The 56,418-nt window shown below is 76.4% G+C and carries 54 protein-coding genes (1 of these 54 running past the window's edge); 35 read left to right on the forward strand and 19 right to left on the reverse strand.

Features of this window, described 5'->3' with window-relative positions:
- On the reverse strand, window positions 1-577 hold the start of the coding sequence (locus tag ACRYMN_RS02200) for a GDSL-type esterase/lipase family protein (protein WP_432491516.1). 1,121 nt of this gene lie to the left of the window's left edge; only the first 577 of its 1,698 coding nucleotides appear in the window; it begins with the start codon at window positions 575-577; its stop codon lies off the left edge, out of view.
- A 1,071-nt stretch (window positions 578-1,648) separates the two neighbouring features.
- Here ACRYMN_RS02200 and rpsD point away from each other — a divergent pair.
- Window positions 1,649-2,257: a 30S ribosomal protein S4 gene (rpsD, locus tag ACRYMN_RS02205; RefSeq protein WP_432491518.1), complete on the forward strand. Its 609-nt coding sequence runs from the start codon at window positions 1,649-1,651 to the stop codon at window positions 2,255-2,257.
- Between the two features lie 110 nt (window positions 2,258-2,367).
- Here rpsD and ACRYMN_RS02210 read toward each other — a convergent pair whose 3' ends face one another.
- Together ACRYMN_RS02210 and ACRYMN_RS02215 are read right to left on the reverse strand one after the other, a co-directional pair.
- Window positions 2,368-3,984: a Na+/H+ antiporter gene (locus tag ACRYMN_RS02210; RefSeq protein ID WP_432491520.1), complete on the reverse strand. Its 1,617-nt coding sequence runs from the start codon at window positions 3,982-3,984 to the stop codon at window positions 2,368-2,370.
- Window positions 3,985-4,046: 62 nt separating this feature from the next.
- On the reverse strand, window positions 4,047-5,489 hold the full coding sequence (locus tag ACRYMN_RS02215; protein ID WP_432491522.1) for a class II fumarate hydratase: 1,443 nt from the start codon (window positions 5,487-5,489) through the stop codon (window positions 4,047-4,049).
- A gap of 236 nt (window positions 5,490-5,725) precedes the next feature.
- On the opposite strand from ACRYMN_RS02215, the gene ACRYMN_RS02220 reads away from it, so the two are divergent.
- The 5 genes from ACRYMN_RS02220 to ACRYMN_RS02240 all read left to right on the forward strand — a co-directional run bounded on the left by ACRYMN_RS02220 (window position 5,726) and on the right by ACRYMN_RS02240 (window position 11,607).
- The gene (locus ACRYMN_RS02220; protein WP_432491524.1) at window positions 5,726-6,988 is read left to right on the forward strand and encodes an extracellular solute-binding protein; all 1,263 of its coding nucleotides are present in this window, start codon (window positions 5,726-5,728) and stop codon (window positions 6,986-6,988) included.
- Window positions 6,985-7,950, forward strand: a complete 966-nt coding sequence (locus ACRYMN_RS02225) for a carbohydrate ABC transporter permease (RefSeq protein WP_432491526.1) — start codon at window positions 6,985-6,987, stop codon at window positions 7,948-7,950. Before ACRYMN_RS02220 ends, ACRYMN_RS02225 begins: the two co-directional genes overlap by 4 nt.
- A gap of 10 nt (window positions 7,951-7,960) precedes the next feature.
- Window positions 7,961-8,794, forward strand: a complete 834-nt coding sequence (locus tag ACRYMN_RS02230; protein WP_432491528.1) for a carbohydrate ABC transporter permease — start codon at window positions 7,961-7,963, stop codon at window positions 8,792-8,794.
- Window positions 8,795-8,806: 12 nt separating this feature from the next.
- On the forward strand, window positions 8,807-10,066 hold the full coding sequence (locus tag ACRYMN_RS02235) for an ABC transporter ATP-binding protein (RefSeq protein ID WP_432491530.1): 1,260 nt from the start codon (window positions 8,807-8,809) through the stop codon (window positions 10,064-10,066).
- 164 nt (window positions 10,067-10,230) lie between these two features.
- Complete coding sequence (locus tag ACRYMN_RS02240) at window positions 10,231-11,607, forward strand: GNAT family N-acetyltransferase (RefSeq protein WP_432491532.1); 1,377 nt, start codon at window positions 10,231-10,233, stop codon at window positions 11,605-11,607.
- A 48-nt stretch (window positions 11,608-11,655) separates the two neighbouring features.
- Here the strand turns inward: ACRYMN_RS02240 and ACRYMN_RS02245 are convergent, their stop codons facing one another.
- Window positions 11,656-12,579, reverse strand: a complete 924-nt coding sequence (locus ACRYMN_RS02245; RefSeq protein ID WP_432491534.1) for a carbohydrate kinase family protein — start codon at window positions 12,577-12,579, stop codon at window positions 11,656-11,658.
- Complete coding sequence (glpX, locus tag ACRYMN_RS02250; RefSeq protein WP_432491536.1) at window positions 12,579-13,619, reverse strand: class II fructose-bisphosphatase; 1,041 nt, start codon at window positions 13,617-13,619, stop codon at window positions 12,579-12,581. The genes ACRYMN_RS02245 and glpX overlap by 1 nt, the downstream gene beginning before the upstream one ends.
- A gap of 55 nt (window positions 13,620-13,674) precedes the next feature.
- Between glpX and ACRYMN_RS02255 the strand changes: the two genes are divergently transcribed.
- Window positions 13,675-14,301, forward strand: a complete 627-nt coding sequence (locus tag ACRYMN_RS02255; RefSeq protein WP_432491538.1) for a DUF4245 domain-containing protein — start codon at window positions 13,675-13,677, stop codon at window positions 14,299-14,301.
- A 29-nt stretch (window positions 14,302-14,330) separates the two neighbouring features.
- Here ACRYMN_RS02255 and ACRYMN_RS02260 read toward each other — a convergent pair whose 3' ends face one another.
- On the reverse strand, window positions 14,331-14,543 hold the full coding sequence (locus ACRYMN_RS02260; protein WP_432491647.1) for an exodeoxyribonuclease VII small subunit: 213 nt from the start codon (window positions 14,541-14,543) through the stop codon (window positions 14,331-14,333).
- A 153-nt stretch (window positions 14,544-14,696) separates the two neighbouring features.
- Entirely contained in the window at window positions 14,697-15,968 is a 1,272-nt protein-coding gene (xseA, locus tag ACRYMN_RS02265; protein WP_432491540.1) for an exodeoxyribonuclease VII large subunit, read from the reverse strand.
- Between the two features lie 158 nt (window positions 15,969-16,126).
- Here xseA and ACRYMN_RS02270 point away from each other — a divergent pair, with 158 nt between their 5' ends.
- Window positions 16,127-17,128, forward strand: coding sequence for a 4-hydroxy-3-methylbut-2-enyl diphosphate reductase (locus tag ACRYMN_RS02270; protein WP_432491649.1), 1,002 nt, complete (start codon window positions 16,127-16,129; stop codon window positions 17,126-17,128).
- Here the strand turns inward: ACRYMN_RS02270 and ACRYMN_RS02275 are convergent.
- Window positions 17,115-18,299, reverse strand: a complete 1,185-nt coding sequence (locus ACRYMN_RS02275; RefSeq protein ID WP_432491542.1) for a DNA recombination protein RmuC — start codon at window positions 18,297-18,299, stop codon at window positions 17,115-17,117. The two genes, ACRYMN_RS02270 and ACRYMN_RS02275, sit on opposite strands and share 14 nt — an antisense overlap.
- A 99-nt stretch (window positions 18,300-18,398) precedes the next feature.
- On the opposite strand from ACRYMN_RS02275, the gene ychF reads away from it, so the two are divergent.
- The 5 genes from ychF to ACRYMN_RS02300 all read left to right on the forward strand — a co-directional run bounded on the left by ychF (window position 18,399) and on the right by ACRYMN_RS02300 (window position 25,168).
- Window positions 18,399-19,484 (forward strand): redox-regulated ATPase YchF, encoded by a 1,086-nt coding sequence (ychF, locus tag ACRYMN_RS02280; RefSeq protein WP_432491544.1) that lies wholly within the window; start codon window positions 18,399-18,401, stop codon window positions 19,482-19,484.
- Between the two features lie 305 nt (window positions 19,485-19,789).
- A complete protein-coding gene (locus ACRYMN_RS02285) occupies window positions 19,790-21,433 on the forward strand; it encodes a peptide ABC transporter substrate-binding protein (protein ID WP_432491651.1) in 1,644 nt (547 codons plus the stop codon).
- 123 nt (window positions 21,434-21,556) lie between these two features.
- Window positions 21,557-22,483: an ABC transporter permease gene (locus tag ACRYMN_RS02290; RefSeq protein ID WP_432491546.1), complete on the forward strand. Its 927-nt coding sequence runs from the start codon at window positions 21,557-21,559 to the stop codon at window positions 22,481-22,483.
- Window positions 22,476-23,423, forward strand: a complete 948-nt coding sequence (locus tag ACRYMN_RS02295) for an ABC transporter permease (protein WP_432491548.1) — start codon at window positions 22,476-22,478, stop codon at window positions 23,421-23,423. Before ACRYMN_RS02290 ends, ACRYMN_RS02295 begins: the two co-directional genes overlap by 8 nt.
- Window positions 23,420-25,168 (forward strand): dipeptide ABC transporter ATP-binding protein, encoded by a 1,749-nt coding sequence (locus ACRYMN_RS02300; protein WP_432491550.1) that lies wholly within the window; start codon window positions 23,420-23,422, stop codon window positions 25,166-25,168. Before ACRYMN_RS02295 ends, ACRYMN_RS02300 begins: the two co-directional genes overlap by 4 nt.
- 93 nt (window positions 25,169-25,261) lie before the next feature.
- Here the strand turns inward: ACRYMN_RS02300 and ACRYMN_RS02305 are convergent, their stop codons facing one another.
- Window positions 25,262-25,975: a VIT1/CCC1 transporter family protein gene (locus tag ACRYMN_RS02305; protein ID WP_432491552.1), complete on the reverse strand. Its 714-nt coding sequence runs from the start codon at window positions 25,973-25,975 to the stop codon at window positions 25,262-25,264.
- A gap of 89 nt (window positions 25,976-26,064) precedes the next feature.
- Between ACRYMN_RS02305 and ACRYMN_RS02310 the strand changes: the two genes are divergently transcribed.
- The 7 genes from ACRYMN_RS02310 (at window position 26,065) to ACRYMN_RS02340 (ending at window position 33,408) form a co-directional block, all read left to right on the forward strand.
- Window positions 26,065-26,232, forward strand: a complete 168-nt coding sequence (locus ACRYMN_RS02310) for a hypothetical protein (protein WP_432491554.1) — start codon at window positions 26,065-26,067, stop codon at window positions 26,230-26,232.
- Between the two features lie 138 nt (window positions 26,233-26,370).
- Window positions 26,371-27,012: a thioredoxin-like domain-containing protein gene (locus ACRYMN_RS02315; protein ID WP_432491556.1), complete on the forward strand. Its 642-nt coding sequence runs from the start codon at window positions 26,371-26,373 to the stop codon at window positions 27,010-27,012.
- Window positions 26,979-27,695, forward strand: coding sequence for a DUF305 domain-containing protein (locus ACRYMN_RS02320; protein WP_432491558.1), 717 nt, complete (start codon window positions 26,979-26,981; stop codon window positions 27,693-27,695). The genes ACRYMN_RS02315 and ACRYMN_RS02320 overlap by 34 nt, the downstream gene beginning before the upstream one ends.
- Window positions 27,692-28,135 (forward strand): (deoxy)nucleoside triphosphate pyrophosphohydrolase, encoded by a 444-nt coding sequence (locus ACRYMN_RS02325; RefSeq protein ID WP_432491560.1) that lies wholly within the window; start codon window positions 27,692-27,694, stop codon window positions 28,133-28,135. The genes ACRYMN_RS02320 and ACRYMN_RS02325 overlap by 4 nt, the downstream gene beginning before the upstream one ends.
- A gap of 48 nt (window positions 28,136-28,183) precedes the next feature.
- Window positions 28,184-30,076, forward strand: coding sequence for a translational GTPase TypA (gene typA / locus ACRYMN_RS02330; RefSeq protein WP_432491562.1), 1,893 nt, complete (start codon window positions 28,184-28,186; stop codon window positions 30,074-30,076).
- A gap of 87 nt (window positions 30,077-30,163) precedes the next feature.
- A complete protein-coding gene (mshB, locus tag ACRYMN_RS02335; protein ID WP_432491564.1) occupies window positions 30,164-31,246 on the forward strand; it encodes an N-acetyl-1-D-myo-inositol-2-amino-2-deoxy-alpha-D-glucopyranoside deacetylase in 1,083 nt (360 codons plus the stop codon).
- A 164-nt stretch (window positions 31,247-31,410) separates the two neighbouring features.
- On the forward strand, window positions 31,411-33,408 hold the full coding sequence (locus tag ACRYMN_RS02340) for an AAA family ATPase (RefSeq protein WP_432491566.1): 1,998 nt from the start codon (window positions 31,411-31,413) through the stop codon (window positions 33,406-33,408).
- A 154-nt stretch (window positions 33,409-33,562) separates the two neighbouring features.
- Here the strand turns inward: ACRYMN_RS02340 and ACRYMN_RS02345 are convergent, their stop codons facing one another.
- The 3 genes from ACRYMN_RS02345 to ACRYMN_RS02355 form a co-directional block, all read right to left on the reverse strand.
- Window positions 33,563-33,955, reverse strand: a complete 393-nt coding sequence (locus tag ACRYMN_RS02345; RefSeq protein ID WP_432491568.1) for a type II toxin-antitoxin system VapC family toxin — start codon at window positions 33,953-33,955, stop codon at window positions 33,563-33,565.
- A complete protein-coding gene (locus tag ACRYMN_RS02350; RefSeq protein ID WP_432491570.1) occupies window positions 33,952-34,185 on the reverse strand; it encodes a FitA-like ribbon-helix-helix domain-containing protein in 234 nt (77 codons plus the stop codon). The genes ACRYMN_RS02345 and ACRYMN_RS02350 overlap by 4 nt, the downstream gene beginning before the upstream one ends.
- An 82-nt stretch (window positions 34,186-34,267) precedes the next feature.
- A complete protein-coding gene (locus ACRYMN_RS02355; RefSeq protein WP_432491572.1) occupies window positions 34,268-35,284 on the reverse strand; it encodes a GNAT family N-acetyltransferase in 1,017 nt (338 codons plus the stop codon).
- A gap of 119 nt (window positions 35,285-35,403) precedes the next feature.
- Here ACRYMN_RS02355 and fdxA point away from each other — a divergent pair, with 119 nt between their 5' ends.
- The 3 genes from fdxA to ACRYMN_RS02370 all read left to right on the forward strand — a co-directional run bounded on the left by fdxA (window position 35,404) and on the right by ACRYMN_RS02370 (window position 38,312).
- Entirely contained in the window at window positions 35,404-35,730 is a 327-nt protein-coding gene (fdxA, locus tag ACRYMN_RS02360; RefSeq protein WP_432491574.1) for a ferredoxin, read from the forward strand.
- Window positions 35,727-36,920 carry a succinyldiaminopimelate transaminase gene (gene dapC, locus ACRYMN_RS02365; RefSeq protein WP_432491653.1) on the forward strand — a complete coding sequence of 398 codons (1,194 nt, stop codon included), beginning with the start codon at window positions 35,727-35,729 and terminating at the stop codon, window positions 36,918-36,920. The genes fdxA and dapC overlap by 4 nt, the downstream gene beginning before the upstream one ends.
- 105 nt (window positions 36,921-37,025) lie before the next feature.
- Window positions 37,026-38,312, forward strand: a complete 1,287-nt coding sequence (locus tag ACRYMN_RS02370; protein ID WP_432491576.1) for a citrate synthase — start codon at window positions 37,026-37,028, stop codon at window positions 38,310-38,312.
- A 48-nt stretch (window positions 38,313-38,360) separates the two neighbouring features.
- On the opposite strand, the gene ACRYMN_RS02375 is transcribed toward ACRYMN_RS02370, so the two are convergent.
- Both ACRYMN_RS02375 and dapD read right to left on the reverse strand, forming a co-directional pair.
- Window positions 38,361-39,350 carry a hypothetical protein gene (locus ACRYMN_RS02375; protein WP_432491578.1) on the reverse strand — a complete coding sequence of 330 codons (990 nt, stop codon included), beginning with the start codon at window positions 39,348-39,350 and terminating at the stop codon, window positions 38,361-38,363.
- Between the two features lie 5 nt (window positions 39,351-39,355).
- Window positions 39,356-40,405 carry a 2,3,4,5-tetrahydropyridine-2,6-dicarboxylate N-succinyltransferase gene (gene dapD / locus ACRYMN_RS02380; protein ID WP_432491580.1) on the reverse strand — a complete coding sequence of 350 codons (1,050 nt, stop codon included), beginning with the start codon at window positions 40,403-40,405 and terminating at the stop codon, window positions 39,356-39,358.
- Between the two features lie 46 nt (window positions 40,406-40,451).
- On the opposite strand from dapD, the gene dapE reads away from it, so the two are divergent.
- The 7 genes from dapE to ACRYMN_RS02415 all read left to right on the forward strand — a co-directional run bounded on the left by dapE (window position 40,452) and on the right by ACRYMN_RS02415 (window position 46,461).
- On the forward strand, window positions 40,452-41,648 hold the full coding sequence (gene dapE / locus ACRYMN_RS02385) for a succinyl-diaminopimelate desuccinylase (RefSeq protein ID WP_432491582.1): 1,197 nt from the start codon (window positions 40,452-40,454) through the stop codon (window positions 41,646-41,648).
- Window positions 41,645-42,286 carry an LOG family protein gene (locus tag ACRYMN_RS02390; RefSeq protein ID WP_432491584.1) on the forward strand — a complete coding sequence of 214 codons (642 nt, stop codon included), beginning with the start codon at window positions 41,645-41,647 and terminating at the stop codon, window positions 42,284-42,286. Before dapE ends, ACRYMN_RS02390 begins: the two co-directional genes overlap by 4 nt.
- A gap of 30 nt (window positions 42,287-42,316) precedes the next feature.
- A complete protein-coding gene (locus ACRYMN_RS02395) occupies window positions 42,317-42,598 on the forward strand; it encodes a DivIVA domain-containing protein (RefSeq protein WP_432491586.1) in 282 nt (93 codons plus the stop codon).
- Entirely contained in the window at window positions 42,577-43,119 is a 543-nt protein-coding gene (locus tag ACRYMN_RS02400) for an SRPBCC family protein (RefSeq protein ID WP_432491588.1), read from the forward strand. The genes ACRYMN_RS02395 and ACRYMN_RS02400 overlap by 22 nt, the downstream gene beginning before the upstream one ends.
- Window positions 43,116-44,369 (forward strand): hypothetical protein, encoded by a 1,254-nt coding sequence (locus ACRYMN_RS02405; protein ID WP_432491590.1) that lies wholly within the window; start codon window positions 43,116-43,118, stop codon window positions 44,367-44,369. Before ACRYMN_RS02400 ends, ACRYMN_RS02405 begins: the two co-directional genes overlap by 4 nt.
- A 135-nt stretch (window positions 44,370-44,504) precedes the next feature.
- Entirely contained in the window at window positions 44,505-44,672 is a 168-nt protein-coding gene (locus ACRYMN_RS02410) for a DUF3117 domain-containing protein (RefSeq protein WP_432491592.1), read from the forward strand.
- A gap of 196 nt (window positions 44,673-44,868) precedes the next feature.
- A complete protein-coding gene (locus ACRYMN_RS02415; RefSeq protein ID WP_432491594.1) occupies window positions 44,869-46,461 on the forward strand; it encodes a leucyl aminopeptidase family protein in 1,593 nt (530 codons plus the stop codon).
- 34 nt (window positions 46,462-46,495) lie between these two features.
- Here the strand turns inward: ACRYMN_RS02415 and ACRYMN_RS02420 are convergent, their stop codons facing one another.
- Window positions 46,496-47,137, reverse strand: a complete 642-nt coding sequence (locus tag ACRYMN_RS02420; protein WP_432491596.1) for an O-methyltransferase — start codon at window positions 47,135-47,137, stop codon at window positions 46,496-46,498.
- Between the two features lie 243 nt (window positions 47,138-47,380).
- Here ACRYMN_RS02420 and sigE point away from each other — a divergent pair, with 243 nt between their 5' ends.
- Genes sigE through ACRYMN_RS02440 form a run of 4 tightly spaced genes read left to right on the forward strand, consistent with a single transcriptional unit; the run spans window position 47,381 to window position 50,477 of the window.
- Window positions 47,381-47,980 carry an RNA polymerase sigma factor SigE gene (gene sigE / locus ACRYMN_RS02425; protein ID WP_432491655.1) on the forward strand — a complete coding sequence of 200 codons (600 nt, stop codon included), beginning with the start codon at window positions 47,381-47,383 and terminating at the stop codon, window positions 47,978-47,980.
- On the forward strand, window positions 47,977-48,633 hold the full coding sequence (locus ACRYMN_RS02430; RefSeq protein ID WP_432491598.1) for an anti-sigma factor family protein: 657 nt from the start codon (window positions 47,977-47,979) through the stop codon (window positions 48,631-48,633). The genes sigE and ACRYMN_RS02430 overlap by 4 nt, the downstream gene beginning before the upstream one ends.
- On the forward strand, window positions 48,630-50,075 hold the full coding sequence (locus ACRYMN_RS02435) for a S1C family serine protease (protein WP_432491600.1): 1,446 nt from the start codon (window positions 48,630-48,632) through the stop codon (window positions 50,073-50,075). The genes ACRYMN_RS02430 and ACRYMN_RS02435 overlap by 4 nt, the downstream gene beginning before the upstream one ends.
- Before the next feature lie 9 nt (window positions 50,076-50,084).
- Window positions 50,085-50,477 (forward strand): sec-independent translocase, encoded by a 393-nt coding sequence (locus tag ACRYMN_RS02440; RefSeq protein WP_432491602.1) that lies wholly within the window; start codon window positions 50,085-50,087, stop codon window positions 50,475-50,477.
- Between the two features lie 81 nt (window positions 50,478-50,558).
- On the opposite strand, the gene ACRYMN_RS02445 is transcribed toward ACRYMN_RS02440, so the two are convergent.
- Genes ACRYMN_RS02445 through ACRYMN_RS02460 form a run of 4 tightly spaced genes read right to left on the reverse strand, consistent with a single transcriptional unit; the run spans window position 50,559 to window position 55,524 of the window.
- Window positions 50,559-51,686 carry an Mrp/NBP35 family ATP-binding protein gene (locus ACRYMN_RS02445; RefSeq protein WP_432491604.1) on the reverse strand — a complete coding sequence of 376 codons (1,128 nt, stop codon included), beginning with the start codon at window positions 51,684-51,686 and terminating at the stop codon, window positions 50,559-50,561.
- 58 nt (window positions 51,687-51,744) lie between these two features.
- On the reverse strand, window positions 51,745-53,487 hold the full coding sequence (locus ACRYMN_RS02450) for a GspE/PulE family protein (protein ID WP_432491606.1): 1,743 nt from the start codon (window positions 53,485-53,487) through the stop codon (window positions 51,745-51,747).
- A complete protein-coding gene (locus ACRYMN_RS02455) occupies window positions 53,484-54,254 on the reverse strand; it encodes a DUF1003 domain-containing protein (protein WP_432491608.1) in 771 nt (256 codons plus the stop codon). The genes ACRYMN_RS02450 and ACRYMN_RS02455 overlap by 4 nt, the downstream gene beginning before the upstream one ends.
- Complete coding sequence (locus ACRYMN_RS02460) at window positions 54,247-55,524, reverse strand: magnesium transporter MgtE N-terminal domain-containing protein (RefSeq protein WP_432491610.1); 1,278 nt, start codon at window positions 55,522-55,524, stop codon at window positions 54,247-54,249. Before ACRYMN_RS02460 ends, ACRYMN_RS02455 begins: the two co-directional genes overlap by 8 nt.
- Before the next feature lie 147 nt (window positions 55,525-55,671).
- On the opposite strand from ACRYMN_RS02460, the gene ACRYMN_RS02465 reads away from it, so the two are divergent.
- On the forward strand, window positions 55,672-56,277 hold the full coding sequence (locus ACRYMN_RS02465; protein ID WP_432491612.1) for a Dps family protein: 606 nt from the start codon (window positions 55,672-55,674) through the stop codon (window positions 56,275-56,277).
- Window positions 56,278-56,418 lie beyond the last annotated feature (141 nt).

Genomic DNA, 56,418 nt, shown 5'->3' on the forward strand with positions numbered 1-56,418 from the left:
TGGTGTCCAGGTACTCCTGCCAGCGCTGCGCCAGCCCGGCGGTCTTGCCTTGGAAGACGTCGTTGCCGCCGGCGCTGACCATGACGAGGTCGGGGTCGGCGGCCTTCACCCACTGCGCCGTCTTGGGCAGCATCTGCTCGATGCTCCCGCCCCAGTGAGCGTCCGTGGCGCGGCTGCTCAAGCTGGTCGGGCCGGAGGCGTTGGAGGTGCCGACCCACTGCACGTTGACGCCGATGCCTTCCAGCAGCTGCTGCACTTGCGGGCGCGCTCCGCCGAGGTCGTTGTCCACGATGGAGTCGCCCAGGGTCTGGATGCGCAGCGAGCTGGGCAGCTTGGTGTGCTCGGTGCCGCTCATCGACGCTTCGCGACCAGCGTCGTCGTCCGTGGTGGGCTGCGCGTCGTCACTAGTGGAAGCTTCATTCGCGATGTCCTCGGCGGCGTCGTCACCGGTGAGGAAGGCCAACAGTCCGTCCCACCAGTGCTCCACCTCTTCGTCCCCCTGCTCATCGTGCGGAGGGCCCTGCGTCCATGCGGCGCGCTGGTCGTAAGCAGTCGTGGTGACCGCGGCGCCGCTCATGCCCACCTCAGACACCTCGGCGTCATGCTCTTGCGGGAGGGCCGGTCCACTGGTCGGGTCGGGCAGGGGTTGCGCGGTGGCCGGGGAGGTCAGCGCCGGCGCCAGGCACAGCACCGCGGTGAGCGGTAGTGCCGCCAGGCGTGCGGTGCGGCGGTGGCGATACCTGCGTCCGGGGGTGCGAGCAGTGGAGCGGGTGGTGCCCGAGCCTTCCAGGGACGGCGGGGGGCTGACAAGCTTCAAGAGGTCCTCCAGGTGCAGACAGCTGATCGGGGGGCCAGCGGCAGGGTCGACGTGGCTGGTCGCTGTGCACGGCCCTGGCGCTGTGTGAGGCCGGGGGGGGGGGGGGGGGGGGGGGGGGGGGGGGGGCGGCGGGGGGGGGGGGGGCCGGGGGGGGGGGGGGGGGGGGGGGGGGGGGGGGGGGGGGGGGGGGGGGGGGCGGGGCGGGGCGCGGCCGCGCCGCCGGGCCCGCGGCGCGCCGCGGGGCGGGCCGGCCGGCCCCCCCGGCCCCGCCCCCCCCCCCCCCCCCCCCCCCCCCCCCCCCCCCCCCCCCCCCCCCCCCCCCCCCCCCCCCCCCCGGGCGGCACGTCGAGCACGTCCAGCGCCGCGGGTACCCCGGAGGCGCCCGCGGGGGCGCCGGCCGCCTCCAGGGCCAGCTCCCGCAGGCGCGCGTGCAGGGCGTCGCCGGTGCCCACGAGCAGCAGCAGCCCGCCGCGCGCGTCGGTCAGGTGCTGCACCGGGTGCGCGCCGGTGCGCGCGCCCGGTGCGCGGTGCCCGCAGCCCGGCTCCGCCGCCGGCAGGTGCAGGGTGCCCGGGACGGTGCCCCGCGCCAGGGTGCGCGCCCACTCGGCGGGGCTCGTGCGCGCCGGCGCGCAGGCCGGTGTCGAGAGCTGGTGCCCGCAGCCCGTACAGTTGGACCCGGTGCGCTCCGAAGGCCCACCCGGTGTCGTGGTCCCCGTGGTCCCCGTGGTCACGTGTGCCCTCCTCGGAGCGCGATCGTCCTGACCTCCCGGCGTCAGCCGTGTCGAGCCCTGCTCGACTGAGGTCAGGCTCACCTTACGATCAGGAGGAAGAATGAACAACGCTCGTCCCAAGGTGCGCATCAGCCGCGCCCTGGGGGTGGCCCTCACCCCGAAGGCCGCCCGCTACATGGACCGCCGCCCGTACCCGCCGGGCATGCACGGCCGCAAGCAGAAGAAGGCGTCGGACTACGCCACGCAGCTGCGCGAGAAGCAGCGCCTGCGCTACCAGTACGACGTCAGCGAGACCCAGCTGCGCCGCGCCTACGACCTGGCCAAGCGCAAGCCGGGCAAGACGGGCCAGAACCTGGTGCAGCTGCTGGAGACCCGCCTGGACGCGGTCGTGTGGCGCGCCGGCTTCGCCCGCACCATCTACCAGGCCCGCCAGATGGTCGTGCACCGCCACATCGTGGTCGACGGCCGCCGCGTGGACCGCCCGTCCTTCCGCGTCGTGCCCGGCCAGGTCGTCGAGGTCGCCGCGCGCAGCAAGACCAAGACCCCGTTCATCGTGGCCGCCGAGGGCGGCTGGAGCGAGAACGAGATCCCGGGCTGGCTGGACGTGGCCCGCGACCAGCTGACCGCCCGCGTGCAGGTCCTGCCCGTGCGCGAGCAGATCCCGGTGACCTGCGACGAGCAGCTCGTCGTCGAGTACTACTCGCGCTGACGCACGAGCCCCGCTCGCGCTGACGCGCACGGAGGGCGCCGACCCCACGGGTCGGCGCCCTCCGCGCGTCCCGGCCCGTCCGACGGGTCCGTCGGACGGGCCCCGCCCGGCTACAGGCGCGGGGAGCTGCGCTGCGAGAGCGCGGCCTCGTCCAGGTCCAGCTGCTCCAGCAGCTCGCGCACCGCCTCCTCGGCGACCGCGCCGTCCTCCTGCGCGCCCACCAGCGCCTCGCGCTGGGCGCCGATCATCCGCCGGCGCAGCTGCACCCCGGTGCGCGCGGCCCGCCGGCCCTCGGCGGCGTCCTCGTCCTCGGCGCTCTCGGCCGCGCGCAGCGCCGCCAGCTGCTCGGCGCGCTGCAGCACCAGCTCGGCCACGCGCCGGTCCACGGGGTCCTGCGCCTCGTCACGGGCCCGGCTCAGCTCCTTGCGCGCGGTGCGCGAGGCCAGCTCGCGCGCGCGCTCGCGCTGCTGCTCCAGCCACTCGCGCTCCTCGGGCGCCTCCACCCGCAGCCGCCGGATCAACGCCGGCAGGGTGGAGCCCTGCAGCAGCAGGGTGCCCACCGCCACCGCGAAGGCCAGCACCTGCAGGTCGGCGCGGTGCGGGAAGGGCTCGCCGGACGCGGTGCGCTCGGGGATGCCGGCCGCCGCGGCCAGCGTGACCACCCCGCGCATCCCGGTCCAGGCGATCACCAGGTCCTCGCGCGCGCTGTAGTGCCGCCCGCCGGGGGAGAAGCGCCCGCGCAGCAGCCGGCGCATGAGCAGCCCGCCGCCCGTCACCCAGGCCACCCGCACCACGACCACGGCCAGCAGCACGACCGCGCTGGCCCACGCCAGCGCGGGCAGGCTCGAGCCGCCCTCCAGGGCGTCCTGCAGCAGGAAGCGGAACTGCAGGCCCAGGTAGGCGAAGACGAAGGCCTCCAGCAGCACGTCCAGCAGGTGCCAGGCGTCGCGCTCGGCGATGCGCGTGGCGTAGACGGTGCGCACCGAGCGGCGCGAGAGGGCGAAGCCCGCGGCCACCACGGCCAGCACCCCGGAGACCTCCAGCGCCTCGCCGACCGCGTAGGCGGTGAAGGGCGTCAGCACCGCCAGCGCCGTCATGTTCGCCGGGTTCCACAGCCGGGTGCGCACCGCGTGCACCGCCCGGCCCAGCAGCGCGCCGACCAGGACCCCGCCGACGGCCTCGAAGAGGAAGAACAGCACCGGGTTCCCGATCACGGTCTCGGTGCCGGCCACCGCGGCCGTGGCGGTGGAGAACAGCGTCAGCGCCGCGGCGTCGTTGACCAGGCTCTCGCCCTTCAGCGTCGTCAGCACGCGCGCGGGCAGCCCCAGGCGCCCGCCGATCGCCACCGCCGTGACCGCGTCCGGCGGGGAGACGACCGCCGCGAGCACCAGCGCGGTGCCCAGGCCCAGCCACGGCACCGCCCAGGCGGCCACCGCGCCCACCACCGCGGTGGTCACCACGACCAGCAGCACGCCCAGGTCGGTGATCGAGCGCCAGCGGCGCACGAAGCCGCGCCAGGAGAAGTCGGTGGTGGTGGAGAAGAGCAGCGGCGGCAGGACGACGGAGAGGATGACGTCCGGCGGCAGCTCCAGGCGCGGCAGGCCGGGCACGAAGGAGACCGCCGCGCCCGTCACGGCCAGCACCAGCGGCGCCTGCCAGCCGCGGCGGAAGGAGACGATCGTCAGGGCCAGCGCGCCCAGCAGGACGAGGAGGAGCTGGGGGAGCACCCGCCCAGTCTCGCGGCGGGTGCTCCCGGGCGCCCGTCAGCGCCGGGGCGCCGGGGCGGGTGTCAGGCCGGCTTCGGCGCCGTCATCGACATCACGTCCAGCGCCGCGTCGAGCTCGGCCTCGGTGAGGTCGCCGCGCTCGACGTGCCCGAGCGCCACCACGGCCTCGCGCACGGTGGTGCCGTGCGCCACCGCGTGCTTGGCGACCTTCGCGGCCGCCTCGTAGCCGATGACGCGGTTGAGGGGGGTGACGATCGAGGGGGAGGACTCCGCGTAGCGCCGGCACTGCTCCACGTCCGCCTCCAGGCCGTCGACCGTGCGGTCGGCCAGCAGCCGCGCGGCGTTGCCCAGCAGCCGGGTGGACTCCAGCACCCCGCGGGCCATGACGGGGATCTGCACGTTCAGCTCGAAGGCTCCGCTGGCGCCGGCCCACGCCACCGTGGCGTCGTTGCCCACGACCTGCGCGCACACCATGAGCACCGCCTCGGGCACGACCGGGTTCACCTTGCCCGGCATGATCGAGCTGCCCGGCTGCAGGTCCGGCAGGCGCAGCTCGCCCAGGCCGGTGCGCGGGCCCGAGCCCATCCAGCGCAGGTCGTTGCACACCTTCGTCAGGCTCACGGCCACGGTGCGCAGCGCCCCGGACAGCTCCACCAGCGCGTCGCGCGCGCCCTGCGCCTCGAAGTGGTCCTCCGCCTCCGTCAGCGGCAGGCCGGTGTCGGCGGCCAGCAGCTCGATGACGCGCTGCGGGAAGCCGGGCGGGGTGTTGATGCCCGTGCCCACCGCGGTGCCGCCCAGCGGCACCTCCGCCACCCGCACCACGGTGCCCCGCACGCGCTCGACGCCGCGGCGCACCTGCGCGGCGTAGCCGGCGAACTCCTGCCCCAGCGTGACGGGGGTGGCGTCCATGAGGTGGGTGCGCCCGGACTTCACCACGCCGGCGAACTCCTGCGCCTTGCGCCGCAGCGAGGCCTCCAGGTGCTCCAGCGCCGGCACCAGGTCGTTCACCACGGCCGAGGTGGCCGCCACGTGCACCGAGGTGGGGAAGACGTCGTTGGAGGACTGCGAGGCGTTGACGTGGTCGTTGGGGTGCACCGGGCGGCCCAGGCGCTCGGTGGCCAGGGTCGCCAGGACCTCGTTGGCGTTCATGTTGGAGCTGGTGCCCGAGCCGGTCTGGAAGACGTCGACGGGGAACTCCGCGTCCCAGCGGCCGGTGGCGACCTCCTCGGCGGCCTCGGCCACCGCGCGCGCCACGTCCTGCTCCAGCACGCCGAGCTCGGCGTTGGCCAGGGCCGCGGCCTTCTTCACGCGCGCCAGCGCCTCGATGTGCGCGCGCTCCAGCGGGGTGCCCGAGAGGGGGAAGTTCTCCACGGCCCGCTGCGTCTGCGCCCGCCACTTGGCGGCGGCGGGGACCCGGACCTCCCCCATCGTGTCGTGCTCGACGCGGAACGCGGGCTGCTCGGTCCCGGTCGCCGCGGGGGCGCCGGTGCGGTCGTCAGTGGCCATGGGCCCATCCTGCCAAGGGCCCGCCGGGCGGCGCGCGGGCCGGGTGCCCGGGCCGGGTGCGCGGGTGCCCGGCGCTGATCACGGTCCGCTCACGGTCGGTGCCCGGGCGGATCCCCGGCTGGCCCCCGGGCCGCCGCCGGGTGTAGGCAGTGCACCACAGGACGCTACGCACGACGACGACGTCGGAGGTGGGGCCAGTGGGAGGTCGGTGGCGCGGGAGAGCGGGGGCGGGTGCGGTGGCGGTCCTCGCCGCCGGGTGCCTGGTCTCCTGCGGGGACGGGTCGGCGGCCACGGGCGCGCCGACGCTGAACTGGTACGTCAACCCGGACAACGGCGGTCAGGCGAGGATCGCGGAGCAGTGCAGCGCCGACTCAGGCGGCGCCTACGCCATCGAGGTCTCGATCCTGCCCAGCGACGCCGCGCAGCAGCGCGAGCAGCTCATGCGGCGCCTGGCGGGCAACGACACCTCGATCGACCTGATGAGCCTGGACCCGGTGTTCGTGCCGGAGACCTCCGAGGCGGGGTTCCTGGCCCCGATCCCCGAGGAGCTGCAGCAGACCTTCACCGAGGGGGTCGTGCAGGGCGCCGTGCAGGGCGCGAGCTGGAAGGGCGAGCTGGTCGCCGCGCCGTTCTGGGCCAACACCCAGCTGCTGTGGTACCGCCGCTCGGTGGCCGAGGCCGCCGGGCTGGACCTCTCGCAGCCGGTGACGTGGCAGCAGCTCATCGACGCCGCGCAGTCGCAGGGCACCGCCATCGGCGTGCAGGGCCAGCGCGCGGAGTCCATGACGGTGTGGGTCAACGCGATGATCGCCTCGGCCGGCGGGCAGGTCATCGAGAACCCCGAGGCCAAGGGGCCCGACATCCGCCTGGGCATCGACAGCGGGGCCGGCCGGGCCGCGGCGGAGGTCATGGCGGCCATGGACGAGGCGGGGGTGACCGGCCCGGGCGTGGACAACCGCGACGAGGCGGGCACCGCGAACCTCTTCCAGCAGGACGGCGCGGCGTTCATGGTGAACTGGCCGTTCGTCTACGCCCAGGGCAGGGCCGCCGCCGAGGGCGGCACCATGGACCAGGCGATCTTCGACGACTACGGTTGGACGACGTACCCGGCCATGGAGGCCGGCACACCGGCGGCCCCCCCGCTGGGGGGCATCGACATCGGGGTCAGCGCCTTCTCCGAGAACCCGGACCTGGCGTTCGAGGCCCTGCAGTGCATCGTCTCGGAGGAGAACCAGGCCGCCTACATGGTCTCCGACGGCAACCCCGCCGCCCTGGAGTCCGTGTACGACGACCCGCAGGTGCAGGAGGCGTACCCGATGTACGACACCATCCGCGCCTCGCTGGAGGCGGCGGCACCTCGGCCGCAGACCGCCTACTACAACGAGGTCAGCCAGGGCATCGCCGACCAGTGGCAGCCCGTCTCCTCCGTCGGCGAGGCCACGCCGGAACGGTCGCAGGAGTACATCCAGCAGGTCCTGAGAGGGGAGAAGCTGCTGTGAGCACCACCGCCACCCCGCTCGGCGCGGAGGTCGCCGCGGACCCGAGGGGGACGAAGCGCACCCGGGCGCGCAAGAGCGACAAGTCGCGCGCCGAGGCCCGGCTCGGCTGGTACCTGGCCGGGCCGGCGTTCGTCATCCTCGTCCTCGTCACGGGCTACCCCATCCTGCAGGCGCTGTACGAGTCGCTGTTCAGCTTCCGGCTCACCGCCCCGGCCGACCGCGAGTTCGTGGGCCTGCGCAACTACGGCGTCATCCTCACGGACTCGCTGTGGTGGGAGGCGCTGGCGAACACCGCGCTGATCACCGTGGTGACGGTGGCCGTCGAGCTGGTGCTCGGCTTCGCGCTGGCGATGGTGATGCACCGGGTGCTCGGCTGGCTGCGCCCGATCGTGCGCACGGCCATCCTCGTGCCCTACGCGGTCATCACCGTCGTGTCGGCCTACGCCTGGCAGTACGCCTTCGCCCTGACCACCGGGTTCATGAACGCCGTGGTGCCCGGCGTGGGCGAGGACTTCGACTGGTTCGCGAACAAGTGGACGGCGCTGCTGGTCATCTGCCTGTCGGAGATCTGGAAGACGACGCCGTTCATCTCGCTGCTGCTGCTGGCCGGCCTGGCGCAGGTGCCCTCGGACACCATCGAGGCGGCCAAGGTGGACGGCGCCACGGCGTGGGAACGGCTGTGGCGGGTGACGCTGCCGAACATGAAGGCCTCCATCATGGTGGCCCTGCTGTTCCGCGCCCTGGACGCGTTCCGCATCTTCGACAACGTCTACATCATGACGCAGGGCGCCGCCGGCACGCAGACGGTCTCCGCCCTGGCGTACAACCAGACGATCAGCCGGCTCGAGATCGGCCTGGGCTCGGCGGTCTCGGTGCTGCTGTTCGTCTGCGTCCTGCTGATCTGCTTCATCGCCATCAGGGTCTTCAAGGTGGACCTGGCGCGCGCCCGCGGGGAGGGCTGACATGGGTGGGATGTCCACGAGGGAGAAGGCCGGCTGGTACGCCGGGGCGCTGCTCATCGTCCTGTACGCGATCGTGCCCGTCGTCTACATCGTCTCGATGAGCTTCAAGTCCGAGTCGGACCTGTCGAACCGGCGGTTCTTCCCCACGCGCTGGACGGGGGAGAACTACAGCGGCATCTTCTCCGGCAGCGGCTCGGAGCTGTTCCTGCCGGCGCTGCGCAACTCCATCATCACGTGCCTGGTCGCCACCCTCATCGCCGTGGTGCTGGCCATGTTCGCCGCCTACGCGATCGCCCGGCTGGACTTCCCCGGCAAGCGCCTGGTGCTCACCAGCGCGCTGGCCGTCGCGGTGTTCCCGGTCATCACGATGGTGACCCCGCTGTTCAACCTGTGGCGGCGCATCGGGCTCTACGACACCATCCCGGGCCTCATCATCCCGTACCTGGCGCTGACGCTGCCGATCTCCATCTGGACGATGTCGGCCTTCTTCCGCGGCATCCCGTGGGACATGGAGCAGGCCGCCCAGGTGGACGGGGCCACCAGCTGGCAGGCGTTCCGCAAGGTCATCGTGCCGCTGGCGGCGCCCGGGGTGTTCACCACGGCGATCATCGCCTTCTTCATCGCCTGGAACGACTTCGTGTTCGGCATCTCGCTGACGTCGACCTCCGACGCGCAGCCGGTGCCGGCCGCCCTGAGCTCCTTCACCGGCTCCAGCTACTTCGTCCAGCCGACGGGCGCCATCTCGGCGGCCGCCGTGATCGTCACCATCCCGGTCGTCCTGCTGGCGCTGGTGTTCCAGCGCCGCATCGTCGCCGGCCTCACCAACGGCGCCGTCAAGGGCTGAAAGGAACCGATCGTGGCACGCATCGAGCTGAAGAACATCGTCAAGAGGTACGGCGACGGCTTCCCGGCCGTCAACGACGTGAGCCTGGACATCGCCGACGGCGAGTTCGTCATCCTCGTCGGCCCCTCCGGCTGCGGGAAGTCCACTCTGCTGCGCATGGTCGTCGGCCTGGAGGACATCTCCGACGGCGACCTGCTCATCGACGGCAGGCGCGTGAACGACCTGGCCCCGCGCGACCGCGACCTGGCGATGGTGTTCCAGAACTACGCGCTGTACCCGCACCTGACGGTGGCGGAGAACATCGCCTTCCCGCTGCGGCTGAACCACTCGAAGGTGCCCGACGCGGAGGTGCGCGAGCGCGTGCGCCGCGCGGCGGACATGCTCGAGCTGAACGAGCACCTGGACCGCAAGCCGGCGAACCTCTCCGGCGGCCAGCGCCAGCGCGTGGCCATGGGCCGCGCCATCGTGCGCGACGCCAAGGCGTTCCTCTTCGACGAGCCGCTGAGCAACCTCGACGCCAAGCTGCGCGGGCAGATGCGCACCGAGATCGCCCGCATGCAGCGCTCGCTGGGCACCACGACGATCTACGTCACTCACGACCAGACCGAGGCGATGACCCTCGGCGACCGCGTGGCGGTGCTGCGCAAGGGCGTGCTGCAGCAGGTCGCCAGCCCGCGCGAGCTGTACGAGCAGCCGGTCAACCTCTTCGTGGCCGGCTTCATCGGCTCCCCGCCGATGAACTTCCTGCCCGCCCGGGTGCGCGGGGACCGCCTGGAGCTGCCCTTCTGCCAGGTGCCCAGGCCGGCCGCGGTCGGCGCCGAGCACGAGGGCGAGCTGCTCATCGTCGGCGTGCGCCCCGAGCACTTCGACGACGCGGACGTCACCGACGCCCCCGCCGGGGCGGTGACCTTCGAGGCGCAGGTCGACGTCACCGAGTGGCTGGGCAACGAGCTGTACGCGTACGTGCCCTTCGAGGCCGCCGCCGAGACGCGCGCGCAGCTCGCCGAGCTGGACCGCGAGCTCGACGGCGAGAGCCTGCGCAGCCAGCTCGTGGTCACGCTCGACGCGATGAGCGGGGTGCGCGACGGCGACACCGCCCGGCTGTGGTTCGACCCGCGCCGCATGCACGTCTTCGACCCGGGCAGCGGCCTGAACCTCACCCGCGACGAGGAGCGGGCCCGCCGCATCGCCGAGACCTCCGAGGCGCTGCGCAGGCGCTCGCTGGAGCGGGCGCAGCAGCAGCGCAGCGGCGGTGAGCGCGTCCCGGCCTGAGCGCCGCAGGACCCCCGGGCCGCCACGCCGGGTGAGCTCTCCTCACCCGGCGTAGCGGTCGGAGGGAGCCGGGCGGGCCGCGCCCCACCGGCGCCGCCGCCCGGTTAAGGTGCCCGCCACGAGGCCGTCCTCCCGGCGGCCGGGGGCGGGCGAGAGGCGGGTGCGTGCCGGTGGACGCGCTTCCCGGTGCCCTCGTGCCCGCGCCGCGCGCCGTGGGCGACCTGGCCCTGGTGCACGAGCCGGCCGAGGGCCTGCAGGTCTCGGTGCGCCGCACCCTGGAGGGCGCGCCGGTGCCCGAGTGGCGCGCCCTGGCCGTGCGCGGCGGGCACCCGCCGTTCTGCGGGCCGGACTGGCTGCGCGCGGTGCACACCCACCTCGGCGCGGGCGAGCCGCTGCTGGTGCTCGTGCGCCGCCAGGGCCGGCTGCTGGCCCTGGGCGCCTTCGCGGTGCTGGCCGCCGGGCCCGGCGGCAGCCGCCCGGTCGTCACGCTGCTGGGCGCCGGGGGCAGCGACTACGCCTCGGTGCCCACCGACCCCGACAGCCCCGTGCCCTGCGCGCGGCTGCACGCCGCCGTCCTGGACGCCGTGCTGGCCGAGGTGCCCGGCGCCCTGTTCGACCTCGAGCAGGTCCTCGAGGACGACCCGCTGCTGGACGCCGCCCGCGAGTGGGCCGGCGCGCGCGGCTACTCCGCCCGCCGGCTGCGCCAGGCCACCGTCCACGCGGTGCGCCTGCCGGCCACCGTGGCCGAGCACGACGCCGCCTTGGGCCGGCACGCCCGCCACGAGGAGCGCCGGCAGTGGCGCCGCCTGGCCGAGCGCGGGGAGCTCGTCGTCGCCGACGACCTGCTCGACGGGCTGGCGGAGCTGCGCGAGGACGACCCGGACGCCGCCGAGGAGCGCCTGTCGCTGCTGCTGGCCGAGCTGGCCGCCGTGGACGCGGCCCACCCGCGCGCCGCGCGCCGGCGCCAGCCGTGGCGCGGGGCCCCCGGGCGCACGCTGGCGCAGTTCCTGCGCACCGCCCCGCGCGGGTTGGTGCAGCTGTCGGGCCTGCGCGTGGACGGCCGCCTCGTCGCCTACGCCCTGTGCCTGGCCGGCCCGCGCGCCCTGCACGGCTACGTGCAGGCCTACCGCGCCGACGTGGCCGCCACCGGCCCGGGCACGCTGCTGCTGCTGCGGGTGCGCCGGCGGGCCCTGCTGTCCGGGTACGCCGAGCTGGACCTCATGCGCGGCGAGGAGGGCTACAAGCGCCGCCTGGGCCCCACCGCCCGGCACACCGCCCGCCTGACCCTGGCGCCCGCCGGCCTGGCGCCGGTGCCCGCGGCCCTGGACCGCGCCGTGCTGCTGCGGCGCACCTACCGCGACGAGCTGCACCGCTCCGCGCGCCTGGGCCGCTCCGCCGACGCCGTGGCCGGCGCGGCCGAGGCGGTGCGCGCCGACCTGGCCCGCCGCTCCGCCGCCGTGCGCTCGGCCGGCCGGCGCGCCGCCCGCGTCGGCGCCCTGCTGCGCCCCTCCCCGCTCGCCCGGCGCTCCCGGCGCGGCTGAACCCCGGCCCGGGCGGGCTGGGCGGGGCTCAGGCGGCTCGGGCGGGGCTCAGGCGGCGTCCAGCTCCGCGCGCGTGGGCGGGTTCGCGCCCGCGCGCGAGCAGGTGATCGAGGCCGCGCGCACCGCCGTGCGCAGCACGTCCTGCAGCGCGTCCAGGCGCAGCGCGCGCAGCGCCCGCGCGCCCGCCGGGCCCAGCAGCCCGTGACCGGCCAGCGCGTGCAGCAGCCCGGAGGTGAAGGCGTCGCCGGCGCCGACGGTGTCCACCACCCGCGTCGGCGGCGCCGGCACCCGCAGCACCCCGGCCCCGGCCACGCCCACCGCGCCCTCGCCGCCGCGGGTGACCACCACCAGCGCCGGCCCGCGCCGCTGCCAGCGCCGCGCCACGTCCACCGGGTCCTCGCCCGGGCACAGCCAGCGCAGGTCCTCGTCGGAGGCCTTGACCACGTCGGCGGCCTCCACGAACGCCTCCACCCGCACCAGGCCCTCGGCCGGCGAGCCGAGGAACGCCGGGCGCACGTTGGGGTCGTAGCTGGTGGTCGCGCTGCCGCGCCGGGCGTGCAGCAGCTCCAGCGCCTGCCCGGCACCGGGCTCGACGGCCGCCCCGATCGAGCCGGTGTGCACCACGTCGACGTCGTCGAGCGAGGCGGGCAGGGGGGCGGCCGGCAGGCGCCAGTCGAGGTCGAACTCGTAGGTGGCGCTGCCGCGCTCGTCCAGCTGCGCGCGCGCCACCGACGTGGGCAGCTCGTCCACCGCGCCCGGCGCCAGGTGCACCGGCCCGGCCGCCAGGTGCTCGCGCAGCAGCCGGCCGTGCTCGTCGTCGCCCAGGCGCGTCAGCAGCGTCACCTCGTGCCCGAGCCGGCCCAGGCCGTAGGCGGCGTTGAGCGGACTGCCGCCGGGGTGCTCGGCGGTGGAGCCGTCGGCGGCGCGCACGACGTCGACGAGGGACTCGCCGACGACCAGGGCGCGCGCCATCAGCGCGGGCCGGAGAAGTCGACGGCCGCGTAGGCGCGCAGCTTGGACAGGCGGTGCTCGGACTCCACCCGGCGGATCGTGCCGGACTTGCTGCGCATGACGATGCTGGAGGTGCTGATCGTGTCGCCGCGGTAGCGCACCCCGCCGACCAGCTCGCCGTCGGTGATGCCGGTGACGACGAAGTAGACGTTGTCGCTGGCCACGAGCGCGGAGGTGTCCAGCACCGCCTCGAGGTCGTGGCCGGCGTCGATCGCCTTCTGCTTCTCCTCGTCGTCGCGCGGGGCCAGCCGGCCCTGGATCGTGCCGCCCAGGCAGTGCATCGCGCAGGCCGCGATGATGCCCTCGGGGGTGCCGCCCACGCCCATGAGCAGGTCCACGCCGGTGCCCTCGCGCGCGGCCATCACCGCGCCGGCCACGTCGCCGTCGGTGATGAACTTGATGCGCGCGCCGGCGTCGCGCACCTCCTCGGCCAGCCGCGCGTGGCGCGGGCGGTCCAGGATGCACACGGTGATGTCCTCCACCCAGCGGTTCTTCGCCCGCGCCAGGCGGCGCACGTTCTCCTTCACCGGCAGGCGGATGTCCACCACGTCGGCGGCCTCGGGGCCGGCGACGAGCTTGTCCATGTAGAAGACCGCGCTGGGGTCGTACATGGTGCCGCGCTCGGCCACCGCCAGCACCGCCACCGCGTTGGGCATGCCGCGCGCGGTCAGGGTGGTGCCGTCGATCGGGTCCACCGCCACGTCGCACTCGGCGCCGGTGCCGTCGCCGACCCGCTCGCCGTTGTAGAGCATCGGGGCGTTGTCCTTCTCGCCCTCGCCGATCACGACGGTGCCGTTCATGCTCACGGTGCTGATGAGGGTGCGCATCGCGTTGACCGCGGCGCCGTCGGCCTTGTTCTTGTCCCCGCGCCCGACCCAGCGCCCGCCGGCCATGGCCGCGGCCTCCGTCACCCGCACCAGCTCCATGGCGAGGTTGCGGTCCGGCGCCTCGGTGCCGACGGCGAGCTCCGCGGGCAGGGGCGTCGAGGAGTGCTGGGACATGGGTCCTCCAGGGCGTGCGTCGTCGGGCCGTCAGCGTATCCGGCACCATGGGGGCGTGAGCCCGACCGGTCCGACCCCCGTGCCCGGGGCGCCCGCGCCCACCGGCGAGGACCCCCGCGGCGTCCCGCGCACCCGCCGCGGCGGCAACGTGCAGTCCATGGTGGTCTCGATGGCCGTCATCCTCGGCATCGTGGCGCTCGTGGTGTGGGTGGTGCCGCGCCCCAGCTCCGTGCAGCAGCCCCCCGCCGACGTGCCCAACGCCGCCGCCGGCGCCGCGCAGCGGCTGTCGTTCCTGCCGCCGGTGCCGCGCGTGCCGCAGGGCTGGACGGCCACCTCGGCGCAGCTGAACCGCTCCACCGACGGCGTGCTGACCTGGCACGTGGGCTACCGCACCGCGCAGGGGGAGTACCTCGCCCTCGAGGCCGCCCGCGACGTCACCCCCGCCTGGGTGCGCGCCCAGACCGCCGGCGGCGGCGAGGACGGCACCGCGGACGTCGACGGCCGCTCCTGGGAGCGGCGCCTGCAGGAGGACCGCGACCGCCACAGCCTCGTGCGCACCCAGGACGGCGTGACCGTCGTGGCCACCGGCGAGGCGGGCTACCCCGTGATCACCGAGCTGGTGCGCGCCACCGAGGCCGGCTGGGCCGCCGCCGGATCCACCTGGGGCTCCCCGCCCGCCTGAGCGCCGCGCCGCTCGGCCCCGCGCGCCGCTCAGCCCTGCGCGCCGCCCTCGGGGCGCGCGGCGTCCAGGCGGGCGCGCGCCCCGGCCAGCCAGCGCTCGCACGCCGCGGCCAGCGCCTCGCCGCGCTCCCACAGCGCCAGCGACTCCTCCAGGCCGGTGCCGCCGGCCTCCAGCCGGCGCACCACGTCGGCGAGCTCGTCGCGCGCGCGCTCGTAGCCGAGCGCGACCACCTCGTCCGGCACGTCCGGCTCGTCCGGCTCGTCGGGCTCGTCGGGGACCGCGGGTTCCCTGCGCTTGGTCGGCACGGGCACAGACCCTAGGCGGGCGGCGCGGGCCCCGCGGACCCGGCCCGCGGACCCGGCCCGCGGACCCGGCCCGCGGACCCGGCCCGCGGGTCAGACCGCGCGCGCGGGCAGCTCGCCGTCGGCCAGCCGCACCCGCAGGGCGGTGCCCGCCGGCGCGTCGGCCGGCTCGCGCACGACCCGCGCGGTGCCGTCGGCGCCCACCGCCTGCACCACCGCGTAGCCGCGCAGCAGGGTCGAGCGCGGCGAGAGGGCGCGCACCTCGGTGCGCAGGTGCTCCACCTCCACCGCGGCGCGCTCCAGCCGCCCGCCCAGCGCGCGCCGGGCGCGCTCGCGCAGCCGCTCCACCTCCGCGGCCGGGCCGTCGACGAGCACGTGCGGGGCGGCCAGCACCGGGCGGCTGCGCAGGGCGCGCAGCACCGCCTCCTCCCGCTCCAGGCGCGCGGTCAGCGAGCGCAGCCCCCGCGAGCGCAGCTGCGCCACGCCCGCCAGCTGCTCGGCGACGTCGGGCACCACCCGGCGGGCGGCGTCGGTGGGGGTCGAGGCGCGCACGTCGGCGACGAGGTCGAGCAGGGGGGTGTCGACCTCGTGGCCGATGGCCGAGACCACCGGGGTGCGGGCGGCGGCCACCGCGCGCACGAGCGCCTCGTTGCTGAAGGGCAGCAGGTCCTCCACGCTGCCGCCGCCGCGGGCCAGGACGACGACGTCGACCTCCTCCAGGGCGTCCAGCTCGCGCAGCGCCGCGCCGACCTCCGCCACGGCCGCCGGGCCCTGCACGGCCACCTCGCGGACCTCGAAGCGCACCGCCGGCCAGCGCAGGCGGGCGTTCTCCACCACGTCGCGCTCGGCGGCGCTGGCGCGCCCGCACACCAGGCCCACCACGCGCGGCAGGAAGGGCAGCGGCTTCTTGCGGCCGGGGTCGAACAGGCCCTCGGCGGCCAGGACCCGCTTGAGGTGCTCCAGGCGCGCCAGCAGCTCCCCGACGCCCACGGGGCGCACGTCGTCGGCGGTCAGGCTCAGCGTGCCGCGCTTGGCGTAGAACTCCGGCTTGGCGTGCACGACGACGCGCGCGCCCCCGCGCAGGCCCTCGGGCAGCGCCTCGCGCAGCCGCGAGAGCACCCGGCGCGTCAGCGTCACCGTCAGCGACATGTCGGTGTCGGTGTCGCGCAGGGTGACGAAGACCACGTGCGCGCCGGGGCGGTCGCTGACCTGCACGACCTGCCCCTCCACCCACGTCCACGGCATGCGCGCGATGTAGGCGTCCATCTTCGAGGCGAGCAGCCGCACGGGCCAGGGGTCCTCGGGGCTGGTGCCGCCGGCGGTGGCCGGGCGGCGGGGCGGCTCGGCGGCGGTCGCGGCGCTCACGCCACCATCCTGCCCGCCGCCGGGCGTGCGCGGGTCCGCGCGCGCGGCGGCGGGGCGTCGGGGGGCCGACCTACCATGGGGGCGTGACGCAGACCCCCGTGGACGCCCCCGCCGCCGGCCCGGCGGGCCCCGCCGACGACTGCAACGACACCGCGGTCCTGACCGGCGCCGGCGCGCGCGCGGCGTGGGACGGCGGCCGGCGGGTGCTGCTGGCCGCCCCGCGCGGGTACTGCGCCGGCGTGGACCGCGCGGTGGTGGCGGTGGAGAAGGCGCTGGAGCTGTACGGCGCGCCGGTCTACGTGCGCAAGGAGATCGTCCACAACAAGCACGTCGTGCGCACCCTCGCCGAGCGCGGCGCGGTGTTCGTGGAGGAGACCTCCGAGGTGCCCGAGGGCGCGCACGTGGTCTTCTCCGCGCACGGCGTCAGCCCCGCGGTGCGCCGCGAGGCCGAGGCGCGCTCGCTGAGGGCGATCGACGCCACCTGCCCGCTGGTGACCAAGGTGCACCGCGAGGCCGTGCGCTTCGCCGAGCGCGACGCGCAGATCCTGCTCATCGGCCACCACGGCCACGAGGAGGTCGAGGGCACCGCGGGGGAGGCGCCCGAGCACATCACGGTCGTCGACGGCCCCGAGGCCGCCGACGCGGTGGAGGTGCGCGACCCGGACAACCTCGTGTGGCTCTCGCAGACCACGCTGAGCGTGGACGAGACCATGGAGACGGTGCGCCGGCTGCGCGAGCGCTTCCCGAACCTGGCCGACCCGCCCAGCGACGACATCTGCTACGCCACCCAGAACCGGCAGGTGGCGGTGAAGAAGATCGCCGCCGAGTCCGACCTCGTCGTGGTCGTCGGCTCGGCGAACTCCTCGAACTCCGTGCGCCTGGTCGAGGTGGCCCTGGACGCCGGCGCGCGCGCCGCGCACCGCGTGGACGCGGCCGCCGAGATCGACGACGCCTGGCTGCAGGGCGTGACCACCGTGGGCGTCACCTCCGGCGCCTCGGTGCCGGAGGTGCTGGTGCGCGAGGTGCTCGAGCACCTGGCCGCGCGCGGCTACGGCTCGGTGGAGGAGGTCACCACCGCGCAGGAGGACCTCGTCTTCTCCCTGCCCACCGACCTGCGCCGCGACCTCAAGCGCCGCAGCCTGCCCGTCACCCCCGTCTGAGGTCGCGCCCGGCGTCGTCGCCGGGGTCCCCCAGCAGCTCGGGGGCCGTCAGCGGGCGCACCGCGTCCTCCAGCGGGGCGACGTCCGGCAGCGCGCCGTCGGCGACGTCGAGGTCGCGCAGGCGGCGCGCGGTGACGAGCACCCGCCGCTCCAGGGTGCCCACGAAGCGGTTGTAGTCCTCCACCGCGCGGTGCAGCGTGCGGCCCAGGGCGGCGGTGTGCCCGCCCAGGGTGCCCAGGCGCTCGTGCAGCTCGCGGCCCAGGGCGAACAGCTCGCGCGCGCTGCCGGCCACCGCCTCCTGCTGCCACGTCAGCGCCACCGTGCGCAGCAGCGCCAGCAGGGTGGTGGGGGTGGCCAGCACCACGCGCCGGCCCATCGCGTGCTCGAGCAGCGCCGGGTCCGCCGCGCACGCGGCGGCCAGGAACGCCTCGCCGGGCACGAAGCACACGACGACGTCGGGGGAGTCCTCCACCGCGCTGGCGTACTCCTTGGCCGCCAGGGCGTCCACGTGCGAGCGCAGCGCGCGCGCGTGCGCGGCCAGCTCCGCGCGCCGCGCGGCCTCGTGCGCCGGGCCGCCGTCGAGCTCGCTGGCGCGCAGGAAGGCCGCGAGCGGCGCCTTGGCGTCGACGACGACGTGCTTGCCGCCGGGCAGGTTGACCACCATGTCCGGGCGCACCGCGCGCCCGGAGCGCGTGGTCAGCGACACCTGCTCGGAGAAGTCGACGCGCTCGAGCATCCCGGCGTGCTCGACGACGCGGCGCAGCTGCACCTCGCCCCAGGAGCCGCGCGAGCTGGAGGAGCGCAGGGCCCCGGCCAGCGAGGCGGTCTCCGTGCGCAGCGCGTCGGCGCCGGCGGCGACCGCGGCGAGCTGCTCGGCAAGGCGGGCGTACTGCTCCACGCGGTCGCGCTCCAGGGCGCGCACCTGCGCCTCCACCCGGTCCAGGGTGTCGGCCACGGGGGCGACGGCGGCGCTGAGGGCGCGGCGCTCCTCGGCGCCGGCGCCCAGCTCGGCCACCCGCTCGCGCAGCAGGTCGCGCTCGGCGGCGGCGGCCGCCGCGCCGGCGGCGTCGGCGCGGTGCAGCGCGCGGGCCAGCACCAGGCCCACGGCGGCGCCGGCGAGCAGGCCCACCGCGAGCCCGGTCAGCAGCAGCAGGGCGGGGGTGGCGTCCACGCCCGCACTGTGCCAGCCCGCCCGGACGGCGCCCCCGGCGGCGCGCGAGGCGCCGCGCGAGGGGGCCCGGCGCGCCCGCGGCGGTAGGCTGCTGTGCCCGTGGCCCTCACCATCGGCATTGTCGGACTGCCCAACGTCGGCAAGTCCACCCTGTTCAACGCGCTCACCGACAACGACGCGCTCGCGGCGAACTACCCGTTCGCCACGATCGAGCCCAACGTGGGGGTGGTGCCGCTGCCGGACCCGCGCCTGGACGAGCTGGCCCGCCTCTTCCGCAGCGAGCGCACGGTGCCCGCCACCGTCTCCTTCGTCGACATCGCCGGCATCGTCAAGGGCGCCAGCGAGGGCGAGGGGCTGGGCAACAAGTTCCTCGCCAACATCCGCGAGGCCGACGCGATCTGCCAGGTCACCCGCGCCTTCGCCGACCCCGACGTCGTGCACGTGGCCGGGGCGGTCGACCCGGCCGACGACATCTCCACCGTGCACACCGAGCTGGTCCTGGCCGACCTGCAGACCCTCGAGCGCGCCGTGCCGCGCCTGGAGAAGGAGGTCAAGGGCAAGAGGGCCGACCCCGCGGTGCTGCGCGCGGCGCAGGCCGCCCAGGCCGTGCTGGACTCCGGGCGCCCGCTCTCGGCGGCCACCGCCGCCGACGACGTCGACGTCGAGCTGCTGCGCGAGCTGGGCCTGCTGACGACCAAGCCGTTCCTCTACGTCTTCAACGTCGACGAGACGGTGCTGGGCGACGAGGGGCGGATGGCCGAGCTGCGCGCGCTCGTCGCCCCGGCCGAGGCGGTCTTCCTCGACGCCAAGCTGGAGTCGGAGCTGGCCGAGCTGGACGCCGAGGAGGCCGCCGAGCTCCTGGCCAGCGTCGGGCAGGACGAGCCGGGCCTGAACCAGCTCGCGCGCGTCGGCTTCGCCACCCTGGGGCTGCAGACGTACCTGACGGCCGGGCCGAAGGAGTCGCGGGCCTGGACGATCCGCAAGGGGGCCACGGCGCCGCAGGCCGCCGGCGTCATCCACACCGACTTCCAGCGCGGCTTCATCAAGGCCGAGGTCGTCTCCTTCGAGGACCTCGTGGCGGCCGGGTCGATGGCCGAGGCCAAGGCGCAGGGCAAGGTGCGCATCGAGGGCAAGGAGTACGTCATGGCCGACGGGGACGTCGTGGAGTTCCGCTTCAACGTCTGAGCGGCCCCGCCGGTGCCCGGCTCGCGGCGCGCGGACGGGAGCACACCCGGGCCGGGGTGACACTGGAGGGGGAGCACCCCCGGGCGCCGTCGTCGCGTCGTGTTGCGCAATGTCGGCGTCCCTGAGTGTTAACGTGCTGCCCGACCGCCTCAGGTGGACATCCTGCGCGTCAGGAGCCGCCGCGACTGGGCAACGTGCCCGAGCAGACATGCCCGCTAGGAGGACCCCCCACCGTGAGCACCTTCGAGAAGGACGACGAGCTGGACGGCGCGCGCCGCGTCGGCGTCGTCACCCGTGGCCCCGTCCTGTCCCGCCGCGACGGCCTCAAGGGACTGATCGGCGCGGCCGCGATCGGCACGCTGGCCGCGTGCGGCGGCGGCAGCGACGACGACGACAGCGGCTCGGACGGGGGCGGCGCGGACAGCGGTTCCGGCGGCGACGTCGTGGCCAACGGCAGCGAGCCGGAGAACCCGCTGATCCCCACCGCCACCAACGAGGTCGGCGGCGGGCGCCTGCTCGACTCGCTGTGGGCGGGCCTCGTGTACTACCAGGCCGACGGCTCCCCCGAGAACGAGGCCGCGGAGTCGATCGAGTCCTCCGACGGGCAGAACTACACGATCAGGATCAAGTCCGGGCAGACCTTCTCGGACGGCACCCCGGTCACCGCGCAGTCCTTCGTGGACGCCTGGAACTACGGCGCCCTGGGCACCAACGCGCAGGCGTCGGGCTACTTCTTCGAGCCGATCGCCGGCTACGCGGAGGTCTCCTCGGAGACCCCGACCGCCCAGACCCTCTCCGGCCTGGCCGTGGTGGACGAGACCACCTTCACCGTCGCGCTGAGCCAGCCGGAGAGCGACTTCCCGCTGCGCCTGGGCTACTCGGCCTTCTTCCCGCTGCCCGAGTCGGCCTTCGCGGACATGGAGGCCTTCGGCGAGAGCCCGATCGGCAACGGCCCCTACAAGCTGGCCGCCCCCGACGCCTGGCAGCACAACGTGCGCATCGACCTGGTGCCGAACGAGGCGTACAGCGGCCCGCGCGCGGCGCAGAACGACTCCCTGGCGTTCGTCTTCTACGAGACCTACGACGCCGCCTACGCCGACCTGCAGTCCGGCAACCTCGACGTCGTCGACAACATCCCGCCGTCGGCGCTGGCGACCTTCGAGCAGGACCTCGGCGACCGGGCCGTCAACCAGCCCGCCGCGGTCTTCCAGTCCTTCACCATCCCGCAGAACCTGCCGCACTTCAGCGGCGAGGAGGGCCGCCTGCGCCGCCAGGCGATCTCCCACGCCATCGACCGCGCCCAGGTCTGCGAGACGGTCTTCCAGGGCACCCGCACCCCGGCCACGGACTTCACCTCCCCGGTCATCGACGGCTACTCCGAGACCGTCGAGGGCAACGAGGTGCTGGAGTTCGACGAGGCCCGCGCCAAGGAGCTGTGGGCCCAGGCCGACGCGATCTCCCCGTGGAGCGGCACCTTCACCATCGCCTACAACTCCGACGGCGGGCACCAGGAGTGGGTGGACGCCACGGTCGCGTACATCCGCCAGACCCTGGGCATCGACGCGGAGGGCGCGCCGTACCCGACGTTCGCCGCGCTGCGCACCGACGTCAGCGGCCGCACGATCACCGGTGCGTTCCGCACCGGCTGGCAGGCGGACTACCCGGGCCTGTACAACTTCCTGGCCCCGATCTACGCCACCGGCGCCGGCTCGAACGACGGCGACTACAGCAACCCGCAGTTCGACGACCTGCTGAACCAGGCCGCCGCCCAGCCGGAGCCGGAGCAGGCCAACGAGCTGCTGCAGCAGGCGCAGACGATCCTCTTCCAGGACCTGCCCGCGATCCCGCTGTGGTACTCCAACGTCACCGGCGGCTCCTCCGAGGCCGCCAGCAACGTCGAGTTCGGCTGGAACAGCGTCCCGCTGTACCACCAGATCACCAAGAGCTGACCGCAGCGCTCAGGGGTGGACCGCTTCCGGCCGGTCCACCCCTGACGCGTGCGGGGGACAGGCGCCGGCAAGGACAACGGCCGGGGGCGACCGGGGCACGGTCGGCCCCCGAGGAGGCTCGTGATGGGTTGGTACATCGGACGCCGTCTGCTGCAGATGGTGCCCGTCTTCTTCGGGGCGACGCTGCTCATCTACGCCCTGGTCTTCCTGCTGCCGGGCGACCCGGTGCTGGCGCTGTTCGGCGAGCGGCCCGCCAGCCCCGCCGCCATCGCGGAGCTGCGCGAGCGGTACAACCTCGACGAGCCGTTCCTCGTGCAGTACCTGCTTTTCCTCAAGGGCATCTTCACCCTGGACTTCGGGGAGTCCTTCTCCGGGCGCCCGGTGCTGGAGCAGCTCGCCGAGGCCTTCCCCGTGACGATCCGCCTGGCCCTGGTCGCGCTGACCATCGAGGCCGTCTTCGGCATCGCCTTCGGGTTCCTGGCCGGCCTGCGCCGCGGCGGGCTGTTCGACTCCACGGTGCTCTTCCTGAGCCTGGTGGTCATCGGCATCCCGGTGTTCGTCCTCGGCTTCACCGCGCAGTACCTCTTCGGCGTGAAGTGGGGCGTGGTCAGCCCCACCGTCGGCGGTGACCCGACGTGGACGGACCTGCTGCTGCCCGGGGCGGTGCTCGGGGCGCTGTCCTTCGCCTACGTGCTGCGCCTGACGCGCAACTCCGTCGCCGAGGCGCTGGGCGCCGACCACGTGCGCACCGCCACCGCCAAGGGCCTGACCCGCCCGCGCGTGGTGACCGTGCACGTGCTGCGCAACTCCCTGATCCCCGTCGTGACGTTCCTGGGCGCCGACCTCGGCGCCCTCATGGGCGGGGCGCTGGTCACCGAGGGCATCTTCAACGTCCCCGGCGTCGGGCGGCTGCTGTACCAGGCCGTCATCCGCAGCGAGGGCCCCACCGTGGTCTCCGTCGTCACGGTGCTGGTGCTCGTGTACCTGCTGGCCAACCTCGTCGTGGACCTGCTCTACGCCGTGCTGGACCCGAGGATCCGCTATGTCTGAGACCACCGCGCGCCCCGGTCAGGAGCACCACGTCGCTCCCGTGGAGGAGACGCCCCTCGTCGCCGTCGACGCGGTCGACGAGAGCGCGCCGTCGGCGAGCCTGTGGGGCGACGCCTGGAAGCGCCTGCGCCGCCGGCCGCTGTTCATCGTGCCCTCCCTGGTGATCCTGCTGCTCGTCGTGGTGGCGGCCTTCCCCTCGTGGTTCACCTCGGTGGACCCGCGCTTCCAGGAGCTGGCGCGCGCGCTGCAGGGCCCCTCCGAGGGCCACCCGATGGGCTTCACCCGGCTGGGCACCGACGTCTACTCCCGCGTGGTCAACGGGGCGCGCGCCTCGATCAGCGTCGGCCTGATCACCACCGCGATCGTCGTGGTCGTCGGCGGCACGGTCGGCGCGCTGGCCGGCTTCTTCGGCGGCTGGCTGGACGCGGTGCTCTCCCGCCTGGCGGACATGTTCTTCGCGCTGCCGCTGATCCTGGGCGCGATCGTCATGCTGCAGGCGCTGCAGGGGCGCAACGTGTGGACCGTCTCGCTGACCCTGTCGCTGTTCGGCTGGCCGCAGGTGGCGCGCATCATGCGCGGCTCGGTGCTGCAGCTGCGCGGCAACGAGTTCGTCACGGCCGCGAAGTCGCTGGGCCTGAGCCGCTCGGCCACCCTGCTGCGGCACGTGGTGCCCAACGCGCTGGGGCCCGTCATCGTCGTGGCGACGATCTCGCTGGGCACCTTCATCGCCGCGGAGGCGACCCTGTCGTTCCTGGGCATCGGCCTGCCGAGCAACGTCGTCTCCTGGGGCGGGGACATCAGCAACGCAGTGCCGTCGGTGCGCACCGACCCGTGGATCCTGCTGTGGCCCTCGATCGCCCTGTCGGTGACCGTCCTGTCGTTCCTCATGCTCGGCGACGCCCTGCGCGACGCCCTCGACCCGAAGGGCCGCACCCGGTGACCGAGCCCACCCAGACCGCCACCGCCGCCGCGGTCGACCGCGACGCGCCCCTGCTGCAGGTGCGCGACCTACACGTCGACTTCACCTCCGGCGGCCGGCCGGTGCACGCCGTGCGCGGGGCCAGCTTCGCCGTCTACCCCGGCCAGACCGTGGCCGTGGTCGGCGAGTCCGGCTCGGGCAAGTCCACCTCCGCCCAGGCCGTCATCGGCCTGCTGCCCGGCAACGGCCGGGTCGTGGGCGGGCAGGTCCTCTTCGACGGGCGCGACATCGCGCACGCCTCGAAGAAGGAGTTCGTGGCGCTGCGCGGGCGGCAGATCGGCATGGTCCCGCAGGACCCGATGTCCAACCTGAACCCGGTGTGGTCCATCGGCTTCCAGATCCGCGAGGCGCTGGCCGCCAACGGGCTGGCCAAGGGCGCCGAGGCCAGGCGGCGCGCCGTGGAGCTGCTGCAGGAGGCCGGCCTGGGCGACGCGGCCCGCCGCGCCAGGCAGTACCCGCACGAGTTCTCCGGGGGCATGCGCCAGCGCGCGCTCATCGCGATCGGCCTGGCCTCGCGCCCGCGCCTGCTCATCGCCGACGAGCCCACCTCCGCCCTCGACGTCACCGTCCAGCGCCAGATCCTGGACCACCTGGACTCGCTGACCGCCGAGCTGGGCACCGCCGTGCTGCTGATCACCCACGACCTCGGCCTGGCCGCCGAGCGGGCCGAGCACGTGGTGGTCATGTACAAGGGCCAGGTCGTCGAGTCCGGCCCGGCGCTGGAGATCCTGCAGCGCCCGCAGCACCCCTACACCCAGCGCCTGGTCAGCGCCGCGCCCTCGCTGGCCTCGCGCCGGATGCTCTCGGCGCACCGCGCCGAGGTCGTCGAGCACGCCCGCGCCGAGGCCGTGCACGTGCACGAGCAGGCCGCCGAGGCCGCGCCCGTGCCGGTGGCCGGCGACCGCGCCACCGAGGACGTCATCGAGGTGCGCAACCTCGTCAAGGAGTTCACCCTGCGCGGCTCGGGGCTGCGCGGGGAGAAGCTGCGCGCCGTCGACGACGTCAGCTTCCGCGTGCGCCGCGGCACCACCACCGCGGTCGTCGGCGAGTCCGGCTCGGGCAAGTCCACCGTCGCGCAGATGGTGCTCAACCTGCTGCCGCCCACCAGCGGCTCGGTCCTCTTCGACGGCGTGGACACCACCACGCTGGACCGCAGGCAGCAGTTCGCCTTCCGCCGCCGCGTGCAGCCGATCTTCCAGAACCCCTACGGCTCGCTGGACCCGAGCTGGAGCATCTTCCGCACCGTGGAGGAGCCGCTGCGGGTGCACGGCGTGGGCGACGCCGCCTCGCGCGAGGCGCGGGTGCGCGACCTGCTCGAGAAGGTCTCCCTGCCCGCCTCGGCGCTGCGCCGCTACCCCAACGAGCTCTCCGGCGGGCAGCGCCAGCGCGTGGCCATCGCCCGCGCCCTGGCGCTGAACCCCGAGGTCGTCGTGTGCGACGAGGCCGTCAGCGCCCTGGACGTCCTCGTGCAGGGGCAGATCCTCACCCTGCTCAACGACCTGCAGGCCGAGCTGGGGCTGACGTACCTGTTCATCACCCACGACCTGGCCGTCGTGCGCCAGATCGCCGACGACGTCGTCGTCATGGAGCGGGGCCGGCTGGTCGAGTCGGCCACCACCGACCGGGTCTTCGACGCCCCGCAGCAGCAGTACACCCGCGCGCTGCTCGAGGCGATCCCCGGCGGCAGCATCCGGCTGGGCGCCTGAGCCCGCGGCCCGGCCGGCACGCCCCGGCCGGGCCGCGAGCGGAGCCGCCGGCCGGCCCGCCACCGCCCGGCCCGCCGCCGGCCGGGCGGGGCCTCACAGGCCCGCGCCGACCAGGTGGCCGATGCCGTAGGTGACCACCACGGCCAGCAGGCCGCCGCCGACGTTGCGCGCCACCGCGCGCGGCACCGGCGCCCCGCCCAGGCGCGCGCTGACCCAGCCGGTGACCACGAGCGCCACCACGACCGCGGCCAGGCACACCACCACCCGCGCCGGCTGCGGCGGCAGCAGCACCGCCAGCAGCGGCAGCAGCCCGCCGAGCGTGAACGCCGCGGTGGAGGCCGCCGCGGCCTGCCACGGGCTGGTCAGCTCCTGCGGGTCCAGGCCCAGCTCCGCCTCGGCGTGCGCGGCCAGCGCGTCGTGGGCGGTCAGCTGCACCGCCACCCGGTGCGCCAGCTCCGGCGTCAGGCCCTTGGCCTCGTAGATCGCCGCCAGCTCCTCCAGCTCCTGCTCGGGCGTCTCGGCCAGCTCGCGGCGCTCCTGGGCCAGCAGCGCCCGCTGGGTGTCCGACTGCGTGCTCACCGAGACGTACTCGCCGGTGCCCATCGACAGCGCCCCGGCCACCAGGGCCGCCACCCCGGCCGCGGCCAGCGCGCCGCCGTGGTCGGTGGCGGCCACCACGCCCAGCACCACCCCGGCCACGGAGACCACCCCGTCGTTGGCGCCCAGCACGCCGGCGCGCAGGCGGTTCAGCCGCGCGTCGACGCCGGCGACGTGCAGGGCGGGCTCGTCCGGGTGCGTCTCGACCACGCGCCCGAGGGTAGGACCGGGACCCGGCCCGGCCCGGGACGCCCCCGCGCCGGGCTGACGGCGCGGGGTCGCGCCGCTACGCTCGAAGGATGCAGTTCGTCGTCGCGCTGAGCGTGCTGGCTGTGGCCGCCGGGTTCGCCGTCGTGTACTGGCGCACCAGCCCCCGTCACCGTCGCGTGGTCGCCGCCGCGCGCCTGGACCGCGGTGAGCTGGCCCGCCGCGCGCGCGAGGGCGCGCACACCCCGCGGCACGGCTGAGCCCCGCCGAGCCCGGCCGAGCCCGGTCCGTGGCGCACGTCACGCCCGCCCCCGCGCGCGGGGGTGAACACCCGCGGCGCCCGCGTCGTTGCAGACTGGGAGCGGGCACCACCGGGGTGCGCACGGGGAGAGGGAGTCATGGCCGACACGAAGGACGAGCGCGGCAGCTCGCCCGCGACGGGCCGGCAGGACCGCGCCGCGCGCGTGGCCGCGATGCAGCGGGCTGAGCGCGCCCGGGCCCGCAGGCGCCGGGTGGCGCTCATCGCGGTGCCCACCGTGCTGGTGCTCGGCGCCGGCGCCGGCGTGGCCGGCGTCATCGCCGCGCAGCCGGACCCCCCGTCCCTGGACGCGGTGCGCACCTTCGAGTACACCGCCGGCGCCCACACGCCCGACCCGGTGCAGTACGCCGAGAACCCGCCCGCGGGCGGCGAGCACGACCCGGTCTGGCTCAACTGCGGCATCTACGACGAGCCGGTGCGCAGCGAGAACGCGGTGCACAGCATGGAGCACGGCGCGGTGTGGATCACCTACCGCCCGGACCTGCCCGCCGAGCAGGTCGAGCTGCTGCGCGAGGCCGTCGAGGACCGCGAGTACGCCCTGTTGTCGCCCTACGACGGGCTGCCCTCGCCGATCGTGCTCTCGGCGTGGAACAAGCAGCTGAGCGTCGAGGACGCCGGGGACCGCCGCATCGGCGCGTTCCTGTCCGAGTTCGTCAACGGGCCGCAGACGCCCGAGCCCGGCGCGCTGTGCACCAACGGCGTCGGCACGCCGACGGGCTGAGCCCGGTGCGCCCGCCCGCCCCCGCCCGGCCCGCCGCCGGGCGACGGGCGCTGCTCGTGGTGCTCGCCGTGCTGGTGGCCCTGCTCGGCGGCGTCCTGGTCGGTCGCGCCCTGCCGGACGCCCCCGCGGAGAACTCCGCCGACGTCGGCTTCGCCCGCGACATGAGCGCCCACCACCAGCAGGCGATCGCCATGGCGTTCACGGCGGTGCAGAGCGCCCCGACGCCCGAGGTGCGCCAGCTCGCCGTGGACATCGCCTCCACCCAGGGCAACCAGGCGGGCCGGATGCAGGCCCTGCTGCTGGAGTGGGGCCACCCGCTCAGCGGCTCGGCCCCGCGCATGGCCTGGATGGCCGGCACCGACCACGGCGGCGCCCACGCGCAGCCGCAGCAGGGGGGCGGCCCCATGCCGGGCACGGCGAGCGCGGCGGAGGTGGCCCGCCTGGGCTCCGAGAGCGGCGAGGTCTTCGAGGTCGACTTCCTGCAGCTCATGCTGCGCCACCACGAGGGCGGCCTGGCCATGGCGCGCGCCGGCGCCGAGCGCGTGGGCGACCCGCAGCTGCGGGCCCTGGCCGCGGCGGTCCTGGCCAGCCAGAGCAGCGAGGCGCGCGTGCTCACCGACCTGCTCGCCGCGCGCGGCGCGCAGCCGCTGCCCGCCCCCGCGGGCGCCGAGGGGGCCGCGTGAGGCTCGTGGTGGCCGCGGCGCTGGTGGACGACCTGCACCGGCCGTCCCGGCTGCTGGCCGCGCGCCGCAGCGCCCCGCCGGCCCTGGCGGGGCGCTGGGAGCTGCCCGGCGGCAAGGTCGAGGCGGGGGAGGAGCCGCGCGCGGCGCTGCACCGCGAGCTGCGCGAGGAGCTCGGGGTGGCCGTCGAGCTGGGCGCGGAGGTGCCCGGGCCCGGCGGCGGCGCCTGGCCGCTGGGCGGCGACCTGGTGATGCGGGTGTGGTGGGCCGCGGTGGTGCGCGGGGTGCCCGCGGCGCTGCAGGACCACGACGAGCTGCGCACCCTGCCGCTGGGCGCGTGGGGCTCGGTGGACTGGCTGGACGCCGACGTGCCCCTGGCGCGGCGGCTGGAGGAGCTGGCCCACCCGCCGTCGGCGGGGGGGCGGGCGCGCGCCCGGGGCTAGACTGGGGCGTCAACCCCCTCCACCCCGCAGCGGATCGAGAAGCCAAGCATGCCCCTGAGCACCCGTGAGGACCTGCGCAACGTCGCGATCGTCGCCCACGTCGACCACGGCAAGACGACGCTCGTCGACGCGATGCTCTGGCAGTCCGGCGCCTTCCGCGCCAACGCCGACGTCGCCGACCGCGTCATGGACTCCGGCGACCTCGAGCGCGAGAAGGGCATCACCATCCTCGCGAAGAACACCTCGGTCCGGTACACCGGCCCCGGTGCTCCCGAGGGCGGCATGACCATCAACATCATCGACACCCCCGGCCACGCCGACTTCGGCGGCGAGGTCGAGCGCGGCCTGTCCATGGTCGACGGCGTCGTGCTGCTCGTGGACGCCTCCGAGGGCCCGCTGCCGCAGACCCGCTTCGTGCTGCGCAAGGCGCTGGCCGCGGGGATGCCCGTCGTCATCCTCGTCAACAAGGTCGACCGCCCCGACGCGCGCATCGACGCCGTCGTGGAGGAGACCTACGACCTGCTGCTGGACCTGGCCGCCGACGTCGAGGGCATCGACGCCGACAAGCTGCTCGAGGTCCCCGTCGTGTACGCCTCGGCCAAGAACGGCCGCGCCTCCCTGAACCGGCCCGAGGACGGCGGCCTGCCCGACTCCGAGGACCTCGTCCCGCTGTTCCAGACGATCCTGCAGACCATCCCGGCGCCGACCTACGACCCCGAGACCCCGCTGCAGGCGCACGTCACCAACCTCGACGCCTCGCCGTTCCTGGGTCGCCTGGCCCTGCTGCGCATCTTCTCCGGCGAGCTCGTCAAGGGCCAGCAGGTCGCCTGGTGCAAGCACGACGGCACCATCGAGCGCGTCAGGATCACCGAGCTGCTGGTGACCGAGGCCGTCACCCGCGTGCCCGGCGAGAAGGCCGGCCCCGGCGACATCGTCGCCGTCGCCGGCATCGAGGGCATCACCATCGGCGAGACCCTCGCCGACCCCGAGGACCCGCGCCCGCTGCCGCTCATCACGGTCGACGAGCCCGCCATCTCCATGGTCATCGGCACCAACACCTCGCCCCTGGCCGGGCGCGTCAAGGGCGCCAAGGTCACCGCGCGCCTGGTCAAGGACCGCCTGGAGTCCGAGCTCGTCGGCAACGTCTCCATCCGCGTGCTGCCCACCGACCGCCCCGACGCGTGGGAGGTGCAGGGCCGCGGCGAGCTGGCGCTGGCCATCCTCGTGGAGCAGATGCGCCGCGAGGGCTACGAGCTGACCGTCGGCAAGCCGCAGGTCGTGCTGCGCAAGGACGAGAACGGCAAGACGCTCGAGCCCTTCGAGAACCTCACCATCGACTCCCCCGAGGAGTACCTGGGTGCCATCACCCAGCTGATGGCCGCCCGCAAGGGCCGCATGGAGACGATGACCAACCACGGCACCGGCTGGGTGCGCATGGAGTTCTACGTCCCCTCCCGCGGCCTGATCGGCTTCCGCACCGAGTTCCTCACCGACACCCGCGGCACCGGCATCGCGCACGCGCTGTTCGCGAAGTACGACCACTGGGCGGGCGAGATCCGCACCCGCCAGTCCGGCTCCCTGGTCGCCGACCGCGCCGGGGCGGCCACCGCGTTCGCGATGACCAACCTCCAGGAGCGCGGGCAGATGTTCATCGAGCCGACCTCCGAGGTGTACGAGGGCATGATCGTCGGGGAGAACTCCCGCGCCGACGACATGGACGTCAACATCACCAAGGAGAAGAAGCTCACCAACATGCGCTCGTCGACCTCCGACGAGTTCGAGCGCCTGATCCCCCCGCGCCACCTGTCCCTCGAGCAGTGCCTGGAGTTCTGCCGCGAGGACGAGTGCGTCGAGGTGACCCCGGAGGCCGTGCGCATCCGCAAGGTGGTCCTGGAGGCGTCCGCGCGCGCCAAGACCGCCTCGAAGGCCAAGAAGGGCTGACGGCCCGCACGCCGCCCCCCGGCGTCCCCGCGCCCGGCGAGATCACGCGTCTTGCACCGGGCACCGCCACGGCACAGGGTGGGGCGCATGACGACGACCCCCGAACCCCCCGCAGGGCCCGAGCGCACCGGCGAGGGCGCCGCGGGGGCCGCCACCGCCGGCCGGGACGCGCTGGAGATCGCCGAGGACGTCGTCGACGACGTCGCCCGGGAGCTGGACCCGGCCGAGCTGGCCGCGCTGGAGCGCCTGGACCAGCCGCACCGGCTGCTGCTGGTGCACGCCCACCCCGACGACGAGACCCTGGCCACCGGCCTGACCATGGCCCGCTACGCCGAGGCGGGCGCCCAGGTGGTGCTGCTGACCGCCACCCGCGGCGAGCTGGGCGAGGTGATCCCGCCGCAGCTGGCCCACCTGGGGCCCGAGGAGCTGGCCGAGCACCGCACCGGCGAGCTGGCCGCGGCGATGGAGGCCCTGGGCGTGGAGGACCACCGCTTCCTGACCCGCCCGGACGGCAGCGGCTACCGCGACTCGGGCATGGTGTGGCTGCGGCCCGGGCGCGCCGCGGCCGGCGACGACGTCGACCCGCGCGCGCTGACCGCCGCCGACCCCGAGGAGGTCGCCGGGCGCATCGCCGACGTGGTGCGCGAGGTGCGCCCGCAGGTGGTGGTCACCTACGAGCCCGGCGGCGGCTACGGGCACCCGGACCACGTGCGCGTCGCCGAGGCCACCGCCCGCGCCCTGGTGCTGGCCGCCGGCGAGGGGCGCGGCGACGGCGTCACCGTGCCGTGGCAGGTGGCCAAGGTCTACGAGGTCGTGCAGCCCGCGGGCGAGCTGCGCGCCGCGCTGCGCGAGCTGGCCGCCTCCGGCGCGCCGGGCGCGGCCGACCCCGCCGGGCCCCTGCCCAGCGTCGCGGTGCCCGACGAGCAGGTCACCACCGTCGTCGACGGCGCCGAGCAGGTGCCCGCGAAGATCGCCGCGCTGCGCGCGCACGCCACGCAGGTCGTGCTCGACCTCGACGCGCCGGTGCCGGCGCTGCGGCTGTCCAACGGCGTGCCGCAGCCGCTGGGCGTGCGCGAGCACTTCCGCCTCGTGCACGGCACCGCGGCCGGCCCCTTTGACGCCGACGGGCGCGAGACGGACCTCTTCGCTGGGATCGCCACCACGTCCTGAGCCCCGCGGGCCGCCCGTCGGTGCTCACCTCATCACGCTGCGTTGCTCCAGCCGGGTGAACCCGGTCCTCCGAACCGGTCACCACGGGTCGTCGCCCCGCCGCGGCGGGGGTTGGGTGGAGCCGTGGCCCGGTGCTCCGTCCGGGCGCGAGGAGAGGAGCGGCCGTGGCCGACCACCTGGTGGGGACCCCGCGAACGCAGGCCGGGGCGGCGCGCGGCGCCGTGCGCCGGGCCGGGCGCGACGCCGGGGACGTGGGCCGGCTGCGCGAGCGCCGCCGCCGGCGGCGCACCGCCGTCCTGGCCGGCCTCGCGCTGGCCCTGGCGGCCGCCGGCACCGCGCGGGTGGCCACCGGCCGCCCGCTGCTGCCGGCGTGGCCGAGCGTGGACCCGCTGTACCTGATGTCGGGGTTGTTCTTCGCCGTGCTCATCGCCGTGCTGCTGGGGCAGACCCTCGTAGCCGGGCGCTCCCCGCACGTCGTCTACCGCCCCGAGCAGATCGACGTCACCCTCGACGACGTCGTGGGCCTGGCGCCGGTCAAGGAGGACGTCGAGCGCAGCCTGGACCTCTTCCTGTCCGCGCGCAGCTTCCGCCGCGACATGGGCGGGCGCCCGCGCCGCGGCCTGCTCTTCGAGGGCCCGCCCGGCACGGGCAAGACCCACATGGCCAAGGCCATGGCCCACGAGGCCGGGGTGCCGTTCCTCTTCGTCTCGGCGACCTCCTTCCAGTCCATGTGGTACGGAGCCACCGCCCGCAAGGTGCGCTCCTACTTCCGCGCCCTGCGCCGGGCCGCGCGCGCCGAGGGCGGCGCCATCGGCTTCATCGAGGAGATCGACGCCATCGCCGGCGCCCGCGGCGGGATGTCCGCGGCGGCCACCACCGCCGCGCCCGCGGCCACCGGCGTGCTCGGCTGCGGCGGCCTGACCGGCCTGCTGGTCGACACCGCCGGCACCGGCGCCGCGGCCGCGGGGCTGCGCGTGGAGCGCCTGGCCAGCAGCGAGGGCGCCAGCGGCGTGGTCAACGAGCTGCTCGTGCAGATGCAGTCCTTCGACGAGCCCACCGCCGGCGAGCGGCTGCACAGCTGGGCCGTCGACGCGGTCAACCGCTTCCTGCCCGCCTCCCGGCGCCTGGCCCGCCCGCGCACCGAGCCCGCCGAGGTCCTCGTGATCGCCGCGACCAACCGCGCCGACTCCCTGGACCCCGCGCTGCTGCGCCCGGGCCGCTTCGACCGCCGCCTGGCCTTCGGGCTGCCGGACCGGGCCGGGCGCCGCCAGCTCGTCGACCACTTCCTGGCCCGCAAGGCCCACGAGCCCCAGCTGGACGAGGACGAGCGCCGCGACGCGCTGGCCGGCATCACCAACGGCTACAGCCCCGTGATGATCGAGAGCCTGCTCGACGAGGCCCTGGTCAACGCCGTGCGCCGCGACGCCGACGGCATGTCCTGGGCCGACGTCGAGCACGCGCGCCTGGTCACCGAGGTCGGGCTGGGCCAGCCGGTGGCCTACACGCCCCACGAGGAGCGCCTGATCGCCACCCACGAGGCCGGGCACGCCGTCGTGGCCTGGCTCGTGGCCCCGCAGCGGCGCCTGGAGGTCCTCACCATCGTCAAGCGCGCCTCCGCGCTGGGCCTGCTGGCGCACGGCGACGCCGAGGACGTCTACACCCGCTCCCGCTCCGAGCTGGCCGCCATGATCCGCATCGCCTTCGGCGGGCAGGTCGCCGAGGAGCTCTTCTTCGGCGACGTGTCCACCGGCCCGGCCGGCGACCTGCAGGCCGCGACCTCCACCGCCGCGCAGATGGTCGGCGCCGCCGGCATGGCCGGCACGCTGGTCTCCTTCACCGCCGTGCAGAACGGCGCCCTGGCCGACGGCAACCTCGTCGCCCGCGTCCTGGGCGACGCGGAGGGCCGCCGGCTCGTCGAGGCGCTGCTGACCGAGCAGAAGGAGGCCGTGCGCGAGCTGCTGGGCCGCCACCGCCACCTCGTCGCGGCGCTGCGCGACGCGCTGCTGGAGCGCCACGAGCTCATCGGCCACGAGATCACCGACGTCCTCGAGGCGGCGCACGCCGCCCACGGGGCCGGTGCCGCCCCGCGGGTGGTGGACCTGCGCGACGGCGCGGTGCACCCGCTCTCCCCGGCCACGTCCCCGGGCGCGCTGCGGGACTGAGCCGGGCCCGGCCCGCCCGCGCCCGGAGGGGAGGCGCGGGAGGGGGCCGGCGAGCGGCGGCGCGGCCCGCGCACCTCCGGGGGGAGGGCGCGTGGGCCGGCCGCCGCGCTCGCGGGGCCGCGCACGGGCCGGCAGCGGCCACCGGCGCGGGCCCTCAGCGCAGGAGCTCGAACCGGCACCTGGTGCCGGGCGCGCGCGACAGACGGGCGTCCGCCGTCAGCAGCGGCACGTCCAGCACCTCGGCCAGCGCCACGTACGCGGCGTCGTAGCTCGAGACGGCGTGGCGCAGTTCCCAGCAGCGGCGCAGCAGCGGGCGGTGGGCTGCGCGGCGCAGGGGGACGTCGAGGAGGTCCTGCAGCGCCAGGTCGGCCCGGCGGGCCGGCAGGGCGCCGGAGGCGGCGGCCCGGCGCAGGACGGAGGTGACCTCCAGGTCGACCACCTCCGGGGCGGTGAGCACCTGGCCGCGCAGGTGGTCCCTGGCGCGGTCGCCGTCGGGGCCGTCGTCGGCCAGCGCCGGCGCCAGGACGCTGGCGTCGACGACGATCACGAACGGCGTTCGCGCTCGTCGTGCAGGGCGTCCACGGCCTCGCGGAAGGACACGCTGCCGCCGGCCCGACCGCCGGCGCGGTCGAGGACCTCGTCGAGCGAGGGGGTGCTGGCCTGCTCGACGAGCATGGTGAGCAGGTACTCCTGCAGGGACTGGTGCGCCACTGCCGCGCGCCGGCGCAGCACGGCGTGGATCTCGTCGGGGACGTCCTTGATCTGCACGCTGGGCATGGCGCCACTTTGGCGCCAGTGCCGCCGTCCTGCAATCGCCCAGCCGGTGGTGCGCCGGAGTCGGCAGACCGCGCCGTCGCGCTCACGCGCCGGGGCGCACCCGGTAGTGGTAGGCGTGGTGCACCGCGAAGCCGGCGCCGGCGTACAGGGCACGGGCACCGGTGTTCGCGGCCGCCACCTGCAGGAACGCCGCGGACGCCCCGCGCTCGAGCCCCCACGCGGCCACCTCGGCCAGCAGGCGGCGGGCCAGCCCGCGCCGGCGGTGCTCGAGGGCGACCTCCACGGCCGAGAGGCCCACCCACCCCGGGCTGGCCGACCCGCGCGCCACGGCCACCGTCGCGCCGTCCGCCACGACGCTCAGGAAGACCTGCGCGTCGGCCGAGAGCAGCACGCGCCGGCCCGCCTCGGGCACGGCCGTCGTGCCGCGGTAGCGGTACAGCCCGAGCCAGCCCTCGTCCGGCTCCGCGGCGGCCACCACCGAGCACCCCGGCGGCAGCGGCACCGCGCCCGGGTCCGGCAGCGCGCGCAGCGCCGCGGTCAGCACCAGCGTCGGGGTGTCCACGGCCCAGCCGCGCGCGGCCAGCTCCCCGGCCACCGCCGGCGCGTCGAGCGCGGAGCCGGCGGCGTGGGGCACCGCCACCCGCGCCGGCAGCCCGCGCCGGTCGTAGAAGGCCTCCACCGCGGCGAGCGCCTCGGCCAGCGGCAGGCCGGGGGAGCCGGTGGCCAGGGCGGAGTTCGCGCGCCCGGTGAACCCCCCGGCCGCGCGCAGGCGCCAGCCGCCGAGGTCGACGCGCTCGTCGGGGCGCCAGTGCTCGGCCGCCACGGCCTCCAGCTCGTCCACGCCCAGCGCCTCGTGGGGCGCGCCGCGCCGGCGCGGCGGCGGGGGCACCGCCTTGGCGGCCAGCACGTCCGCGCGGCGCACCCGCACCTCGCCGCGGCGGGTGGCGACCACGAGCGCCGCGCCGTCGGCGGCGACCAGCTCGCCCAGGGCGTCGCTGGCGGAGCCGTCGGCCAGCCGGCGGCGCACCACCACCCGCGCGCCGACCACGAGCTCCTGCTCGCGCAGCACGTGCACCGGCGAGACCTCGCCCACCCGCACCGCCCCCCTCGCACCCCGGGCGCCCGGCCCGCACCGTCCCCGACGGCGAGCACCGCCGGAGTCCGCGATACTAGGAGCACGCGTCCGGCGGCCCCCTGTGCCGGAGGAGGAGGACACCCGTGACCTACGTGATCGCCCAGCCCTGCGTGGACGTCAAGGACAAGGCGTGCATCGAGGAGTGCCCGGTCGACTGCATCTACGAGGGCAAGCGCTCGCTGTACATCCACCCCGATGAGTGCGTCGACTGCGGCGCGTGCGAGCCGGTGTGCCCGGTGGAGGCCATCTACTACGAGGACGACGTGCCCGAGCAGTGGTCGGCGTTCACCGCGGCGAACGTGCAGTTCTTCGACGCGGTCGGCTCGCCCGGTGGTGCGGCCAAGACGGGCCTGATCGAGGCGGACCACCCGGTGGTGGCCGCGCTGCCCCCGCAGGGCGAGGGGCGCTGAGCGCCCCGGCGGCCCCGGGCACCGCGCGCCGGGGCCCGGGCGCCGCGCTGCCGGACTTCCCGTGGGACTCCCTGGCCGGCGCCAAGGCGCTGGCCGCCTCCCACCCCGGCGGGATCGTCGACCTCTCGGTCGGCACGCCCGTGGACCCCACGCCCGAGGTCGTCGCCGCGGCGCTGCGCTCGGCCGCCGACGCCCCCGGCTACCCGCTGACGTGGGGCACCGCGCCGCTGCGCGAGACCGTGGCGGCGTGGTTCGCGCGCCGGCGCGGCGTGCCCGGCCTGGACCCCGACGGCGTGCTGCCCACCGTGGGCTCGAAGGAGCTCGTCGCGTGGCTGCCGCTGCTGCTGGGCCTGGGGCCCGGCGACGCGGTCGCGCACCCGGCGGTGGCCTACCCCACCTACGACGTCGGCGCCCGCCTGGCCGGGGCCACCCCGGTGCCCGTGGACGTCTCCGCCGGCCCCGCCGCGCTGGAGGAGGCCCGCCGCGCCGGGCACCGGGTGCGGCTGCTGTGGCTGAACTCCCCGTCCAACCCCACCGGGGCGGTGCTGGAGGCGCCTGAGCTGGCCGCCCTGGTGGCCTGGGCGCGCGAGCACGGCGCCGTCGTGGCCGGCGACGAGTGCTACGCCGAGCTGGGCTGGGACGCCGCCCACGACGCCTTCCGCGGCGGCCTGGTGCCCTCCGTGCTGGACCCGCGCGTCACCGGCGGGGACACCACCGGCCTGCTGTCGGTGTACTCCACCTCCAAGCAGTCCAACCTGGCCGGCTACCGGGCGGCGTTCGTCGCCGGCGACCCGGCGCTGGTGCGCGAGCTGCTGGAGGTGCGCAAGCACGCCGGGATGATCGTGCCCTGGCCGGTGCAGGTGGCGCTGGCCGCCGCCCTGGCCGACGACGCCCACGTGGCCGCCCAGCGCGAGCGCTACCGCGCCCGCCGCGCGGTGCTGCGCGCGGCCCTGGAGGGCGCCGGCTTCCGCGTCGACGCCTCCGGCGCGGGGCTGTACCTGTGGAGCACCCTGGGCCGCGGCTCGCGCGAGACCGTGGACCTGCTCGCCGCCCGCGGCGTGCTGGTGGCCCCGGGGCACTTCTACGGCGCCGCCGGCGAGCGCCACGTGCGGGTGGCGCTGACCGCCACGGACGAGCGCGTCGCGCAGGTCCCGCAGCGCCTGGCCGGCCTGGACGCGCCCGGCGCCTGATCCCGCGGCGGCGCCCCGGTGGCCCCCGGTGGCCCGTCGGCGCCGCCGGGCGCGCCCGCGTCCCGGTGTTGGGGGAGGTCGCGGGGGACGGGTACGGTCAGCCGCATGGTGGACTCCGTGACGCTGAAGCACGCAGGTGGCGACCTGGACCTGCCGGTGACCCCGGCGACCGAGGGCGCCTCCGGCTTCGGCATCTCCAGCCTGCTCAAGGAGACCGGGCTGGTCACCCTCGACGCGGGCTTCACGAACACCGCCGCGTGCACGTCGGCGATCACGTACATCGACGGCGACGCCGGCGTGCTGCGCTACCGCGGCTACCCCATCGAGCAGCTGGCCGAGAGGTCGTCCTTCATCGAGACCAGCTACCTGCTCATCTACGGCGAGCTGCCCAGCGCCGAGCAGCTGGAGGCGTTCACCGCCCGCATCCAGCGCCACACCCTGCTGCACGAGGACCTCAAGCGCTTCTTCGACGGCTTCCCGCGCGACGCGCACCCGATGCCGGTGCTCTCCAGCGCCGTCAGCGCGCTGTCGACCTTCTACCCCAACAGCCTGAACCCGTTCGACGCCGAGCAGGTGGAGCTGTCCACGATCCGCCTGATGGCCAAGCTGCCCACCATCGCCGCGTACGCGCACCGCAAGTCGCTGGGCCAGCCGCTGCTGTACCCGGACAACCGCCTGGGCCTGGTGGAGAACTTCACCCGCCTGGCCTTCGGCAACCCCGCCGAGGACTACGAGCTGGACCCGGTCATGGTGCGCGCGCTGGACCAGCTGCTCGTCCTGCACGCCGACCACGAGCAGAACTGCTCCACCTCCACCGTGCGCCTGGTCGGCTCCGGCCAGGCCAACCTCTTCGCCTCGGTCTCGGCGGGCATCCACGCCCTGTCCGGTCCGCTGCACGGCGGGGCCAACTCCGCGGTGCTGGACATGCTGGAGACCATCCGCGGCTCCGACGACGACGTCGACACCTTCATGCGGCGGGTGAAGGACAAGGAGAAGGGCGTGCGCCTGATGGGCTTCGGCCACCGGGTGTACAAGAACTACGACCCGCGCGCGGCCATCGTGAAGAAGACCGCCGACCAGGTGCTCTCCCAGCTCGGCGGGCGCGACGAGCTCCTCGACATCGCCGTGCGCCTGGAGGAGATCGCCCTCTCCGACGACTACTTCACCGAGCGCAAGCTGTACCCGAACGTGGACTTCTACACCGGGCTGATCTACAAGGCGATGGGCTTCCCGACGAAGATGTTCACGGTGCTCTTCGCCCTGGGCCGCCTGCCCGGCTGGATCGCCCAGTGGCGCGAGATGATCAACGACCCGGCCACCAAGATCGGCCGCCCGCGCCAGGTGTACGTCGGCGAGGGCGCGCGCGACTACGTGGACGTCACCGCCCGCTGACGCCGCCGCGCGGGCGCCCGCCGCCGCGGGCCGCGCCGCGCGCCCGGCTCAGGCCACGCGCACCCGCACGGCGCCGGCCGGCACGCCCGTTCCGGCCGGCGTCCAGCCGTGCCCCGAGCGCTCGCGCACCCAGGTGCTGCCCTCGACGCTGACCTCCACCACGTCGTGGGCGTCGGCCGAGGCCACCGCCCACGCCGCCGCCGCCCACGCCAGGCGGGCGGCGTCCTCGCCTTCCAGGGCGTACTGCAGCGCCTTGCCGTCGGTGCCGGGCACCACCCGCGGGGCCACCGCGACCACCTCGGTGCCCATCGCGTCGCGCAGCCGCTGCGCGCCGGCGGAGGCCTCCTCGTCCGTGCCCACCTGCGCGTCCGGCTCGGCGGCGCGCAGCCGGCAGGTGAAGCCGGCCGGGGTGTAGCCGGTCAGCGCCGAGGCGATCAGCCGCGCCTCCGGCTCGTGGTCGCCGTAGGCCAGCGGGAAGCCGCTGCGCTGCACCTCCTGCGCGGCGTCGGTCACCGGCAGGTCGCGGTAGCCGTCGACCTCCACCAGCGCGTCGTAGAACGCGGTGGTGGCGAAGACCGGGTCGCGCACCTGCTCGGGGGAGCCCCAGCCCTGCGAGGGCCGCTGCTGGAAGAGCCCCAGGGAGTCGCGGTCGCCGTGGTCGAGGTTGCGCAGCCCCGACTCCTGCACGACCGTCGCGATCGCGATGGTGGCCGCGCGCGCCGGTAGGCCGCGGCGCACGGCCAGGCCCACCACGGTGGCGGCGTTGCGCGCCTGCTCCGGCGAGAGCGAGGTGCTCGCCCCGTCGACGGTGGCGGTGCAGCGCTCGCGCACCACGGGCGCGTCGTCGTCGCGCACCAGCCACAGCGCCCCGGCGGTCAGCACCACCAGGGCCGAGCCGGCGGCCACCAGGGGCCGCAGCCGCCGCGCGCGCCGGTTGGCCGCGGACGCCGAGCGCGGCAGGGCGCCGCGGGTGGGCCGGCGGGCGGGGCGGCGGGCGGGGCGGGGCGCGCCGGGGCCGCGCGAGGTGCTGACGGGCACCGGCGTCAGTTGGCGTGCAGGGCGGCGTTCAGCTCGACCGCCACGCCCCGCCGCGGCAGCGCCTCCACCGCCCCGGTGACGGAGTTGCGGCGGAACAGCAGCCCGGAGGAGCCCGAGAGGGTGCGCGCGGCGACCGTGCGCAGCGCGGTGCCGGACTCGTCGAGCACGGAGACCTTCGTGCCGGCCGTGACGTAGGTGCCGGCCTCGACCACGCAGTCGTCGCCCAGGGAGATGCCGGTGCCGGAGTTGGCCCCCAGCAGCGTGCGCCGCCCGATGCTGACGACCTCCTTGCCGCCGCCGGAGAGGGTGCCCATGATCGAGGCGCCGCCGCCGACGTCCGAGCCGTCGCCGACGACGACCCCGGCGGAGATGCGGCCCTCGACCATGGAGGTGCCCAGCGTGCCGGCGTTGTAGTTGACGAAGCCCTCGTGCATGACGGTGGTGCCCGGGGCCAGGTGCGCGCCCAGGCGCACGCGGTCGGCGTCGGCGATGCGCACGCCGGTGGGGGTGACGTAGTCGGTCATGCGCGGGAACTTGTCCACGCCGTAGACGGTGACCGGGCCGACGTTGGCGCGCAGCGCCAGGCGGGTGCGCTCGAAGTCCGCCACCGCGCACGGGCCGCGGTTGGTCCACACCACGTTGGCCAGCACCCCGAAGATCCCGCTGAGGTCGACGGTGTTGGGCGCCACCAGGCGGTGCGAGAGCAGGTGCAGGCGCAGGTAGGCGTCGGCGGCGTCGGCGGGCGCGGCGTCGAGGTCGACCCGCGTGGTCACCACGCGCTGGCGCACCCGCCGGTGCGGGTCGGAGTCCTCCAGCGCGGCCAGCTCGGCCGGCACCCCGTAGGAGCTCGCCTCGCCGGAGGTGGCCGCGCCCAGCGCCGGGAAGGGGTACCAGACGTCCAGCACGGTGCCGTCCTCGGCGACCGTGGCCAGCCCGTGCCCCCAGGCGCGCCGCGAGGCGGCGGTGCTGCCGGACCCGCCGGCGGACCCGCCGCCGGGGGCGGTGGCGGGGTCCGTGGCGGGGGGCGTGGCGGGGGGGTTCGTCTGCTCGCTCACGCCCGCGACCCTACCCGCCGGCCGGGCAGCGCCTAGGGTTCGAGGCGTGACCCCGACGACCGCCCCGGCCACCGCCCCGGCCACCGCCCCGGCCACCGCCCCGGCCACCGACCGGTACGACCTCGCCGACCCCGCGCTCGACGTGGTGGAGCTGACCCGCAGGGTGTGCGACACCGAGTCCGTCAGCGGCGCCGAGCGGGCCCTCGCCGACGCCGTCGAGGCGGCCCTGCGCTCCTTCGCCGGCGGCGCGCTGGAGGTGCTGCGCGACGGCGACGCCGTCGTGGCCCGCACCGCGCTCGGGCGCGGCGAGCGGGTGCTGCTGGCCGGGCACCTGGACACCGTGCCGCTGGCCGACCCGCCGAACCTGCCGGTGCGCCGCGAGCAGCACCCCGTCGACGGCGACGTCCTCGTCGGGCGCGGCACGTGCGACATGAAGGGCGGGGTGGCCGTGCTGCTGGTGCTGGCGCGCGAGACCGCCGCCGCCGTCGCCGCCGGGCGCGGCCCGCAGCGCGACGTCACCTTCGTCCTCTACGACAACGAGGAGGTCGAGGCCGCTCGCAACGGCCTGGGCCGCCTGGCCCGCAACGCCCCGCACCTCCTCGCGGCCGACTTCGCGGTGCTGCTCGAGCCGTCCTCGGCGGTCGTCGAGGGCGGCTGCAACGGCACCCTGCGCGCGGAGGTGACCACCACGGGCAGGGCGGCGCACTCCGCGCGCGCCTGGCGCGGCAGCAACGCGATCCACGCCGCCGCCCCGGTGCTGACCCGCCTGGCGCAGCACGTCCCGCGCGAGGTGGAGGTGGAGGGCCTGGTCTTCCGCGAGGGCCTGAACGCGGTGGGCATCAGCGGCGGCATCGCCGGCAACGTGATCCCCGACCGGTGCGTGGTCACCGTCAACCACCGCTTCGCCCCGGCGTTCTCCGCCGCCGAGGCCGAGGCGCACGTGCGCGAGGTCCTCGACGGCTTCGACGTGCGCGTGACCGACGTCGCCGAGGGCGCCCGCCCCGGCCTGCACCTGCCGGCCGCGGCGGAGTTCGTGCGCCGCACCGGCACCGAGCCGCTGCCGAAGTTCGGCTGGACCGACGTCGCGCGCTTCTCGGCGCTGGGCGTGCCGGCCGTCAACTACGGTCCCGGCGACAACGCCACCGCCCACGCCGACGACGAGCGCTGCCGCGTGGAGGAGCTCGAGCGGTGCCTGGACGTCCTGCGCGGCTGGCTGCTCGGCGCGGGGGAGGGGGCGGCGTGAGCACCATCTGCCTCTACGGCAGCGCCTCCGGCGGCATCGACGAGCGGCACGTGCAGCTGGCCGCGCACGTCGGGCGCCTCATCGGCGAGCGCGGCCACGACCTCGTCTACGGCGGCGGCGGCACCTCCGTCATGGGCGCCGCGGAGGCCGCCGCGCGCGCGGCGGGCTCGCGCACCACCGGCGTGATGCCCAAGGCGCTCATGGACCTGGAGCTGCCCCCCGAGGGCCTCGGCGAGCTGGTCGTCACCGCCGACATGCGCGAGCGCAAGGCGGAGATGGACGCGCGCGCGGACGCCTTCATCGTCCTGCCCGGCGGGCTGGGCACGCTGGAGGAGCTGTTCGAGATCTGGGTGGCGCGCACCATCGGCCTGCACACCAAGCCGCTGGCCGTGCTGGACCTCGACGGGCACTACGCGGGCCTGCGCCGCTGGCTCGAGGAGCTCGTCGAGCGCCGCTTCGCCCGCCCCCTCGTCTTCGAGGTGGTGCTCTTCACCGACGACCCCGCCGCGGCCCTGGACCACCTCGAGACGGCCCCGCGCGAGCGCGTCTCGCTGCCCAGCTCGGAGATCGTCGGCAGCTTCGCGGACTTCCCCACCGACCCGCGCGGCGAGCGGGGGGAGCCGGGGGGCCGGCCGTGACGGGGGAGCGGCCGTGACGGGGGGCCGGCCGTGACGGTGGTGCTGCTGGCGCTGGTGCTGCTGGCCGTCGGCGCGGTCGCCGCCGTGGCCACCGGCCGCGTCGGCGGCGCCCTGGGCCCGGCGGTGACCGACCGGCCGTACCGCGGCCTGCCCGAGGGGCCGGTGCTGGCGTCCGACGTCGACGAGGTGCGCTTCACGCCCGCGCTGCGCGGCTACCGCATGGACGAGGTCGACGCCGTCCTGGACCGGCTGCGCGAGGAGATCCGCGAGCGCGACGAGGAGCTGGCCGCGTGGCGCGCCGTCGAGGACTGAGCCCCGCGGGCGCGGCGGCGGCCCGGGCGGCGCGGGTGGCGCGCCGGCGCGGGGAGGTGCGCTTCACCGCCCGCGCGGTGGTCGCCGCCGACGCCGGGCGCGTCTTCGAGGTGCTCACCGACTGGCCGCGGCAGAGCGCGTGGGTGCCCGCCACCGTCGTCGAGCGCCGCGGCGGGCCGGTGGCCGCGCCCGGGGAGCGCTTCGCCGGGGTCAGCCGCCTGGGCCCGCTGGTGCTCGACGACGAGATGGTCGTCGTGGCGCGCACCGCCCCGGCGCCGGGGCGCGAGGGCCGGGTGCGGGTGCGCAAGGTCGGCGTGCAGCTCGGCGGCGTGGTCGACCTCGTCGTGCGCGGGGACGGTCCGGGCCGGGCGCGGGTGGAGTGGACCGAGCGCATCCTCGTGCGCCCGCGCGCGCTGGCGCTGCTGGCCTCCCTCGGCGGGCCGCTGCCCGCCCTGCTGGGCCGGGCGGCCTTCGGGGCGGTGCTGCGCGCGGCCCGGCGGGAGCTGGAGGGGCGCGCGTGAGCGCCCCCGCGGCGCCGGCGCACCCGGCCGGCCCGCGCGCCCGCGCGCTGGTGCGCCCGCTGCTGCTGCGCTGGCTGCGGCTGCCGGCCGCGGTGCGGGTGCTGGCCGTCTACGCGCTGGCGCGGCTGTTCACCGCCGCGGTGCTCGCCGCCGTGGCCCGCTTCCAGCCGCCCAGCGCCTGGACGCCGCAGGACCCCGGCTACGCCGACGTGCTCGTGCTCTGGGACGCCACCTGGTACCGCTCGATCGCCGAGCACGGCTACCCCTCCGCCGTGCCGCTGGGGGCCGACGGCGACCCGCGCCAGTCGGAGCTGGCCTTCTACCCGGTGGCGCCGCTGCTGGCGCGGGCCCTCATGGCCACCGGCCTGCCGTTCGCGTGGGCCGGCTCGCTGGTCTCGCTGCTGACCGGGGCCGCGGCGGCGGTGGGCGTGCACGCGCTGCTGCTGCGGGCGCTGTCCGCGCGCCGCCCGGCGGGCGCGGCGCGGCGCGGGGCGTGGAGCGCGGCGGTGCTGCTGTGCGTGTGCCCGCCGGCGGTGGTGCTGCAGGTGCCGTACACCGAGGGCCCGGCGCTGGCGCTGCTGGTGGCGTTCCTGCTGCTGCTGCAGCGCCGGCGCTACCTGCCGGCGGCCGCGGTGGCGCTGGTGCTGGGGCTGACGCGGCCGGTGGCGGTGCCGCTGTCGGTGGTCGTCGCCGTGCACCTGCTGCTGCGCGCGCGCGAGGGGCACCGCCGCGGGGCGGTGCTGGGCGGGCGGGTGGCGCTGCGCGCCCTGGTGCTGCTGGGCGCCAGCAGCGCGGCGGGGCTGCTGTGGCCGGTGACCGCGGCGCTGCTGACCGGGCGCGCCGACGCCTACACCGCCACGATGGGCGCCTGGCGCGCCGGCGGGCGCGTGGAGTGGCTGCAGCCGTGGTGGTCCGTCTCACGCTACCTGCTCGGCGGGGCCGGCCCGCCGCTGCTGGTGCTCCTCGTCGTCGCGTACGCCGCCTGGCTGCTCTCGCGGCGCACCGCCGCGCTGGGCGCGGACCTGCGCACCTGGTGCCTGGCCTACCCCGCCTACCTGCTGGTGGTGCTGGACCCCTTCACCAGCCTGTTCCGCTACCTCGTGCTGCTCTTCCCGCTCGGCGGCCTGGTGGGCCTGCACCCGCGCCGGCGCGGCGCGCTGGGGGCGTGGGTGGCGGCCTCGCTGGCCCTGCAGGTGGTGTGGACGGCGTGGCTGTGGCGCTTCTCCCCGCCCTCCGACTGGCCGCCGTGAGCGCGACGCGTGATCGGCGCGGGCGCCCGGGCGCACGGCGCGCGGTGGCGATGGGGGATGATGGAGCCACGCGCCGCCGCGGCGACCGGTCGCGGCCGGCGGGCGCACGAGGACCACGAGAGAGGACGCACGCCGATGGCGGCCATGAAGCCGAGGACCGGGGACGGTCCGCTGGAGGTCACCAAGGAGGGGCGCGGCATCGTCCTGCGCATGCCGCTGGAAGGGGGTGGCCGTCTCGTGGTCGAGATGACCCCCGACGAAGCCGGTGCCCTCGGGGAGGCCATCGCCTCGGTCGTCGGCTGAGGACCACGGCTCGGGGGGGGGGGGGGGGGGGGGGCGGCCGCCCGCCGGCCCCCCCCCCCGCCCCCCGGCCCCGGCCCCCCCCCCCCCCCCCCCCCCCCCCCCCCCCCCCCCCCCCCCCCCCCCCCCCCCGTCCCCGCGCGCGGCCGCCGCGGCCCGCGCCCCCCGCGCACACCCGCCCTCCCGGACAGGACGCCCCGTGAGCACCTCCCCCCTCCCCGAGACCGTGCGCTCCGCCCCGCCCGAGCTGCGGCGCTGGGACCCGCCGGCCGTGCACGTGGTGCCCGGCCCGCTGACCGGCGCCGACCTCGACGGCTGCGACGTGCTGGGCGTGCCGGTGGCCCCCGGCGAGGGCGACGGCCCGGTCCGGCCGCGCCCGGGCGCCGCCGACGCCGCCGTGCGCTACGGCGTGGACCTGGCCGCGCTGCTGGCCGCCGAGGAGGTCTCCGGCCGCGCCGGCAGTACCTGGCGCCTGCCCGTGCCGGCCCCGGCCGGCTCCCCGCGCCGGCTGCTGGCCGTGGGCGCGGGCGACTCCTCGCCCGCGGCGCTGCGCCGGGCCGCGGCCGCCCTGGCCCGCGCCGCCGGCCCCGCCGCGGACGTGGCCACCACCCTGGCCGACGGCGCCGGCGAGGAGGGCGTGCGCGCGGTGGTCGAGGGCTTCCTGCTCGCCTCCCACGTGCCGCCCACGGCCGCGCGCCGCCCCGACGGCGAGCGCCCCGACGGCGAGCGCCCCGACGGCGAGCGCCCCGCGCGCCGCCTCGTGCTCGTCGGCGACGTGCCGGCCGCCGCCGTGGCGCGCGGGCAGGCGCTGGCCGCGGCCACCGCCCTGGCCCGCGACCTGGCGGCCACCCCCTCCAACCTCAAGGACCCCGCCTGGCTCGTGGCGCGCACCCGCGAGGTGGCCGCCGAGCACGGCCTGACGGTGGAGGTGCGCGACGCGGCGCGCCTGCGCCGGGAGGGCTTCGGCGGGCTGCTGGCCGTCGGCGGCGCCTCGCCCTCGCCGCCGGCGCTGGTGCAGGTGCGCCACCGCCCCCGCGGGCGGGCCGGCGCCGGCGCGCCGCACGTCGTCCTCGCCGGCAAGGGCATCACCTACGACACCGGCGGCCTGGCGCTGAAGCCGCGCGAGTCGATGGTGGCCATGAAGACCGACATGACCGGCGCGGCCGTCGTGCTGGCCGTGGTCGCCGCGGCCGCCCGGCTGCGGCTGCCGGTGCGCGTGACCGGCCTGCTGGCGCTGGCCGAGAACTCCTTCGGCGGCGCCTCCTACCGCCCCGGCGACGTCGTGCGCCACCACGGCGGGCGCACCACCGAGGTCAACAACACCGACGCCGAGGGCCGCCTGGTGCTCGGCGACGCCCTGGCGCACGCCCACGCCTCCCTCGACCCGGACGTGCTCGTCGACGTCGCCACCCTCACCGGCGCCGCCTCCGTCGCGCTCGGCAAGCGGCACGCGGCCCTGTTCGCCACCGACGACGAGCTCGCCGCGCAGCTGCAGGCCGCCTCGGAGGCCTCCGGCGAGCAGGTCTGGCGCCTGCCGCTGGTGCCCGAGTACGCCGAGCTGCTGCGCTCCGACGTCGCCGACGCCCGGCAGGTGGCCACCGCCCCGGGGGCCGGCGCCGGCACGATCCTGGCCGCGCAGTTCCTGCAGCCCTTCACCGGCGGGCGCCGCTGGGCGCACCTGGACATCGCCGGGCCCGCCCGCGCGGACGGCGCCGAGCACGAGGTCAACCGCGGCGCCACCGGCTTCGGCGCCCGCCTGCTGCTGCGCTGGCTGGAGTCGCTGGCCGGCTGAGCCGGGGCGGGGGCCGCCGGCCGGTGCGGGCGCGTCAGGGGCGCCGCACCGCCAGCAGCAGCCCCTCGCCGGCCGGCAGCAGCGCGCACAGCCAGCGCTCGTCCTCGGCCAGCGCCCGGCCGAGCTCGCGCAGCGCCACCGTGGACGCGTCGCGCGCCGCCGGGTCGGCCACGCGCCCCTGCCACAGGGCGTCGTCGACGACGAGCAGCCCCCCGGGGCGCAGCAGCCGCAGCGCCTGCTCCAGGTAGGCGGAGTACTCGCGCTCGTCGCCGTCGAGCAGCACCAGGTCGTAGGCGGAGTCGCTCAGCCGCGGCAGCACCTCCAGGGCGCGCCCCGGGATGAAGCGCGCCCGCTGGCTGCGCACCCCGGCGTCGGCCACCGCCTCGCGCGCGGCGCGCTGGCGCTCGCCGTCGACGTCGATGGTCGTCAGCACGCCGTCGGGCGCCATGCCGCGCAGCAGGCTGACCGTGGACACGCCCGTGCCGGTGCCCACCTCCACGGCCGTGCGGGCCTTGGCCGCGGCGGCCAGCACCGTCAGCGCGGCGGCCGTGCCCGGCGAGACGGGCTCGCAGCCGAGGTCGGCCGCGCGGGCGCGGGCCTCCTGCAGCACCTCGTCCTCGGCGGTGAACTGCTCGGCGTAGGCCCAGCTGGCGGGCTGCTTCGCGGGCGGGGGCACCCGGGCAACCTAGTGCATGCGCGCCGTCACGGTCCCGACCGCGACCTCCGGGGGACGCGGGAACCGCCCGGGTCCGCCCCGCGTTGGGACCGGTGACGCCGATGGGCGAGATCACACCGCGGGGAGTGGCCCCGCCGGGGGGAGTGGGGGAGCATGGTGGCAGTGGCGGCGCCGTTCGCGGTCCCCTTCCCCGCCCGCGCCAGGAGGAACCCCGTGCCAGACGACCCAGGCGGCGCCCGGGCGGTGCCCGGCGAGCGGGACGCGCAGCCGTCCGCCCCCGCGTGGGTGCCCCCCACGTGGGAGGAGGTCGTGCGCGACCACTCCGGCCGCGTCTACCGCCTGGCGTACCGCCTGACGGGCAACCGCCACGACGCCGAGGACCTCACCCAGGAGGTCTTCGTGCGCGTCTTCCGGTCCCTGTCGAGCTACCAGCCGGGCACCTTCGAGGGCTGGCTGCACCGCATCACCACGAACCTCTTCCTGGACCAGGTGCGCCGTAAGCAGCGCATCCGCTTCGACGCCCTGGCCGAGGACGCCGGCGAGAAGCTGCCCAGCACCGACGTCGGCCCCGAGCGCGCCTACGAGCACCGCAACCTCGACGACGACGTCCAGGCGGCGCTGGACTCCCTGCCGCCGGACTTCCGCGCCGTGGTGGTGCTGTGCGACATCGAGGGCCTGTCCTACGAGGAGATCGCCGCCACCCTGGGCGTCAAGCTCGGCACGGTGCGCTCGCGCATCCACCGCGGCCGCGCCCAGCTGCGCACGGCGCTGGCGCACCGCGCCCCGCGCCCCCCGGCGCCCACCGCCCCTCCCCGCCTGGCGCTCGGCGAGGAGCGCTCGTGAGCGGACCGCACCTCGGCGCGCGGGTCAGCCCGCTCGTCGACGGGCGGCTCGCCCCCGACGCGGCCGTGCGCGCCGGCGAGCACCTGCGGGCCTGCGCCGACTGCGCCGAGGCGGTGGAGGCCGAGCGCCTCGTGCGCGCCCGGTTGCGCGCGCTGCCCGACCTCGAGCCGTCCGCGGACCTGCTGGTGCGCCTGCGCGACATCGGCGGACCCGGCGGTCCGCTGCCCCCGCGCGACCGCCCCATGGCCGTCCCGGCCCGCCCGGCGGTGGGCGCCGCGCCCCCGGCCCGCGCCGACCTGGCCCACCCACCGGCGCGCACCCGCCCCGCGCCCGCCCCGGCCCGGCGCCGCCGGGTGCACCGCCGACCGGTGGCCGCGGCGCTGGCGGGCACCTTCTCGCTGCTCGGCGTGGGCATCGCCGGCTTCCTCGTGCTCGGCGGCCAGCAGCCGCAGGCCCCGGCCCCGGTGGCCGAGCTGCGCACCACGCCCTCCAGCGCCCCGGTCGCGCCGCGACCCTCGACCAGCCCAGCGGTGCCCGGCGCCCCGGTGCCCGTCCCGGCGGCGCCCGCGACGAGCGCCCCGGCGGACGGCGCGGCGAGCCCCGTCGCCACCTCCCCGGCGCCCGCTCCCGAGCGCGCCGCCCCCTCCCGGTGACCGGCCCCACCGCCCCCGGCGGCTGGGGCGCTCCGGGCGGCCCCGGGGACGAGGCCCCGCGCGAGCAGGCCCCGCGCGACCCGTGGGCGAGCCCGCCGGACGAGCGGGCCCCGCGCGACCCGTGGGCGAGCCCGCCGGAGCCGCAGCGCTCCGGGGCCTCGCCCTGGGGCGCGCCCGAGCCGCCCCGGCCGCACGGCGCGGAGCAGCACCCCCCGCAGCCCCACGAGCAGCACCCCGCGGAGCAGGGGTGGCCGGCGCAGTCGTGGCCGCCGCCGCCGCAGGGCGCCGGGCAGGACCCGTCCTGGCAGCAGTGGCCGCCCCCGGCGCCGGCGCGCCGGCGCAGCGGGCGCACCGCGCGGCTGCTGGGCGCCGGTTCGGCCGTGCTGCTGCTCGGGGTGGCCGGCGGCTTCGCCGGCGCGCTGCTGCAGGAGCGCTCGCAGGGCACCGGCCCCTACCCGGCCGTCGCCGTGGCCGACCCGGAGCCGGGCAGCACCGTGCGCCCCGCCGGCAGCGTGGCCGAGATCGCGCGCACCGCGCTGCCCAGCGTGGTGGCGCTGCAGGTCGAGGGCAGCGGCGGCAGCGGCACCGGCTCCGGCTTCGTCCTCCAGACCGAGGCCGCTGACGCCTCCGAGGCGTTCGTGCTGACGAACAACCACGTCGTGGCCGGCGCGTACGACGACGGCGTGACCGTCGTCTTCCAGGACGGTGCCCAGGTGCCCGGCCGGGTGGTCGGCGCCGACGCCTCCTACGACCTCGCCGTCGTGCGCGTCGAGCGCGAGGGCCTGCGCCCGCTGGCGCTGGGCGACTCCGCCAGCGTGGTCGTCGGCGACCGCGTCGTGGCCGTGGGCGCGCCGCTGGGGCTGCAGGGCACCGTCACCGAGGGCATCGTCTCGGCGCTGAACCGCCCGGTCTCCGCCGGCGGGCGCGGCGCGGAGGAGGCCTCCTACATCCAGGCCATCCAGACCGACGCGGCCATCAACCCGGGCAACTCCGGCGGGCCGCTGCTCAACGACCGCGGCGAGGTGGTCGGGGTGAACTCCGCGATCGCCGCCCTGCCCGGCGCCCAGGGCGGCGGGACGGCCGGCAGCATCGGGCTCGGCTTCTCCATCCCCTCCGCCCAGGCCGGGCGCACCGCCGAGCAGCTCATCCGCACCGGCCGCGCGGTGCACCCGGTGATCCGCGTCTCCCTGGACAGCCAGTACCGCGGCGAGGGCGTGCAGGTGCTCGACCAGCCCGGCGCGGTCGAGAGCGGCGGGCCCGCCGACCGCGCGGGGCTGCGCCCGGGCGACGTGGTGCTGGCCGTGGACGGGCGCCCGGTGACCGAGGCCGCCGAGCTCATCGTCGACATCCGCGCCCGCCAGCCCGGCGACACGGTCACGCTCACGGTGCGCCGGGGGGGTCAGGACCTGCAGGTGCCCGTGACCCTCGAGGCGGACGGTTAGGATCCTGGCGTGTTCGGCATCAACGGGGGCGAGCTGATCGTCCTCCTCGTCGTGGCTCTGGTCGTGCTGGGACCCGAGCGGCTGCCCCAGTACGCCGAGCAGCTGGCCCAGCTCGTGAAGTCGGTGCGCCGCTTCGCCAAGGGCGCTCAGGCGCAGATGCGCGAGGAGCTGGGTCCGGAGTTCGACGACATCGACTGGCAGAAGCTCGACCCGCGCCAGTACGACCCGCGGCGCATCGTGCGCGACGCCCTCTCGGACGTGTGGGACGACGAGCCCGCCCCGGCGAAGAAGCCGGCGCGCCCCGCGGCGGGCGCCACGGCCGCCTCGCGCGTGAACCTCGACAAGGGCTCGTCCGCGTCCGCCGCACCGGCCGCCGCGCCCTACGACGAGGACGCCACCTGAGGCGCCGCCGAGGCGCCGCGGCGTCGCGGCCGGCGCGCTGCGGGCCGGCTCCCCCCGCGGGGGAGCCGGCCCCTCGCGCGTTCAGGCGACGCTGAGGCCCAGCTTGCGCCCGGCCAGCCCGCGCGGGCGGCCCGCCAGGGTGCGGGCCAGCTCGCGCAGCGCCGTCGAGGCCGGGCAGTCCGGGTCGCTGAGGACCACGGGCACCCCGGCGTCGCCGCCCTCGCGCAGCGTCACGTCCAGCGGCACCCGGGCCAGCAGCGGCACGGGCGCGCCCAGGCGCTCGGTCAGGGAGTCCGCCACGCGCTGCCCGCCGCCGGAGCCGAAGACCTCCAGGCGCTGGCCGTCGGGCAGCTGCAGCCAGCTCATGTTCTCCACCACGCCCACGACCTTCTGCGACGTCTGCGCGGCCACCGCCCCGGCGCGCTCGGCGACCTCGGCGGCCGCGGCCTGCGGGGTGGTCACCACGAGGACCTCCGCGCCCGGCAGGAGCTGGCCGACGCTGATGGCGATGTCGCCGGTGCCGGGGGGCAGGTCCAGCAGCAGCACGTCCAGGTCGCCCCAGAAGACCTCGGAGGCGAACTGCTGCAGCGCCCGGTGCAGCATGGGCCCGCGCCAGGCCACCGGCTCGTTGCCGGGCACGAACATCCCGATGGAGATCACCCGCACGCCGTGGCCGGTGGGCGGCAGGATCATGCTGTCGACGCGGGTGGGCTTGGCGGTGACGCCCAGCAGGCGCGGCACGGAGAAGCCGTGCACGTCCGCGTCGAGCACGCCCACCCGCAGCCCGTCGGCGGCCATGGCCGCGGCGAGGTTGACGGTGACGCTGGACTTGCCCACGCCGCCCTTGCCGGAGGCGACGGCGTAGACGCGCGTGAGGTTGCCCGGCTCGTTGAAGCGGATGGTGGGCGCGGCCCCGGTGGTGCCGCGCAGCTTCACCGTCAGCGCGCTGCGCTGCTCGGGCGTCATCTCCCCGAAGCGCACCCGTGCCCCGCGCGCGCCCTCGACGCCGCGCACGGCGGCGGTGACGTCGGAGGTCAGGCGCTCGCGCATCGGGCAGCCGGCGGTGGTCAGCAGCACCAGGACGTCCACGACGCCGTCGTCGCCGACGTCGACGCGCTCGACCATCCCCAGCTCGGTGATAGGCCGGTGCAGTTCTGGGTCGTTGACCGCGGACAGCGCGGTGCGGACGGCGTCGGGCGTGGGCAGCACGTCGCCAGGGTACGGCCGCCCGCGCGCGGCGACCCGCGGGGCGGTGCGCGCAGCGCGCTCAGCCGGCGGTGACGCGCACGACCTCCTCGAACGTCGTCTCCCCGCGCATGGCCTTGGCCAGCGCCGACTGGCGCAGCGTGGCCATGCCGGTGCGCGCGGCCTCCTCGCCCAGCGCCGACTCCGTCGGCGTGCTCATGAGCACCTTGCGCACGCTGGGCACCACGTCGAGCACCTCGTACACCGCGGTGCGCCCGCGGTAGCCGGTGCCGCCGCAGTCGGGGCAGCCGGTGCCCTTCAGCGGGGTGGCGTCGAGGATGTCCTCGATCGTCAGGCCCAGCAGCGCCAGGGTGTTCTCGTCGGGGATGTAGCCGTCCGCGCACGAGTCGCAGGGGCGGCGCACCAGGCGCTGGGCGATCGCGGCGGTCAGCGAGCTGGCCACGAGGAACGGCGCGGCGCCCATGTCCACCAGGCGGGTCAGGGCGCCCACCGCGGAGTTCGTGTGCAGCGTGGTGAGCACCAGGTGGCCCGTCATGGACGCCTTCAGCGCCAGCTCGGCCGTCTCGGAGTCGCGCACCTCGCCGATGAGGACGATGTCGGGGTCCTGGCGCAGCACCGAGCGCAGGCCCGCGGAGAACGTCATCCCGACCTTGGCGTGCACCTGCACCTGCGTGATGCCGGGCAGCTGGACCTCGACGGGGTCCTCCAGCGTGATGATGTTCTTCTCGGGGCTCATCGTGGCGTGGATCGCCGCGTACAGGGTGTTCGTCTTGCCCGAGCCGGTGGGCCCGGTGATGAGCACCAGGCCCTGCGGCACGCTCAGCGCCCGCTCGAAGATCTCCAGCTGCTCCGGCTCGAAGCCCAGCGAGGGCAGCGAGGGCACGTCGTCGCCGCGGGTGAGCAGGCGGATGACGACCTTCTCGCCGTGCAGCGCCGGCAGCGTCGAGACGCGGCAGTCGATCGCGGCGCCGTCGACGACGACGCGGGTGCGCCCGTCCTGCGGCACGCGGCGCTCGGAGATGTCCAGCCCCGAGATGATCTTGATGCGGCTGATGACGCTGGGGGCCACGCGCTTGGGCGCGCTCATCACGTCGCGCAGCAGGCCGTCGACGCGGAAGCGCACCCGCAGCTGGTCGCGCTGGGACTCCAGGTGGATGTCCGAGCAGCGCAGGCGCACCGCGTCGGACAGGATCCGGTTGACCAGCTTGACGATGGGGGCGTCGTCGTCGACGGAGCCGTTGAGCGAGGCCAGCGGGTCCTCGTCGTCCTCGTCGCCGGCCTCCTCGACCATGCGGCTGACCTGCGAGGTGTCCTCGGTCAGCGACCACGCGCGCGCGAGGTGGTCGCGGATCTGGGAGTCCATCGCCACGACGACGTGCAGCTCGGGGGTGCGGGTGTAGAGCTTGACGTCGTCCAGCGCCAGCACGTTCGTCGGGTCGGCCGCGGCCACCAGCAGGTACTCGGGGGTGCGGTCCAGCACCAGCACCCGGCAGCGCTCGGCCACCGCGCGCGGCAGCAGGCGCACCACGTCCGGCGCGATGGCCACCTTCGACAGGTCCACGTGCTCCAGGCTGAGCAGGTCCGCCAGGCACAGCGCCAGCTCCGCCTCGGAGACCAGGCCCAGCTCGACCAGGATCTGCCCCAGCCGCCGGCGCGGCCCCTCGCCGTTGCGCTGCTCGTTCAGCGCGTGGTCGAGGTCCTCCGGCAGCAGCAGGCCCTTCTCGACGAGCACGTCGCCGAGGCGCCTGCGGGTCTGGCCCGCGGGTGCACCGGCACCGGGGCGGGCGTCGTCGAGAGTCGTCACGCGTCGTGCATCGGCACGCGCGCGCCCGCCCTGGAGGGGGAGTCGCCCACCTGCTCAGCGGGCCGCTCGCCGTGGGGCCCCCACCCGTCGGGCTCCCCGGCGCCCGGCCGCTCGTCGCCCGGCCGCTCGTCGCCCGGCCGCTCGTCGCCCGGCCGCTCGTCGCCCGGCCGCTCGGCGGCGCCGGGCGCCTGCTCGGGGCGCTTGCGCTTCTTGCCGCCCTTGCGCCGGGCCGGCTCGCGGCCCTCGCGCCCGGCCTCCTCCTCGCGCAGCTCCTCCAGCACGCTGCGCAGCTCCGAGCGCACGAAGTCGCGCGTGGCCACGTCGCGCAGCGCGATGCGCAGGGCCGCCACCTCGCGCGTGAGGTACTCGGTGTCGGCCAGCGCGCGCTCGTCGCGGGCGCGATCCTGCTCGTTGAGCACGCGGTCGCGGTCGTCCTGGCGGTTCTGCGCCAGCAGGATCAGCGGGGCGGCGTAGGACGCCTGCAGCGAGAGGATGAGCGTGAGCAGCGTGTAGTTCAGCGCCCGCGGGTCGAACTGCACGGAGGCGGGCGCGAAGGTGTTCCACGCCAGCCACAGCGCCACGAAGCCCGACATGTAGACCAGGAAGCGGCCGGTGCCCATGAAGCGGGCGAACTTCTCGCTGGCCCGCCCGAAGGCGTCCGGGTCCACCTGCGGGCGCGAGAGCAGCTGCCGGCGCGCCTCGCGCGGGGTGTCCAGGCCGACGGCCTCGGCGCGCTGGCGCTCGCGGCGCGGGGAGCGCTCAGCCACGGCCGACCTCGAAGACGTCGTCCTCCGCGTCGCGCCAGTCCTCCGGCAGGAGGTGGTCGAGCACGTCGTCGGCCGTGACCGCGCCCAGCAGGTGCCCGTCCTGGTCGACCACCGGCACCGAGACGAGGTTGTACGCGGCCAGCCGGCGCGTCACCCCCTGCAGCGACTCCTCCGGGGCCAGCGGCTCCACGTCGTTGTCGATCACCTGCCCCAGCGGGGTGTGCGGCGGCTCGCGCAGCAGCCGCTGCAGGTGCGCGGTGCCCAGGTAGCGGCCCGTGGGCGTCTCCAGCGGCGGGCGGCACACGTACACCGCGCTGGCCAGCGGCGGGGTCAGCTCCACGCGGCGCACGTGCGCCAGCGCCTCGGCGACCGTGTCGTCCGGCGCCAGCACCACCGGGTCGGAGGTCATCAGCCCGCCCGCGGTGCGCTCGTCGTACGCCAGCAGCCGGCGCACCGGGTCCGCGTCGTCCGGCTCCATCAGCGCCAGCAGCCGCTCGGCCTGCTCCGCCGGCAGCTCCGAGAGCAGGTCGGCGGCGTCGTCGGGCTGCATCTCCTCCAGCACGTGCGCGGCGCGGTCGCCCTCCAGCGCGGAGAGGATCTCCACCTGGTCGTCCTCGGGCAGCTCCTCCAGCACGTCGGCCAGCCGCTCGTCGTCCAGGGCCGCGGCGACCTCCCGGCGCCGCTTGGGCGTCAGCTCGTGGATGACCTCCGCGAGGTCGGTGGCGCGCAGCTCCTCGAACGCGGCCAGCAGGTTCGTCGCGCCCTGGTCGGCCTCGGGGACCGTCAGCCCGACGACGGCGCCGACGTCCACCGTCGTGGTCTCCCCGCGCCGGCGCAGCCGCCCGGACAGCCCGCGGTGCGCCGCCCCGCGCCGCACGAACAGCTTCGTCAGGTGCCAGTCGCGCGCGCGCACCTGCTCCAGGCCCAGGTCCTCGATGGTGGCCTGCCCGCTGCCGTCGGCCAGCTCCACGGTGCGGTCCAGCAGCTCGCCCAGCAGCAGCGTCTCGGTGCCGCGCTGCTCGAAGCGGCGCATGTTGACCAGCCCCGTCGTCAGCACCTGGCCGTTGTCCACGCTCGTCACCCGCGTCATCGGCACGAAGACGCGCCGGCGCCCGGGCACCTCCACCACCAGGCCGATCACCCGGTGCGGCCCGCGCGGGCGCAGCGCGCCCACCACGTCGCGCACCCGCCCGACCTGGTCGCCCTGCGGGTCGAAGACCGACGTGCCCGCCAGCCGGGCGGCGAAGACGCGCTTGGGGGAACCGGTCACCGCCTCAGGCTAGAGCCCGCCGCGGCCCCGGTGCGCCCGGCGCCGCGCGCACCCCGCGCCCGTGCCCGCGCCCGTGCGCGCGCCCGCCGCCGCGGCGGGCGCGATCTCGGCGCGCGCACCGCGCACGCCCCTCCTACCGTGGCGCCCATGGCCAAGGAGAGCAAGAAGCTGAAGGCGTCCGGCACCCCCGCCTACACGGTCCCCGGACTGACCCCCGAGCAGGGCGGCGAGGTCGCGGCCATCCTGCAGAACCGCCTGACCGCCCTCACGGACCTGCACCTGACCCTCAAGCACGTGCACTGGAACGTCGTCGGCCCCAACTTCATCGCCGTGCACGAGATGCTCGACCCGCAGGTGGACGCGGTGCGCGAGATGGCCGACGCCGTCGCCGAGCGCATCGCCACCCTGGGCGCCTCGCCGGTGGGCACCCCCGGCGCGCTGGTCGCCGAGCGCGACTGGGACGACTACTCCATCGGCCGCGCGGGCGCCATCGAGCACCTGGGCGCGCTGGACCTCGTCTACGCCGGCGTCCTGACCGACCACCGCGCGGCCATCGAGGCCACCGGCGAGCTGGACCCGGTGACCGAGGACCTGCTGACGAACCAGACCGGGCAGCTGGAGCAGTACCACTGGTTCGTGCGCGCCCACCTGGAGACCGCCAGCGGCGACCTGAGCACCGCCGGCGCCCGCAGCGAGGTGCAGGCGACCCGCAAGGCCGGCGAGCGCGCCGGCGCCAAGCGCCAGAGCGCCTGAGGCGCGCGGGCCCCGCGCCGGGCGCGGGCACGACCGCCGCGCCGGGCACGATCACCGTGCCCGGCGCGTTGACCCGGCAGGGGCCCGACGGCCCCCGGCCCCGCCCGGTGCGGGCGGGTCGCCCCGACCCGTGAGGGAAGC

The organism is Kineococcus gypseus (assembly GCF_050871305.1).
In the GTDB taxonomy this organism is placed as follows: domain Bacteria; phylum Actinomycetota; class Actinomycetes; order Actinomycetales; family Kineococcaceae; genus Kineococcus; species Kineococcus gypseus.

Excerpts from the sequence above, each read along its gene's own strand:
- ACRYMN_RS02465 (WP_432491612.1), top strand. The coding sequence starts at position 55,672 with ATGGCCAAGGAGAGCAAGAAGCTGAAGGCGTCCGGCACCCCCGCCTAC.
- typA (WP_432491562.1), top strand. The coding sequence starts at position 28,184 with ATGCCCCTGAGCACCCGTGAGGACCTGCGCAACGTCGCGATCGTCGCC.
- ACRYMN_RS02230 (WP_432491528.1), top strand. The coding sequence starts at position 7,961 with ATGTCCACGAGGGAGAAGGCCGGCTGGTACGCCGGGGCGCTGCTCATC.
- ACRYMN_RS02245 (WP_432491534.1), bottom strand. The coding sequence starts at position 12,579 with ATGGCGCGCGCCCTGGTCGTCGGCGAGTCCCTCGTCGACGTCGTGCGC.
- rpsD (WP_432491518.1), top strand. The coding sequence starts at position 1,649 with ATGAACAACGCTCGTCCCAAGGTGCGCATCAGCCGCGCCCTGGGGGTG.
- ACRYMN_RS02315 (WP_432491556.1), top strand. The coding sequence starts at position 26,371 with ATGGCCGACACGAAGGACGAGCGCGGCAGCTCGCCCGCGACGGGCCGG.
- glpX (WP_432491536.1), bottom strand. The coding sequence starts at position 13,619 with ATGTCCCAGCACTCCTCGACGCCCCTGCCCGCGGAGCTCGCCGTCGGC.
- ACRYMN_RS02350 (WP_432491570.1), bottom strand. The coding sequence starts at position 34,185 with ATGCCCAGCGTGCAGATCAAGGACGTCCCCGACGAGATCCACGCCGTG.
- ACRYMN_RS02215 (WP_432491522.1), bottom strand. The coding sequence starts at position 5,489 with ATGGCCACTGACGACCGCACCGGCGCCCCCGCGGCGACCGGGACCGAG.
- ACRYMN_RS02410 (WP_432491592.1), top strand. The coding sequence starts at position 44,505 with ATGGCGGCCATGAAGCCGAGGACCGGGGACGGTCCGCTGGAGGTCACC.
- ACRYMN_RS02295 (WP_432491548.1), top strand. The coding sequence starts at position 22,476 with ATGTCTGAGACCACCGCGCGCCCCGGTCAGGAGCACCACGTCGCTCCC.
- mshB (WP_432491564.1), top strand. The coding sequence starts at position 30,164 with ATGACGACGACCCCCGAACCCCCCGCAGGGCCCGAGCGCACCGGCGAG.
- ACRYMN_RS02370 (WP_432491576.1), top strand. The coding sequence starts at position 37,026 with ATGGTGGACTCCGTGACGCTGAAGCACGCAGGTGGCGACCTGGACCTG.
- ACRYMN_RS02310 (WP_432491554.1), top strand. The coding sequence starts at position 26,065 with ATGCAGTTCGTCGTCGCGCTGAGCGTGCTGGCTGTGGCCGCCGGGTTC.
- ACRYMN_RS02290 (WP_432491546.1), top strand. The coding sequence starts at position 21,557 with ATGGGTTGGTACATCGGACGCCGTCTGCTGCAGATGGTGCCCGTCTTC.